The following is a 57,671-nucleotide window of genomic DNA, read 5'->3' as shown; positions in this document are numbered from 1 at the left end:
GCATCGTTATTAATAAAATCCCAACCTTTTACAGAGTTTGGGTCTACCTTACTAGAATCTTCACCCAGTTTTGTGCGATAGCCTTTATACACGTCTTTTAAGTCAGGGTGATTGTAATCAATACCTGTATCTAATACACCAACTTTAATTCCTTTTCCGGTAATGCCCTCGCTATGTAACTTATCTACCCCAATTTGCGGAATGCTATCTGTTAGTTTTTGAGGTGCTTTCTGCTCTGCTTGTTTTGGTAAATTTAATTTCACTTCGTAATCTTTCCAAATACGTTTTACAACGCCAATTCGTAACAATTCTTCCACTGTATTTGCAGGTAATGTCAGCGCAACACCATTTATAGCATGCTTATAAGACCGTTTAATTTGTACAGACTGGAAATTTCCAGATTTCACTGATGGGCTGAATTGGTGAAGGCGTTTTAATCCTTCTTGGAATTCTTCATGCTCTTGATTAATACGTGCTTTTATATTTTCAGGAGAAGCCTGCAATCCTTTTGCTTTTTGTTTCAATTCGTTAATTTTTACTGGTGCAGTTTGAAACTCTACAATGATATTTACTGGTTCAGAACTACTCGTATTAATATCTGGTGAAATAGTAAAGCCAGGATTGGCATCTAACGTTTGTAATGCCAGGCGCTGTTCTTTAGAAAGTTTTGATAGTAAAGACTGGGCGTTTGAAGAGTCAATTTGGTTAATAGGGTTTTCAGCAAGTACATTGAACGGAAGGGCAGTTGAAAATAGAACACCAGCCGTTACAATTCCGGTAACAAAACGATTTTTCTTTTTCATTTATAGGCCTCCGATAATTTGTATTTTAAAAGTTATTTCTCCACGCCTGGTGTTTGTTCTGCATTGAATGTCCAGTTTAGTTGTAAAGAATCACCTTGAAACTTATTTTGGTCTTGGTCATTATCTTCAAATGAGAAGAGAACGTGTAAGTAATCCGTTTCACCAGATTTAATACCGTCTATTAAGTTATGACGTTCTAGAGAAGTAGCTACATCCTCCGGTTTCATAGTTTTTAATTCTGATAGTTTTGTTTCCCACAAAATTTCATGATCATCGTTTGGATTAGATGGCTTTCCATCATTCACTAAAAATTTGACGATGATGTGATCACCTAAATCTTCACCATCATTATTTTGCTTTGCATCTGTAACCTCATAGGATGTTTCAAGTGCTACTTTTGCAATATCCAATGTTCCTTTGTTTTCAAGCTTGAAATTTCTTTCAATAAAATCACCTGGTTTTAAATCTTTCACGTTAACGATTACACTTGGGTTAATAGAAAGGTCTAACGTACCAGCTTGAAATGAATTACTCGATGTTTCGGAGTCGCTGAAATAGGCGAATACACCGCCAAATGTAAGTGATAAGCCTATTGATGCAGTGACAACTCCCATTCCTACTTTTTGTTTCAATGACATAAGAAAGCCCCCTAGTTTGATTTTTATAGCAAACATTCGCAACGAGCATGAAATAAGTAAACATAGTATTTCAGTATGAATTGTAGTTGCGAAGTATACTGTTCGTTATTGAGAAGAAGTATATGCTTATGAATTTTACATTTCAATAAATTTTGTGACAAAAAATGTTGAGAAACATTTTTTTATGAAAGATTATTTTGTTTGTATTTTAAGTGGAAAGAGCGTGAAATACAGAGAGAAACCAATAAAATAAATATTGAGCAACAATGAAAGGCGAGAAATAGTAAGGGAAATGAAGCGCTTGCAATGAATATTCGTCAAAATTCGATAATTTACACGGAAAATGTGAATATTTTAAGTGAAATTTAAGAAAAAAACGAATATTTTTTAAAAAATAACAAGGATATTTCAGTTTTTCGCAGAAATGATAAAGAGTAAAAAAATTCTGTCATCTTAGTGAGGTGAACATATTGGATGTAATAAATTGTGAAGAAGTGAAACGAGATGAGTTTCATACAGAAAAGTACTATGACAGTTATAACATCTTTGGGGCACATATTGTGACGGAAGATGGGATGCGAGGTGTACGATTCACAGTATGGGCTCCTCATGCGAAAGCAATGAGTGTTGTTGGGGATTTTAATGAATGGGATTATGAGCAACATAAGATGCTACAAGTGACAGAAGAGGGGATTTGGTCCTTGTTTGCACCGCATATTGAAGAGAATGATATATATAAGTATGCGATTGAAACGATGGACGGTGACGTTATTTTAAAAGCGGATCCTTATGCAGTATATGCAGAAGTAAGACCAAATACGGCATCTGTAGTTTTTGATATAGAGGGATATGAATGGAATGATAAAAACTGGATTCGTAAGAGAAAGAAAAAATCGATTTATAAAGAAGCGATGACAGTTTATGAATTACATTTCGGTTCTTGGAAAAAGAAAGAGGATGGCGCTCTGTATTCTTACAGAGAAATGGCCGAGGAGCTCATTCCGTATGTGGTGGAACATCAATTTACACATATTGAAATTATGCCGCTTGTTGAGCATCCCTATGACCGTTCTTGGGGATATCAAGGAACAGGATATTATGCAGCGACAAGTAGATTCGGCACGCCACATGATTTGATGTATTTTGTCGATGAATGTCATAAATATGGAATCGGTGTCATTTTAGATTGGGTACCGGGGCATTTTTGTAAAGATGCTCACGGTTTATATTTGTTTGATGGGACACCGACTTATGAATATAAAGATAGAGACGTACAAGAAAACCTTGTATGGGGAACTGTTAATTTTGATTTAGGGAAGAGAGAAGTACGTAATTTCTTAATTTCAAATGCGTTATTTTGGATGAGGCATTTCCATATTGATGGTTTCAGGGTAGATGCAGTTGCGAATATGCTGTACTGGAATAAAGAAGGAAAAGAGCAAAGCAATGAACATGCTGTTTCTTTCTTACGAGAGTTAAATGAAGCCGTGTTTGCAGAAGATGAAGAGTTTCTTATGACAGCGGAAGATTCAACAGCTTGGCCACTTGTAACAGCTCCAACATACGAGGGTGGACTTGGATTCAATTATAAATGGAATATGGGTTGGATGAATGATGTGCTGAAATATATGGAATGTGCGCCAGAGTACCGGAAATACATTCATGAGAAAATGACATTCTCTTTAATATATGCTCACTCTGAAAACTTCATATTGCCGCTTTCTCATGATGAAGTCGTTCATGGGAAAAAGTCGTTATTAAATAAAATGCCAGGAGATTACTGGGATAAGTTTGCTCAGCTTCGTTTATTATATGGATATTTCTTTACTCATCCAGGTAAGAAATTACTCTTTATGGGTGGAGAATTCGGGCAATTTGATGAGTGGAAAGACCTTGAAGATTTAGATTGGAATTTACATGATTTTGAAATGCATCGTAATATGCATGATTACTTTAAAGAGCTCATAGCATTGTATAAGCGCTCAAAACCACTTTGGCAGTTAGATCACTCGCCTGAAGGATTTCAGTGGATTGATGCTAATAATAATGAGCAAAGTATTTTCTCGTTTATCCGCCAAGGGGATAAGCAGGAAGATGCGTTAGTTGTCGTATGTAATTTTACGAAAGCTACATATGAAAACTATAAAGTAGGTGTACCAGATTTCGAGTACTATAACGAAATTTTAAACAGTGACTCGGCGCAATATGGCGGATCGGGGCAAGTTAATAAGAAACGTCTCAAGACGATTCTAGAGCCATATCATAATCAAGCGGCACATGTAGAAATTACAATTCCACCATTTGGCGTATCCATATTACGACCAGTGAAGACGAGAAAGGGGAGCAAAAAACAAGATGGCTCAAAAACAAAAGTGCGTAGCAATGTTACTAGCAGGGGGAAAAGGTAGTCGTTTAAGTGCATTAACAAAAAATTTAGCCAAGCCAGCTGTTCCATTTGGTGGTAAATATCGCATTATTGATTTTACGTTAAGTAACTGTGCAAACTCCGGTATTGAAACGGTGGGGATTTTAACACAATATCAACCGTTAGAACTTCATAATTATATTGGAATCGGAAATGCTTGGGATCTTGATCGTGTAAACGGTGGAGTCACTGTGTTACCTCCTTATGCGGAGTCTTCAGGTGTGAAGTGGTATACAGGTACGGCAAGTGCTATTTATCAAAACTTAAACTATTTAAGTCAGTATGAACCAGAATATGTCCTTATTTTATCAGGCGATCATATTTATAAAATGGATTACAGCAAAATGCTAGATTACCATATTGAGAAAGAAGCGGACGTTTCGATTTCTGTTATTGAAGTGCCGTGGGATGAAGCAAGTCGCTTTGGCATCATGAATACAAATGAAGAGATGGAAGTTGTTGAATTTGAGGAGAAACCGCAATTTCCAAGAAGTAATCTTGCATCAATGGGAATTTATATTTTTAACTGGGCTATTTTAAAAGAATATTTAGAGATGGATGCAAGAAACCCTGAATCTAGTAATGACTTCGGAAAAGATGTACTTCCGCTCTTGTTAGATGAAGGGAAGAAGTTGATGGCGTATCCATTTGAAGGATATTGGAAAGATGTTGGAACGGTGAAAAGCTTATGGGAAGCGAATATGGATTTACTTCGCGATGAAACATCGTTGAACTTGAACGATCGTAATTGGCGCATTTATTCTGTAAATCCAAACGAGCCGCCTCAATATATTGCACAGCAGGCAAAAGTAGAAGAGTCACTTATTAATGAAGGGTGCGTCATTGAAGGGGACGTGAAGCATTCTGTTTTATTCCAAGGAGTGACGGTGGAAGAAGGTAGTATGGTAATCGATTCTGTCGTTATGCCGGGGGCAAAGATTGGTAAAAACGTTGTGATTGAAAGAGCGATCGTTGGATCGGAAATGGTTATTGAAGATGGGACAATAATTCGTCCAGAAAAAAATGTTGATGATGTAGTACTAATTGCTGAAGGAAAATAGAAAAGGGGGATGAAATGAATGGGAGAAAAAATGTTAGGAATTATTAATGCAACGGGAAGTTTTCCTTCCTTAAAGAAAGTAACAGGGCATCGTTCATTAGCGGCGTTACCGTTTGGAGGCCGTTATCGCCTCATTGATTTCATGCTTTCAAATATGGTGAATTCTAATATTCATAGCGTGGCGGTTTTTACAAGTCATAAAAATCGTTCTTTAATGGATCATGTCGGTTCAGGAAAACAGTGGGATTTAGATAGAAAGCGTGATGGACTGTTTTTATTCCCACCGAACTGCCAATGTGATCATGACGAATTTGGATCTTTTGCACATTTTAGAAGACATATTGATTATTTTCTAAGAAGCAGAGAAGAATATGTTGTTATTACGAATAGCCATCTTGTAACAGCGTTAAACTTTCAAGCGGTGTTAGAGCGACATATACATACGTCTGCAGATATTACTGAAGTTTGTCATGAAGGGGTTTCGCTTCAAACATATGTGTTAAAGAAACAATTATTGCTAGACTTATTTGAGACATATAAAGATGTAGAGCAATACAGTTTATTTGATGTAGTGAGAGAAAAGAGCGGGAAATCACTGCATATTACTACGTACGAACATACAGGATATGTAGCTATTATTGATTCTATTGAAAGTTACTATAAACATAGCCTAGAAATTTTGCAGCCTTCTATTTGGAAGCAATTATTTAAGAAAGAAGCACCAATCTTTACGAAAGTAAAAGATGAGCCACCAACTCGTTATGTGAAGGGTGCAGTAGTGAAAAATACGATGATTGCAAACGGCAGTATTATTGAGGGTGAAGTAGAAAATAGTGTTGTCTCCCGTTCTGTTAAAATTGGAAAAGGTTCAATTGTTCGTAATAGTATTATTATGCAAAAGAGCCAAATTGGAGATAATTGCATAATAGACGGTGTTATTATTGATAAAGACGTAAAAATTGGTGACGGTGTTGTACTAAAAGGAAACGCCGATGAGCCATATGTTGTAGAAAAAGGAAGCATTCAAAACAGTACGATTAATAGTTATTCTTAAAAGAATCAGTGGGGGTTTTTCCTCCACTGATTAAAGCATTCATTCAAATGAAAACTCGAAGGGAGGAAGCTGCAAGGGAAGTTGTATAAGCTTTTCGTGCAGTGGGACAACAAGTGAATATTTTATTTGCAGTATCAGAATGTGTACCATTTGTTAAATCGGGAGGATTAGCTGATGTAGCAGGTGCGCTCCCAAAAGAGCTGAAAAAATTAGGTGTGGACGTTCGTATTATACTTCCAAATTATAGTCTTATTCCGCAAAAATTAAGGGATGGATGTACGTTACATAAAGTAATTAACGTCCCGCTTGGGTGGAGAAATCAATATTGCGGAATTTTAAAAGGTGAGCAAGACGGGATTACGTATTACTTAATAGATAATGAATATTATTTTAAGAGAGATTCTCTATATGGTCATTATGATGACGGAGAGCGTTTTTCTTATTTTTCAAAAGCAGTTTTAGAGTGTATTCCGCATCTTGATTTCGAAGTAGATGTTCTCCATAGCCACGATTGGCATACAGCTATGGTGAATTTCTTACTACGTGAAAAGTATCAAGATAATCCATTATATGAGCATATTAAAACGGTGTATACGATTCATAACTTGCAGTTCCAAGGTGTATTTCCTCCTGAAGTGATGTACGACTTGTTAGAACTTGGTGATGAATATTTTCATAGTGAGCAGCTAGAGTTTTATGGAAATGTGAACTTTATGAAGGGCGGAATTATCGCTTCTGATCAAATTACAGCAGTTAGCCCGACATACAAAGAAGAAATTCAATATGAATTTTTCGGTGAGAAGTTAGATGGGTTGTTACGAAAAAATAATGGTAAGCTTAGCGGCATCGTAAATGGAATTGATACGAGCGTATATAATCCAGAAACGGATTCGTATATTACTGCTCAGTATGATGCAGAGTCATTAGAGGAAAAGAATGAAAATAAACGCGTATTGCAGCGTTATTTTGGTTTGCCAGAAAAAGAAGATACACCAATTATTTCGATGGTAACGAGATTAACGAAGCAAAAAGGTCTTGATTTAGTACGTACTGTATTCCGCGAAATAATGGAGGAAGATGTGCAATGTATTATTTTAGGATCAGGTGATTCTGAATATGAACAATTCTTTGAGTGGATGGCATACGAGTATCCTGAGAAGGTAAAAGTGTATATCGGATTTAATGAAGAGCTAGCCCACCAAGTGTATGCGGGAAGTGATTTATTCTTAATGCCATCACTATTTGAACCGTGTGGACTTGGACAACTTATTGCATTAGCGTACGGTACAATTCCGATTGTAAGAGAGACAGGCGGATTAAATGATACTGTACAATCTTATGACGAAGAAACTGGAGAAGGAAATGGTTTCAGTTTCACGAACTTTAATGCGCATGACATGTTGCACACGGTTCTTCGTGCGATTGAATTTTATCATGATAAACCGGTATGGGAGCAGCTTGTAAAACAAGCGATGACTGAAGATTATAGCTGGGAGAAATCAGCTCTTGCCTATAAGAAATTGTATAAAAGTCTCATGGAATAACATGTAGGTGGTGAAGAAATGTTTACTCATGTTGAAAGTTTCAAATCAGCTTTTCTAGAAAAGTTAGAGACGATGTATGGTAAAAGTTTTAAAGACTCTACAACTCGTGATCAATACAATACGCTTGGGTACATGGTACGTGAGTATATGAATAGTCAATGGATTGCAACGAACGAAAGTTATCGGTCTGGAGAGCAAAAGCAAATGTATTACTTATCCATTGAGTTTTTACTTGGGCGTTTGCTTGGAAGTAACATATTAAATTTAGGCATCAGGGATGTATGTGAACAAGGACTTTCTGAGCTTGGGATTTCTTTGCAACAATTAGAAGAGGTGGAAGCAGATGCAGGTCTTGGAAATGGTGGACTTGGACGATTAGCAGCCTGTTTCCTTGATTCACTTGCATCTTTAAACTTACCAGGTCATGGCTGTGGAATTCGTTACAAACACGGCTTATTTGATCAAAAAATTGTTGATGGTTATCAAGTTGAATTTCCAGAACAGTGGCTTCTTCATGAAAACGTATGGGAAGTAAGAAGGCATGATCAAGCTGTAGAAGTAAGTTATTTCGGCAATGTTGAACCGCTATACATTGATGGGCGTTTAGAGTTCAGGCATACGAATGCAGAAGTGATTATGGCAGTACCATATGACGTTCCAGTAGTAGGTTATGAGACGAGTACTGTAAATACACTCAGACTTTGGAATGCTGAACCAGTTCCTTTCCCGCAAAATTGCAAAGATATTTTGAAATATAAGCGTGAAACAGAGGCTGTATCGGAGTTTTTATATCCAGATGATACGCATGATGAGGGGAAAATACTTCGTTTGAAGCAACAGTATTTCCTCGTATCAGCAAGTTTGCAAAATATCGTTCGTATGCATAGAGAAAGATATGGTGACCTTCGTCAATTACATGAGAAAATTGCGATTCATATTAATGATACACATCCAGTTTTGGCGATTCCAGAACTAATGCGTATTTTATTAGATGAAGAAAAACTAGCATGGGAAGAAGCATGGCACATAACGACACAAACGATTTCTTATACGAATCATACGACGTTATCAGAAGCGCTTGAGAAGTGGCCAATTCACATTTTTAAACCGTTATTACCGAGAATTTATATGATTATTGAAGAGATTAATGAACGTTTCTGTCATGAACTTTGGGAACGTTATCCATATGAATGGCATCGTATTGAAGAGATGGCGATTATTGCGCATGATCTTGTGAAAATGGCTCATTTAGCAATTGTCGGTAGCCATAGCGTAAATGGTGTAGCAAAAATTCATACGGAAATTTTAAAGCAACGTGAAATGCGATTGTTTTATGAGTTTTATCCAGATAAGTTTAATAATAAAACGAATGGAATCGCTCATAGACGTTGGTTAATGAAGGCGAATCCGCAGCTGACAAACCTGATTTCAGAGGCGATTGGAACAGAGTGGAAGAAAGAACCGATTAAGCTTCAAGCGCTGCAAACAGTTCAACACGATGCGAGTTTCCAAGAGAAATTTGCAGAGGTAAAACAAGAGCGTAAAGAGATTTTAGCGGAGCGTATTCATAATAAAATGGGGATTACAATTGATCCTAATTCTATTTTTGATGTGCAAGTAAAAAGACTACATGCTTACAAACGACAACTATTAAACGTTCTTCATATTTTATATTTGTATAACCGTTTGAAAGAGGATGCTAGTTTTACATTTTATCCGCGTACTTTTATCTTTGGAGCGAAAGCATCACCTGGCTATTACTATGCGAAAAAAATTATTAAATTAATCAATGAACTCGCAAGGAAAGTAAATAATGATCCGTACGTAAGCCAATATATGAAAGTTATCTTTCTAGAAAACTATCGAGTGTCTTTAGCGGAAGATATATTCCCAGCTGCGGATGTGAGTGAGCAAATTTCAACTGCGAGTAAAGAAGCATCAGGAACAGGGAATATGAAATTTATGATGAATGGTGCGATTACACTCGGAACGTTAGACGGAGCTAATGTTGAAATAAAAGACCGGGTCGGTGATGATAACTGTTTCATTTTTGGTTTAACAGCGGAAGAGGTTCTTCATTACTATCAAAATGGTGGATATCGTGCAAGTGATTATTATCACCACAATATGCATATTAAAAAAGTAGTAGATCAGTTAACGAATGGTTTCTTTGCACATTCGGGAGCTGAATTTGAAGCGATTTATGATTCTCTCGTAATTCAAAATGATGAATACTTCGTTCTGCGAGATTTTGGTCCATATGCGGAAAGGCAAGAAGCTGTTGGTAGAGCGTATGAAAACCGAACGAAGTGGCTAGAAATGTCGATTTTAAATATTGCACAGTCTGGTCATTTTGCGAGTGATCGAACGATTTTACAGTATAGTAATGAGATTTGGAGTATTGGTAATGCGGTTACACAGTATTAAGTGAAAGTCCCTTTTGAAGGGACTTTTATTCATGGAGACAAAGTGTAAAAATGAATAATACGTATAGGGACGCTAAAGTGTATTCACTTTTAAAAGAGGAATATAATCACTTAAAAAACCGAGCTTAATCTCATTAAGCTCGGTTTTCTTTTTTTGCTTAAGAAAGAAATGGGATAGCGGTATATATGATACCTGTTCCATCATATTCTCCCGTCGCAAAGTATGAAAATGTAAAGAAACCTGTAAACGTAAAAATTACAATTAGAAAAAGTGCAAAGATAAATTTTAGCATGTAAGGTCCCCTCATCCAAAAATAACTTCATATATTATTATAGTATAAGGATATAGGGTTTCCAATCATTACCTGGTTAAAAATGAGAAGTCAGACATGTTTTGTATGTTGTCATGGCATGATTATTTGTAATAGATTTTGTGTTTTTTGTAAAAGTCATGTTGTGATGAACATGTGCATATTCCCAGTCTTGTTCATTAAAATGGACATTGCGCGGAGGGAGAAGAGGAACGACATCAAATAAATTAACAAAGCGAAAGCTACTAGCTACTTGTAGTTTATAATAATTACGAAATACAATATCGCCCACTTTGGGAGAGGCAAATGTATAAAGACCGTACTGTGCGAAGGCGGTGTTGATACGCGCATCGAGTATATGTAGTGTGGCGAGCGCGCCGCCTAAGCTATGGCCTGTTGCAAGAAGTTTCTTATGGGCTGGTAATGACACGAGCATATCCATAATAGAATCCCGGCAAGATTCATAAATTGAAAGAAAGCCGTTATGAACATTTCCGCTATTTAAAGCGTATGGGTATGGTCTTTGGTTGACGAGTGAATCGATAATCCAATCTGTATCTGTTTGTGTGCCTCTAAAAGCTACAATAATCGTATCTTCAGATTCTAATATGAACCCAAACCATTCCATCGTTTGAATCGCTTTTCCTTGAAAGCCTTGTACATATTGGAATCCATCAGGTATTTCAAAAATCCCATTTTGTTTATATTGTTCATACGTTAACTCACAACAAGATGCTAACAATATGGCAGTATCTTTATCAAAGGATAAAGGAGTACGCATCAAGCAAGCCCTCCTTAAGAAAAGGTATAGTTCAATATATGCAGTGAGGGACTTGATTCATTCTTTTTTGAAAAAAGGCTTGAACCTACAGTTACGTGAGGGAGTATGATTTTTGTAAACATATTGTTAGGAGGAGTGTAGGATGAGCAAAAAGGAAGGGTATTCAATTGGTGAGTTTTCAAAGAGAACAGGTATATCAATAAGGACACTACAGTATTACGATGAACTTGGCCTGCTTAAACCTGAAAAAAATATAAGTTCAGGACACCGTGTATATAAAGATAGAGATATATTAGCGCTCCAAAAAATAGTGAGTCTTAAAGTATTAGGATATAGTTTAGAAGAAATTCGTGTCATGCTCAATGTGAAAAGTTTGAATATAAGCTTAAAAGAAACATTACAAAATCAAAGAGTAGCCTTTGAAGAAAAGAAAAAACAACTTGAAGTTTCGATAAAGGCGATTGAACGAACAATGGTATACCTTGAGGAAGATGAAGAGGTAGATAGTAACATATTAATGAGCTTAATTAATAGTATCCAAAAAGAAAATGAACAACGTTTATGGCTTGAAGAATATGTATCAAAAGAAGTGGCTGATGGATTATATAATAAGCCGGAAGAAGAGGACATAGCACTTGATAAAGAGTTTATGCGTTTAGCAAAAGAAGTGAAAAGGTTATTTGGAAGACAAATTGAAGATTCAGAAGTGCAAAAATTGGTTGATGAACATATGAAAGCGACTCTTAAGTATGTCGGTGAAGAGACAATGTATTCTCTAGGTAAATTAGAGAATGTAGAAGAACAATATAATAATACGATGCCTTCTCCTTATACAGAGGAAGAAGAGTTATGGCTTAATGAAGCGATGGAATGTTATATGGTTAAAAATGGTTTGTATAGTCCACCTAAATAAAAAAGCCGATTTCAATCTCAAGGAATCGACTTTTTTAGTTATACTTAATGAACTAACGCATGCGTTAGTTCATTAAGTAAGAGGTTTGAAAAATAGCCTGTATATATTTGAACGATGAATAACTTACCTATTTTCTTGTGTTTGTTTGCACCATATACAGAAAATTAGGGAAAATGTAACGTGTTATTTATCTGTTTGTTTTTGCTTTTTTTTCAAATACTCCGCACGCAATTTTTCAAGTTGCTGCTTTTTATCAAATTTGGCAGGCGTCTGTTTTTCATGAAACTTTGCCACAGCTACCTGACTTTTGTAATCCAATTGATATTTTCCCACTTTGTTCACCTACTTTTCTTGTCTTTAAAGAGAATCTATTCAACCAATATAATATACCTTATTTTACTGAAGTAAACCTTATTAATTTTTTACTTATATCTATCTTAATCCAAATATTACCTTATTAAACTAACCTGCCCGTTAGCTTAAGGCAGATTTTATCTAAATAATGCGAGGTGAACCAAAATGGAGAAAAAACGAGGACAGCATTATGTCTGGACATATTATCTAACCTCATGGACTGATGATTTGGAAAATTCATTTCGGAATTTTTCACCTAGTATGCGTAACTCCTCAACCAACGTGTTGTTGTTTGTAGACGTAAATTAAAACACCCTTTCATGCAGTACTATGAAAGGGTGTTTTAATTTTATTCATTCTCTTAAGTTGATGGCTAAGGCCCCAGAAGGACACTATTTATTCTTTCCCATCTAAAAGGCGACCAAGTCCGCCTAAAACGCTGCCTTCACCGCTGCTTTGAGCTGCTGGGCTTGTAAGGCGTGCTGCTAAGCGGCTAAGTGTTAAGGACTGAATCCAAACCGTTCCAGGACCTTCTAGCGTTGCGAAGAATAAACCTTCACCGCCAAATAGAGCTGTTTTTACTTTTCCAACGAATTGAATATCGTAGTTAACATCTTTTGTCATTGCAACGAGACAACCTGTATCAATGCGAAGTTTCTCGCCAGGTTTCAATTCACGCTTATATACAGTTCCGCCTGCATGCATGAAAGCTAGACCATCACCTTCAAGTTTTTGCATGATGAAACCTTCACCACCGAAGAAACCAGTTCCTATTTTTTTAGTAAACTCAATTCCGATAGAAACACCTTTTGCGGCACAAAGAAATGCATCTTTTTGGCAGACTACTTTTCCTTGATATTCTGTTAAATCAACAGGAATAATTTTTCCAGGATAAGGAGCGGCGAATGATACGTGTCGTTTGCCATGACCTGTATTTGTAAATACAGTCATAAACATACTTTCACCTGTAACGAGACGTTTACCTGCGCCCATTAATTTACCGAATAGACCACTAGATGGTCCAGAACCATCACCGAAAATCGTTTCCATTTCGATATGATCTTCCATCATCATCATTGCGCCAGCCTCTGCGACAACGCTTTCTTCTGGATCCAATTCAATTTCAACAAACTGCATATCATCGCCATATAACTTATACTCGATTTCATGTGCTTGCATTTTTTCACCTCATCATATGTAGTAATTATATTGTACAAAAATTAAAGAAATTAGAATACTGTAGTTTTGTTAATTTTTGAATAAAAATAGAATGAGAATTTAAGGTTATACTAGGATTATAAAAAACGATGGGAAGAAAGTGTTCTCATTTGACGTTTTTGATATAGCATGATATAGTGAGAACACTATTGAGCTACATAATGTGGTACGGAAATAAAGCACGTTGTATTAAAGGCTGTAAGCTTGTTATACATTCATGTCCTTTATATCCACCTTTTCATGTGGATTCATAGTTTCATTTTTATTTAGGAGGTACATGACATGCAAACAGGTAAAGTTAAATGGTTTAACGGCGAAAAAGGTTTTGGCTTCATCGAAGTTGAAGGCGGAGAAGACGTATTCGTACATTTCTCAGCTATTCAAGGCGACGGCTTCAAAACTTTAGAAGAAGGTCAAGAAGTTTCTTTCGAAATCGTTGATGGAAACCGCGGACCACAAGCAGCTAACGTTACAAAAAACTAATTAGCTAGCGAAAAAAAGCATTCCGAATTTCGGAATGCTTTTTTTATGCTTTAGAACCAGACTCATCTGAAGATAATTCACCTTTAAAGGTACGTTCTTCAGAGTCATCAAGCAATTGTTCATATTCTTCATGTTCTTCTGTTGCGAAAACTTGTGGGTTTTTTCCATACATATCTGTTCCAATAAAGTTTTCGAAATCCTCTACATACCCAACATTTTCTTTACTATTTACGTACATGCCATTATAGTTTTTTGAATCCTGTCTTTCTAAATCGGATGGTGTTTCTGATGTTCCGTAATTTGCGACGTCTTGCCAAGCATCTTCAGCATCGTACTCTACAGAATGATCTTCGTCGTGCTTATGAAAAGAAGAATTTAGCACCTCTTCTTCAACTGGGCGCGCCTTCATATCTAATTTATTTGTAGTGTGCTGAATACACGTTGTAGCAGTTGGCATTGCTTCTAATCTTTCAAATGGAATTTCCTCACCAGACACTTCGCAAATTCCGTACGTACCAGCTTCAATTTTTTGCAGAGCATGTTTCGTATCTTCTAACTGTTTATGCCAAAATTCGATGAGTCCGAAATCTTTCTCACGTTCGTACAATTCTGTAGCCATATCACCTGGATGGTTGTCATAGCTAGACAATTCTCCTACTGAATCACGTTCAGATGCACGGTTTTCATCTTCATGAGTTTGTATCGTTTGTTCAACTTCTTGCTGTTGTTTTTCTAGAATAGATTTAAATTGATTTATTTGTTGTGGAGTTAACATAGTCGTCCACCTTCCTACAATTCAGTTTCTTTACATAGTATGAGCGTTGAGAGTAGGAATTATGAGATGAATTTCAGCCGGGAAGTCGGTATATGAAAAAAGGAGCCGCATAAGCAGCTCCTTTCTATAGGAAGTATCCAAGCAATAATCCGATTCCCATTAGGAGACCGAAAATTGTATTTGTTTTTGCTGTTGAAATCATCGCAGGTACCATTTCCATTGGAATGCTTTTGCCGATAAAGCCTTTCGTCGCTTTAAATGCTTTCGGTACACTTAAGAATACGATAAGCATCCATGGTGATACGATGTTAACGATGATTAAAGCGATTGTCCAAATGTAGGCAACGATAAACATAGAAGCAAGTACACCAACGGCTCTTTCGCGTCCAACGAGAATTGCTAACGTTTTACGACCATTTTCTTTATCACCATCTAAATCACGAATATTGTTAGATAGTAAAATTGCACCAATTAAAATGGAGCTTGGAATAGATAATAAAATCACTTCTGATGTTACTGCCCCTGTTTGGATAAAGAATGAAATACCAATAATAATGACACCCATAAATAATCCTGCTGTTAGCTCTCCAAATGGTGTGTACGCAATTGGAATGGGGCCACCAGTGTAAAGGTAAGCAACGGCCATACAAACAAGACCGATTGCAGCAAGCCACCAGCTAGAGTTCATACAAATATAAACACCTAATAGCGTTGCGATGCCTAAAAATCCGAATGCTAAGTTAAGCACGGTTTTTGGTTTAATGCCATCGCGGACGATAGCACCTCCGATTCCAACTGAACCTTCATGATCGAGTCCTCTTTTATAATCAAAGTATTCATTAAACATGTTCGTTGCTGCTTGAATGAGAAGGCAAGCAAGAAGCATCATAAAGAAAAGAGGAAGATGTATTTGATTTATACCTCCGACCTGCATTGCAAAAGCTGTTCCGATGAAAACAGGAACGAAAGCTGCTGTTAATGTATGGGGACGTAATAAACTCCACCAAATTCGCCAGCCTGTTTGTTTACTTGGCTTTGGCGCCGTAGGAGAGGAATTCGTTTCGACGTTCATTTCCATGTTGAATCCTCCTTGGTCACATATTGTACACAATTAAGTGTAGAAAAAGCATCATTTAGTGTCAACGTTTATTTTCTAGGAAGAGAAGGTGAATTTCTCAGAAATGCTAAACGTTGACAGGCCTTTCCTTTGAGGTGTATCTTAAAATCAAGCGTAATTATGACTATTTTTCGCCCATAGGGGGGAGACAATTGTGATTCAAACGAAACGAAAAGGCTTACAAGAAGTTCTTGTTACAGCTATTAAGCGTACGACTGATGAAAAAACATTAGTTAGTTTTGTAAAACAAATAGATTGGGTGGATCCACTTCTGTTTTATGCAGCAGGAAAAAGGATCGCATTCGAAAATAGATGTTATTTTGCAGACCCAGCTCAGCATGTAATATTTGCTGGAATTGGCTCTGTTTTCACTATAGCAAATTCTTCTCACAAACGCTTTCAAACTGCTCGTGACGAGTGGGATAAAGTAAAAGAGAAAGCATTCGTACAAAGAGAAGGATACGAATTTGGAACAGGTCCTCTTTTATTTGGTGGATTTTCATTTGACCAAGAAAAAGAAAAAACGAATCTTTGGAAAGAATTTGATGATACCACATTTTCACTACCAGCATTTTTATTAACTGTAAAAAATGAAAAGGCGTGGTTAACGATTAATCAGTTCGTTTCAGCTGAAGATTGTGCAGAAACTCTTTATAACGAAATTATTTCTGTAGAAGAGAGAATTTTACAAGAGAGTAAATGTGCACTAGTAGGATCAAAATTAACAGTTACTTCTAAAGTAGAAGTTGATCCGATTGGCTGGATGAACGCGATTGGAAAAGTGCAAGATGAAATGAAGCAAGGGAACGTGCAGAAGGTTGTATTAGCAAGGGAGCTAAAATTAACGATGGATCAGCATATTGATTCCGTTCTTGTTTTAGAAGCGCTTCGCATTGGGCAACCGGATTGTTACGTATTTTCTTTTGATTATAAAGGAGCATGCTTCTTAGGGGCGACACCTGAGCGATTGATTCGAAAAGAAGGCGAGAAGTTCACATCGATGTGCCTTGCTGGTTCAATTGGTCATGGCAATTCTATAGAAGAAAGTAAACAAAATGGTGAGACGCTTCTTCATGATGAAAAGAATTTGGCTGAACACGGTTATGTAGTTAACATGATTCGAGGTGTGCTAAGTGAGCATTGCGAATCTGTTAATATTCCGGAGAGCCCAGGCTTATTAACGACGAAAAATTTAATCCATTTATATACGCCAGTAGAAGCAAAAGGTGATGCAAGTCTTTTAACGATGGTAGAAGAATTACATCCAACACCAGCTCTTGGTGGTACACCTCGTCATGAGGCGTTGAAATTAATTCGTGATGTAGAGCTTTTAGATAGAGGATTATATGGTGCACCAATTGGCTTTATAGATGATGAAGGAAATGGTGAATTTGCGGTTGCACTTCGCTGCGGATTATTAAATGGCGAGAAGGCATCCTTGTTTGCCGGCTGTGGTATCGTAATTGATTCAGTAGCGCAGCTTGAATATGAAGAAACAAGTTTGAAGTTTAGACCGATGCTTGGTGCTTTGGAGGAATTAATGAAATGAACAATCATATAGAAGCATTATCATATTATTTAGGCGCGTTCGTGGACGAACTGACGCGTCTAAATGTATGTGATGTTGTCATTAGTCCTGGCTCACGGTCAACGCCGATTGCCTTACTAATGGAACAACATGAAGGAATGAAAACATATTTACATGTAGACGAAAGATCAGCAGGATTTTTTGCGCTCGGTATTGCGAAAGTAAAAAAACGTCCTGTTGCGCTATTATGTACGTCAGGGACGGCAGCAGCGAACTATTATCCAGCTGTATGTGAAGCGTTTCATTCACGAGTGCCGCTTATCGTATTAACAGCGGATAGACCGCATGAATTAAGAGATGTGGGTGCACCACAGGCGATGAATCAATTTAATTTATACGGTACTTTTGTGAAGCAATTTACAGAGATGGCACTTCCTGAAGCGAGTGAAGCAATGTATCATTACGCTCGAATGACAACGCAGCGTACGATAGCAAGCGCACTTCTAGCGCCGCAAGGACCTGTTCATCTTAATTTTCCAGTTCGCGAGCCGCTTATACCGGATTTCTCATTAGAAAGTTTATGGGATAAAGGGCGTGGTGAATATACAGGAGTAGTTCAGCAAGGGAACGTGACGATGCCGAGTGAATATGTAGATTCTCTTGTAGGGCGCCTTTCACATATGGAAAAGGGGCTTATTATTTGTGGAGACGGCAGTCATCCAGAAATAACAGAAGTTGTTATGAAAGTAGCTGAGAAAACAGGGTATCCAATTTTAGCAGATCCACTTTCTAACCTCCGTAGTGGTAATCATGATAAAACGATGGTTATAGATTGTTACGATACATTTTTACGAAATGAATTGTTAAAAGAAACGTGGAAGCCGAATGTTTTAATTCGTTTCGGAGGAATGCCTGTCTCTAAAGCATTAACGCAGTTCATCAAAAAACAAACGAAAGCTGTTCATATCGTTGTCGATGAATCTGGACAATGGAGAGATCCAGCTTTAGTTGCGACAGAAGTTGTACAAGCTAGTGACAGTGAATTTTGCAGAGCATTATTAGAGAAAATGCCAGTTATGAAAAAGAATGATTGGTTCGGAATGTGGAAACATATAAACGAGAAAACGAGAGAAACGCTTCGTGAGATGGAAACATATGAAACGGCATTTGAAGGAAAAGTAATTACGGATATTGTAAGTGTATTACCAGAAGGGGCAACGTTATTTGCGAGTAATAGTATGCCAATTCGCGATACCGATTCATTTTTCTTCACATCGGATAAAAACATTCAAGTAATGGCGAACCGCGGTGTAAATGGTATTGATGGAATCATTTCAACAGCTTTAGGAGCGAGTATTATTTGTGATCCGCTCGTATTAGTAATCGGTGATTTATCATTTTATCACGATTTAAACGGACTATTAGCCGCGAAACTACATGAGTTAAATATAACGATTGTTGTTGTAAATAATGATGGTGGAGGTATTTTCTCATTCTTACCACAATACGAGAAAAAGGAACATTTCGAATCATTATTTGGAACACCAATTGGGCTTGATTATGAACATGTTGTCAAAATGTATGGTGGTTCATTTAGCCGTGTAAATGGTTGGGAAAACTTCCGAGAAGAAGTACAAACTGGAACGAAAACGAATGGATTACACGTTGTGGAAATTTGTACGAATCGCGAAGAAAACTTGAAATTACATCGTGAACTATGGGCAAAAACAATGGACGTTATTACTACATCTTTGCAAGGTGAATCAAAATGAAAGTAACATTGCAAGGTGTATCGTATGAATATGAAGTAGCCGGAAGCGGGGAACCACTTCTACTTCTTCATGGTTTTACGGGAAGCATGGAAACGTGGGGTTCCTTTATTCCTTCTTGGAGCGAGCAGTTTCAAGTCATTCTAGTAGACATTGTTGGACACGGGAAAACGGAAAGTCCTGAAGATGTGACGCATTATGATATTCAAAATGTGGCACTGCAAATGAAAGAACTACTGGATCATCTTCATATTGAAAATGCGCACATACTTGGCTATTCAATGGGTGGTAGACTTGCGATTACGATGGCATGCTTATATCCAGAATATGTGCGTTCGCTTCTTTTAGAAAACTGTACAGCTGGACTTGAGAGTGCAAAGGAGCGAAAAGAACGCAAGGAAAAAGATGAACGACTTGCCGATAAAATTGAGCAAGAAGGCATCCGAAGTTTTGTATCGATGTGGGAAAATATTCCGCTATTTGAAACGCAAAAACGTTTAGTGCAAAGCGTAAAAGAAGCGGTGCGAAAAGAACGACTTGCTAATAATTCAAAAGGACTTGCAAATAGTCTTCGCGGCATGGGAACAGGGGCTCAGCCTTCATGGTGGAACGAATTGCAAAACCTAAAAATGCCTGTCCTTTTACTGAATGGAGAAAGCGATGAAAAGTTCTTTCGCATATTAAAAAACATCGAAAAATGCATCCCTCATGCGAAATTTGTCAAAATTGATGGGGCTGGCCATGCAATTCATGTGGAACAACCGGAAAAGTTTGATACAATAGTAAAGGGATTTCTAAAAACTATGCAGTGATACTTTTTTCAGCAAGAAGGAAGTTGCACTTATAGCGGAGATCAGAAATATAAAAGGAGGTAATAGTAATGACTATTGAATGGGTAAAAGAAGGCAATTACGAAGATATTATTTATTCAACATACAATGGCATCGCAAAGATTTCGATTAACCGCCCTGAAGTACATAATGCATTCCGTCCTAAAACGGTAATGGAGTTAATCAATGCTTTTGCACACGCTCGTGATGATGCAAATGTTGGCGTTATCATTTTAACAGGTGAAGGTGGACGTGCATTCTGTTCTGGCGGCGACCAAAAAGTTCGCGGTCATGGTGGCTATGTAGGTGACGACCAAATCCCACGTTTAAACGTATTAGACTTACAACGTCTAATTCGCGCAATCCCTAAACCGGTTATCGCAATGGTAGCAGGTTATGCAATCGGTGGTGGACACGTACTTCATATCGTATGTGACTTAACAATCGCTGCAGACAACGCTGTATTCGGACAAACAGGTCCTAAAGTAGGAAGCTTTGACGGTGGATACGGAGCTGGTTATTTAGCTCGTATGGTAGGCCATAAGAAAGCTCGTGAAATTTGGTACCTATGCCGTCAATATAGTGCACAAGAAGCACTTGATATGGGCTTAGTAAACACAGTAGTACCATTAGAAGAACTTGAAGCAGAAACAGTACAATGGTCACAAGAAATTTTAGCAAACAGCCCAATGGCACTTCGTTTCCTAAAAGCTGCATTCAACGCAGACACAGACGGTTTAGCTGGTATTCAACAACTAGCTGGAGACGCAACGTTATTGTACTACACAACTGACGAAGCAAAAGAAGGCCGCGACGCGTTCAAAGAAAAACGCAGTCCCGACTTCGGTCAATTCCCTCGTTTCCCGTGATCAAACCAAAAGCGGAAGCGGCTCGCTTAGAATGTGAGGGGGATGCAACTTCTGACAAAGAGGCGCTTTTTGCCTCGTAGGAAGAAGTGAAGCCACCGAACATTCTAGCCGCTGTAGCTGGATGAAACCAAAAGCGGAGCCGACTGTTTAGCCCCGTAGGCTAAGGTTCTTTCGTACAGAAAGTGTTTTTTACTTTCTCGTGCGGAAGGTTCTTAGACGGAAGCGGCTCGCACACAATGTGAGACGCTCCCAAAAGATCACACCGGAAACAAAACAACTAAGAGACTTGATGTCATATCAGGTCTCTTTCTTTCATGAAAGGAGAATGAGTGATGGAGACGATGCCGAATTGGTTAATGCAACGTGCATTTTTAACACCTGATCGCACTGCAATTGAAATTGAAGAGGGGAAGGTTACTTTCGTGCAGCTGCATGAAAAAGTAGTATCTGTTTGTGAACACCTCACGCATGTAGGAGTGAAGCGGGCGCAAAAGGTGGCTGTTCTGATGAAAAATGGTATGGAGATGATTACAGTTATTCACGCCCTATCTTACATAGGTGCAGTAGCTGTGCTTTTAAATACGCGTCTTTCAAGAGAAGAGCTACTTTGGCAAATGGATGATGCGGAAGTTGTTTGTTTAGTGACGGATCAAGAGTTTGAGACGGAAAATGTTCCAGTATGTTCATTTGCTGAAGTGATGCAAGGACCGAAGGCGGAAGCATTTATACAAGAAGAATTCTCTTTAGAAGAAGCGATGACAATTATTTATACGTCAGGGACGACAGGGAAACCGAAAGGCGTTATTTTAACGTACGGTAACCACTGGGCAAGTGCAGTCGGTTCTTCGCTTAATTTAGGGCTTCGTGATGATGATTGTTGGTTAGCTTGTATGCCAATGTTCCACGTTGGCGGGTTATCTCTTTTAATGAAAAATATTATGTACGGTATGCGCATTTTACTCGTTCCAAAATATGATGCTAATTTTATTCATAAAGCACTTCAAACGAGAGGCGTTACGATTATTTCTGTCGTTTCTAAAATGCTAACAGATTTATTAGAACGACTTGGCGAAGGTACATATCCATCTTCTTTACGATGCATGTTACTTGGGGGAGGACCAGCACCGAAGCCGTTATTAGAAACATGTGTGGAAAAAGGAATTCCTGTGTATCAAACGTACGGTATGACAGAAACATCATCGCAAATTTGTACGTTAACAGCAGATTACATGTTAACGAAAGTAGGATCAGCCGGAAAACCACTATTTCAGTGTCAGCTTCGTATTGAAAAAGACGGCGTAGTTGTGCCGCCCCGTGCTGAAGGAGAAATTGTAGTAAAAGGACCGAACGTAACAGGTGGCTACTTTAACCGTGAAGATGCGACGCATGAGGCGATCAGAAATGGATGGCTTCATACTGGTGACCTCGGTTATTTAGATGAGGAAGGATTTTTATACGTATTAGATCGCCGCAGTGATTTAATTATTTCTGGCGGAGAAAATATATATCCAGCTCAAATTGAAGAAGTATTGCTCTCTCATCCAGCGGTAGTAGAAGCGGGTGTTGTCGGTATGGCTGACGAAAGTTGGGGACAAGTACCAGCTGCTTTTGTTGTAAAAAGTGGAGACGTAACAGAAGAAGAAATTATTCGTTTTTGCGAAGAGAAATTAGCGAAATATAAAGTGCCGAAGAAAGCATGTTTCTTAGAGGAATTACCACGAAATGCTTCGAAGAAATTGTTAAGACGAGAGTTAAGAAAATTAGTGGAGGAGATGTAGGTGGAAATAAAAAAAGCGACACTTTATATAACGGAAATGCCGCTCATTATCCCGTTTGCGGCAAGTTACGGGACTTATGAAAAGCGTGAAAGTATCATCATTGAATTAGAAGATACAGATGGATACATTGGTTTTGGTGAAGTCGTTGCATTTTCTGAACCGTGGTATACGGAAGAAACGGTGAAGACAGCGCTGCATGTACTTCAGGATTTTTTATTACTAGATTTATTGAAAGCTGAAATCTCTCATCCGAATGAAGTACCGTCTTTGTTCCAACATATAAAGAGAAACCGGATGGCAAAGGCCGGAATTGAAGGTGCTGTCTGGGATTTATATGCGAAGCGTCAAAAGCAGTCGTTAGCGATATTGCTTGGCGGAAATAGGTCTGAAATTGAAGTCGGCGTTGTGATTGGGATCAATACAATTCCCACTATGTTAAAACAAATCGAGAAGTACGCGGAAGAAGGATACGAGCGCTTTAAAGTGAAAATAAAGCCAGAACATGATTACGAATTACTGAAAGAAATTCGCAAAGAGTTTCCGAACATCCCGTTAATGGCTGATGCAAATTCAGCTTATACATTAGCGGATACGGAGAAGTTGAAACGACTAGATGAATTTAGGCTTATGATGATTGAACAACCGTTAGCGGATTACGATTTTCTGGATCATGCACAACTGCAAAAGAAAATTGAAACACCGATTTGTTTAGATGAAAGCATCCATAGTTTAGAAGACGCACGTGTTGCGATTACGCTTGGCAGTTGCCGCGTCGTTAATATTAAACCAGGGCGAGTGGGCGGATTAACAGAGTCCGTTCAAATCCATAATTATTGTATGGAGCATAACATACCAGTTTGGTGCGGTGGCATGGTAGAAATGGGGATTTCACGAGCTCAAAATGTTGCACTCGCCTCTTTGCCAAACTTTACGATTCCTGGAGATATATCTGCTTCTAGTAGACATTGGGAGAGGGATATTATTTCACCGGAAGTGATGCTTGAAGGCGGAAAAGTAAGGGTACCGCAAAGTATTGAACGTGAGTATGAAGTAGATCGAGGCAGGTTGGAAGAAATAACAAAGCAGCGGATTATTTTTGAGCGATGAATGGGAGCTTTTATTAGTACTGACTACCTGCAAATAGCGGGATGATTTTGTCGTTAATTGTCGGTAAGTCGATATATTTAAAAAATCGCTGATATAATTTAAATTACAGTTGATATATTTTGAAAATTGCCGATATAATTTCATTTATCAAGGTTACTCTTATGAGTAGCCTTTTCTTATTGTACAAATTGGATAGACTAGTTTAAAATCGAGCGTATGAAAACAGAATAAAGTAGGGGGACTAAAATGAAGCGCATTTCAATTTTAATAGCTGATGATGAAGCGGAAATTGCTGATTTAATTGAGATACATTTAGAAAAAGAGGGTTACCACGTCGTTAAAGCAGCTGATGGAGAAGAAGCCATGCATATTATTCAAACGCAGCCAATTGACTTAGTGGTTTTAGATATTATGATGCCGAAAATGGATGGATATGAAGTGACGAGGCAGATTCGCGGCAAGCACCACATGCCAATCATTTTCTTAAGTGCGAAAACATCTGATTTTGATAAAGTGACAGGTCTTGTATTAGGCGCAGATGATTATATGACAAAGCCTTTCACACCGATTGAATTAGTTGCACGTGTAAATGCACAACTGCGTAGATTTCTTACGTTAAATCAGCCGAAAGTAGCGGAGAATAAATCTGCTTTAGAAATAGGCGGAGTCGCTATTGATCCTGAGCGAAGAACAGTAAATGTGTACGGAGAGCCGATTGAATTAACACCAAAAGAATTTGATATTTTATATGTATTAGCAAGTCATCCGAAGAAAGTGTACAGTGTGGAAAATATTTTTCAGCAAGTATGGGCTGAAGGGTATTACGAAAGTGGAAATACAGTTATGGTACATATCCGTACTTTGCGAAAAAAGCTTGGGGAAGATAAAAGAAAGGATAAGTTAATAAAAACAGTGTGGGGGGTAGGTTATACTTTCAATGGCTAAAACGATGAGAAGCTTTCGCTCGAAGATGATTATGCTATTTGCGTTAAGTATGATATTAGCTGGTGGCGTAACGTATTTAATTTATGAGGGGCTACGTCTCTATTATAAATTAGCAGTTCGTTATGAGGATCCTTTAGCCCAATTTCGTTCAATGGTAAGACAAATTGGGGACATTAATTTCTTTTTAATTGTATTTATTCCTCTGTCCATTATGTTTTTCTTCTTCCTTACTAGACCGTATTTAAAATATTTTGATGAGATTTCGAACGGGATTCATCATCTTGCGAACGGAGATTTTTCAAATCAAGTTCGTGTTTCATCAAATGATGAGTTTGGATATATCGCACGCGAAATTAATGTAGCGAGTGAAAAATTAAAAGAAGCGGTTGAACGAGGAGACTTTGCGGAAAGTAGTAAAGATCAGCTCATTGTCAACTTAGCTCATGATTTAAGAACGCCGCTAACATCTGTTTTAGGGTATTTAGATTTAATTCTTAAAGATGAGAATTTGACGAAGGAACAAATTAAACATTTTTCTACAATTGCTTTTACGAAATCCGAAAGGCTTGAAATCTTAATTGATGAATTATTTGAAATAACGAGAATGAATTATGGCATGTTGCAAATTGAAAAAAGATCAATTGATATAAGTGAATTACTTATACAGTTAGATGAAGAATTATATCCGTTATTAGAAAAAAAAGGTTTAGAAGCGAGATTGAATATGGATTCGCATTTACCTATTAACGGTGACGGGAAATTGTTAGCTCGAGTATTTGAAAATCTTTTAACGAATGCGATTCGCTATGGATACGATGGAAAGTTTGTTGATGTGAACGGATATATTGATCATGAAGAGGTAGTTGTACAAATTATTAATTACGGCGATAGCATTCCAGAAGAAGATTTACCATATTTATTTGATATGTTTTATACAGGTGATAAGGCGAGGTCAGAGCAAAAGGGCGGAACAGGCCTTGGGCTATTTATCGCAAAAAATATTATCGAACAGCATGATGGGACAATCTCTGCTGAAAGTAACGTAATTAGAACGATATTTGAAGTGAGATTACCAAAAGAAGAGAGCAAAGCAATTTAATAAAAATTTAAACTTTACCCCACTTTTTATTTTAATAGTTTTTTCTATTCTATACGTAAGTTACGTTAAGGAGGAACTAGAAATGAAAAAGTGGGTATTTATTTCTTTTTTTATAATATGTACAGCATGTGTAGGCTTTTATATATCACCAGTATTTCAAAAGGAGATCGATGTTAAAATTGCAGAAAAAGATAATAAAGTAAAAGCCGCGAACACTGAAAAGATAGAGGTCACAAAGGAACAAATTTATAAAGGGGATCTACTATTAGTTAATAAAGATTACCCGGTTAAAAAAGATAGTGTTAGGTCCGATATTGTCAATGTAAATCACAATAGTGAATTAGTAAGAGGCTATGTAATATTTGATAGAAATCTTCGCTTATCAGAGGGTGTTGTAAAAAAGTTTTTGAACGTTGTCGATGCAGCTGGGAAAGATGGAGTACAGCATTTCTTAATGAGTAGCGGTTACCGAGATTTTCAAGAACAAAGTAAATTATATAAAGAAATGGGATCGGATTATGCACTTCCAGCAGGATATAGTGAACATAATTTAGGGTTATCACTCGACGTTGGGTCTACTCAAAAGAAAATGGAGAAAGCTCCTGAAGGAAAATGGATTGAAGAGAACGTATGGAAGCACGGATTTGTTTTACGTTATCCGAAAAATAAAAGTGATATTACGGGCATTCAATATGAGCCGTGGCACATACGTTATGTAGGCTTACCACATAGCGCAATTATGCAAAAAAAGAAGATTACGTTAGAGGAATATTTGGACTTTTTAAAAGAGGAAAAAGAAGTTTCAACTGAGGTTGAAGGTAAGAAATATACGGTTTCTTATTATAAAGTTTCAGATCGTATGAACGTGAATGTTCCGGTGAATAAGCAGTATGAAATTTCGGGGAACAATATGGACGGGGTTATTGTGACGGTTCAGGAATAGAGAAAAAGGCTGGTCCGTTTTGGGTCAGTCTTTTGGCATATAAGAAATAGATTGCCGTTTTTTGTCGGTAAATCGATATTCCTTGTCGAATCATTGATATAATTTCCTGTACTATCAACATTTTGTGGATTGTTTTTTTATTTACCATTAAACATTATAACGTTATATTTACTTTTCTTTTTTTTCGTGATACTCTAAATATGTGAAAGAGATATAAAATGAAATTTTAATGTAAGCGTATTCTTATGGCTTCTTATAGAAAAGGGTGGAAATACAATGACAGAACGATTCGTGCTACGTAATGTGAAGCGTGTGAACGGGGAAGAGATTGACATTGTAGTTGAAAATAATAAAATTGCACAGGTGACGAAAGCTGGTGCTGGCGAGGGTGGAAAGGTTCTTGATTACTCAGGTACTTACGTATCGAGTGGATGGATTGATTTGCACGTTCATGCTTTTCCAGAGTTTGATCCGTATGGCGATGAGGTAGATGAAATTGGCGTTAAGCAAGGGGTAACGACAATTGTTGATGCGGGAAGCTGCGGAGCTGATCGTATCGCAGATTTAGTACAAAGTAGAGAACAGGCAAAAACGAATTTATTTGCCTTTTTAAATATTTCTCGCATCGGTTTGAAACGAATTGATGAATTATCCAATATGGAATGGATAGATAAAGAGAAAGTAATAGATGCAGTAGAAAAGTATAAAGATGTAATCGTTGGATTAAAAGCGAGAATGAGTAAAAGTGTCGTTTGTGATAGCGGAATTGAACCGCTGCACGTAGCGCGCTCTTTATCTCGTGAAACATCATTGCCGATTATGGTACATATCGGTTCAGCTCCTCCGCGTATTGAGGAAGTTGTACCTCTTTTAGAAAAAGATGATGTCATTACACATTACTTAAACGGGAAAGAAAATAATTTATTTGATGAAGAAGACAAACCGCTACCTGTGTTGTTAGATGCAGTGAAACGTGGTGTTCATTTAGATGTTGGTCACGGTAATGCTAGTTTTTCTTTTAAAGTAGCAGAAGCGGCGAAGTGTCACGGTATTGCCTTTAATACAATTAGTACAGACATTTACCGGAAGAATCGTATACACGGTCCAGTTTACAGTATGGCTCACGTTCTTTCGAAATTCCTTTACTTAGGGTATCCGCTAGAAGAAGTAATTGATGCGGTTACGAAAAATGCGGCAGAGTGGCTGAAAAAACCAGAGCTTGGTCGTATTCAAGAAGGCGATATTGCAAACTTAACTTTATTTACGGTGAAAGATGAACCGATTACGTTAATTGATTCAGAAGGGGATCAGCGCATTGCTGAAAGAAGAATTGATACGAAAGGGGTTGTAATCAATGGGTCATTCATTGAATGCTAAGTACGGATTAAAAAGAGTGATTAATGCGAGCGGTAGAATGAGTATTTTAGGTGTATCCGCTCCGACAAATACAGTGATGGATGCGATGAAACATGGTGGACAAAATTATGTGGAAATTGCCGATTTAGTAGATAAAGCGGGAGACCATATTGCGAGAATTTTAGATTCAGAGGCAGCGGTCGTTGTGAACTCAGCATCGAGTGGAATTGCGCTTTCTATTGCTGGTATTGTTACAGAAGGAAATCGTCGTAAGAGTGAACGACTTCATCAAGAGGTCATCGCGAAAAACGAAGTGATTATGTTAAAAGGTCATAACGTTCAATACGGTGCTCCTGTTGAAACGATGATTTATTTAGGCGGCGGTAAGCTCGTTGAAGTCGGTTACGCAAATGAAGGGAAAGCGGAGCATATTGAAGATGCAATTGGCGAAAATACAGCAGCTATTCTTTATGTGAAATCCCATCATGCCGTGCAAAAAAATATGATTTCTGTTGAAGAAGCATGGGAAGTTGCGCAGCGAAATAACGTACCACTTATCGTCGATGCGGCAGCTGAAGAAGATATTCAAAAATATGTGAAGTATTCAGACCTTGCCATTTATAGCGGTTCAAAGGCAATTGAAGGACCTACTTCTGGTATTGTCGGCGGTAAACGAAAATATATCGAGTGGCTGAAAGTACAATTACATTGCAGTGGTAGGAGTATGAAAGTTGGGAAAGAAACAACTTTCGGTTTACTTCAAGCGCTTGATGAGTACGGAGTAAAAGAAGATAAGAGTGAACAAGAAAAAGAGTTATTACAAGTACTTATGCCACTAAAAGAATTAAATGGTGTAAATGTAACGGTCGTTCAAGATGAGGCAGGAAGAGCAATCTTTAGAGCACGTATTCATATTAACGAGAACGAGCTAAATAAATCAGCAAAAGACGTTGTAACAGCATTATGCGAAGGGGAAATCGCAATTTATACACGTGATTACGGAGTAAGACAAGGATTCTTTGATATCGATCCACGTCCACTTCAAGGTGATGACATACATGTAATTGAAGAAAAAATGAGAGAAATTGTAGGGGGAAACTAAAATGACAAACATTCAAAAACGTTTTTATAAAGGCCGCGTAGCATTAAATGTATTAGCGAACAATATCCGAAATGCGAAAGACATTTTTGAAGCAGCAGAAGGTTATGTAGTAGTCGGTGTGTTATCAAAAGATTATCCAACAGTAGAAGAAGCAGTAACTGCGATGAAAGCATACGGAAAAGAAATTGATGACGCTGTATCAATTGGACTTGGAGCAGGAGATAATCGCCAAGCAGCGGTTGTAGCTGAAATTGCGAAGCATTATCCTGGTAGTCATATTAACCAAGTATTCCCTTCAGTAGGAGCGACGCGCGCAAATCTTGGCGGCAAAGATAGCTGGATTAATAGTTTAGTATCACCAACAGGAAAAGTAGGTTACGTAAATATTTCTACTGGCCCAATTAGTGCGGCTGGGGAAGAAAAAGCAATCGTTCCAATTAAAACAGCAATCGCACTTGTACGTGATATGGGCGGGAATTCATTGAAATACTTCCCAATGAAAGGCTTAGCTCATGAAGAAGAATATCGCGCAGTTGCGAAAGCTTGTGCGGAAGAAGGATTTGCATTAGAGCCAACGGGCGGAATTGATAAAGAAAACTTTGAAACAATTGTACGTATTGCATTAGAAGCAAACGTAGAGCAAGTTATCCCGCACGTGTACTCTTCTATTATTGATAAAGAAACTGGTAATACGAAAACAGAAGATGTACGCGAGCTATTAGCAGTCGTGAAGAAGTTAGTTGATCAATATGCGTAAGAAAATTGCAGCATTCGGTGAAGTAATGATGCGCCTGCAAGTGCCAGGGTATGAATTGTTATCGCAAGCAAACTCATTAAATTACTCATTTTCAGGTACAGGTGTGAACGTTGCAGCAGCACTTTCTCATCTAGGTCATGAAGGTTTTCTTATTTCAACTTTACCGGAAAACTCTGTTGGGGATGCTGCGGTATCACATATTCAAAAGTTAGGCATTCAGGCACCGTTTGTTTCAAGAGGCGGTAAATATGTTGGTATGTACTTTTTAGAAAATGGATTTGGAGCACGCGCAAGCCGCGTTACATATTCGAACCGATTAGAAAGTAGTTTCAATACGGCATGTGAAGAGATGTACCAATTTGAAGAAATCGCAAAAGAAATTGATATCGTTCATTTTTGCGGGATTACCCTTGCGATGAATGATACTGTGCGCCATCATATGAAATCTTTGGCGAAGGCAGTTAAAGAAAATGGAGGCACTGTCGTTTTCGATTGCAACTATCGTCCGTCGCTTTGGGGAGAAGATGGGTATGAACAGGCGAAACCTCATTATGAAGAAATGCTAGGCCTTGCCGATATTGTAATGATGAATGAAAAAGATGCGATGTTTGTTCTCGGAATGAAAACAGAAGAGACGGAGCGAGAAGCACAGCTTGTTGATCTTATTCCAAAAGTCGCTGAAATATATAATATCGCTACGATCGCGGGAACGCATCGTTCTATTAATAGCGATAATACACACTCACTTCGCGGATTCATATGTAAAGATGGGACGTTCACTTTTGCCAAAACACTTACGTTTTCTGTATATGATAGAATAGGTGCTGGAGATGCTTATACGAGCGGAATTATTCATGGCGAGATAGAAGAGTTTGCACCAGAGAAAGCTGTTTCATTTGCGTCAGCAGCTGGAATGCTTGCACATACAATCGTCGGTGATACGCCAATGTCATCAGAGAAAGATATACTTCGGGCAATGACGGCATCAGTAGGTGATGTAGAAAGGTAGTGGGTGTAACGGTGAACGTAACGAGAAAAAGAGGTCCATTATATTTACAAATTAAAAATATTATTCGTGATCGAATATTACATGGTGTTTATGCCATTCATACAAATATTCCTTCTGAACCACAATTAGAAGAAGAGTTCAAAGTGAGTAAAATTACAGTGCGAAACGCAATTAAAGAACTCGTTCAAGAAGGATATTTAGAAAAGAAAAGTGGTAAAGGAACGAAAGTCATTCGAAATACTTCTGCGACAAAGCTTTCAAAGGGAAAGAAATTTACAGAAGTGTTAGTGGAAGAAGGCTATAAAGTACAAAAGAAATTGCTAAAGGCAGAAGTGGTTCATAATGAAGAAGGAACAGTACCATTTCGTTTGTTTGGTAAAGAGAGTTTTCGTATTGAGCGTCTATATGCTTTAAATGATACTCCGTACATTCATTATACGCACTATTTCTCAGCACAAATGGCAAGTACAGACTTAGCGGACTTTGACTTACAATCGCTTTATGATCTAGTCGAGGACCGTGGTATACATTTAGAAAACTTCAGAGATGAATTCGCTGTTGGATTTGCGCCTAATTTCGTTGCAGAAGCGTTAGGAGAAAAAGAGGGAACAGCGTTATTAAAACGTATGCGCTATTCTTACGATGAAGTTGGCGAAGTAATTGAATATAGTGAAGGCTACTACAATACGGAAATGCAGCATTACGTTGTAAATTATGATGTGTAAAAAATGAAGAGGGACTAATTCCCTCTTTTTCTGTAAAAAATTTTCATATCGAAGGGGAATGGGATATGGATATATACTTATTAATCGTCACGTTAATTGCGATCGCAATTGTTATTTTAGGGGTATCGTGGTGGAAGTGGCATGCATTTATTAGTTTAACAGTTGCTAGTCTATTTTTAGCTATTATGTCTGGGTTGAACTTGACCAAAATTGTTACTGCCTATGAAATTGGTGTTGGTAGTGTACTAGGGCATTTAGTTGGTATTTTGGCTCTCGGAACAATTTTAGGGAAAATGATGTCTGATTCAGGGGCTGGCATGCAAGTAGCAGATTTCTTCATTCGATTCTTCGGGGTGAAAAAATTACCTTGGGCAATGTTATTCGCCGGATTTGTTATAGGTATTCCAGTATTTTTTGAAGTGGGAATCGTCATTTTATTACCACTTGTTATTTCAATTCGAAAAACAACGAAACAAAATATATTGTTAATTGCGTTACCTGTTATTGCTGGATTATCGATTGTACATGGGCTAGTGCCGCCGCATCCAGGTGCGATGACAGCAATCGGGATTTATAACGCGAATTTAGGAAAGGTACTATTGTATTCATTAATTATCGCGTTACCAACAGCAATTATCGCAGGACCGGTATTTGCAAAATGGGTACATAAGAGGGTTATACCTGAAAATGAACCGGAGCTTGTTCGAGTTACGACAGTATCTACTGATTTGCCAAGTCGTAAAGCTTCATTCTTTATCATTTTATTACCAGTAGTTTTAATGATTTTATCAGTAGTCGCACCATATATTTCATTACCGAAAAAAATAACTGAATTTTTAGTATTTGTAGGAAGTTCGGTAATCGCTTTACTTATTTCATGTTTCGCAGCGTTTTATTTGCTTGGTATAAAACAAGGAATTAATAAAAAGATGATTAAAAAATTAACAGATGAAAGTTTACTACCTGTCGGTTCCATTATTTTAATAATTGGTGCAGGCGGTGGATTTAAACAAATATTAATTGAAAGCGGCGTTGGAACAGCCATCGCTCAAATGGCAGAACATATTTCATTATCACCAATCGTCTTAGCGTTCATGGTAGCGGGATTAATCCGAATTGCAACAGGTTCAGCTACTGTAGCATTAACGACAGCAGCTGGAATTGTTTCACCGGTTATTCAGCACATGTCTGGTGTAAATTTAGAATTACTCGTTATTGCAACCGGTGCAGGTTCATTAATGTTTTCTCACGTAAATGATGCAGGATTCTGGCTTGTAAAAGAGTATTTAGGTTTGACAGTAAAAGAAACGTTTAAAACGTGGACGGTGCTGGAGACATTGTTATCATTTATTGCATTCGGCTTTGCGCTTTTACTTAATATGTTTGTTTAGAAGAAGGGGGTGCCTATTTAAAGGTATCCTCTTTTTGTGTTGGGGCTCTTTTCATGAAACAAGCCCGTTTTTAGGAGTGCCAAGCTTCCGATTTGCCCTGAAAACATAATATAAATGGAATCCCCTCATTTAGAGCAAGTTGAACTTGTTATGAATGATACTAAAGGAGGAATAGAGTAATGAGCGAAAAGTGTGAACACAGACATGATGATTGTAACCGCAGACATGATGATTGCGACCGTAGACGTGGCTGCGGCGGCGGTTTTGCGCTTCTAATCGTATTGTTTATTTTATTAATTATCATCGGTGCTAGCTGCTTCGGCGGAGGCGGCGGTGGTTGTGGTTACGGCGGTTATGGTGGATATGGCGGCGGCTATGGTGGATACTGCTAATTATTAAAAACTATTGAAAATGGCCTTGTGCAATATGCACAAGGCCATTTTATTCATATTTTTATATGCTGTGATAATTTATTAATGTACAGAGAGCGGATTAAGAAAAAGAAAATAATCTCGATAATCCCGAAAAAGGTGAGTACAATCAGTAACTCTTTTAGTAACGAGAAAGAAAACATGCTTTGTAAAAACTTAACCGCAAATAACGTGTGAACACCAGCAACGATGTAAGGAACGAAAAATAAAATTCCTAATTGAATCGTTGCGGAGCGAAACATTTCTGATTCAGTTAAGCCCAGTTTTGTAATCGTAATGTACTTTTGTTTTTCATTCGTTAAGTCGTTATACATACGGAAGTATAAAACGCTAGCCGCTCCGATAAAGAAGATAAAGCCAAGAAATGCCCAAATAAAGAATTGAGCAACTGCATTTTCTTTATTATGGAGTAACTCATCAGTAGCTGTATAAATATTAAAAGGGACGGGAGATGCATGCTTATCATCTTTATGTGCCTCATAATATTTTTCGGTGTCATTACTAATACTTTTTAATATATTTTTCGTTGGAATAATTGCATTTTCCCAATTATCCACGAAGTAGTTATAAACTGTAATGGTTTCAATATGAGGAATCATAGTATCGATTGCATAATCTTGCATAATAACTAAATTTGCTAATGCAAATGGTGGTGCTATTCCTTTGTTAATAAATCCCTTTATATAAAACTCCTTTTTATTGGATTCAAGCGTAATTGTATTTTGTTTTACAAATGGATTTGATACAAGGTTTAATAGCTCTGGTGAATAGCCAGAAATAATGTAAACTTCTTTTGAATCAAGGGTGATTGTAGGTCTCTTTAACTGCTTAGCAATTTCGTTATAATCACTCATTTTCATAATTGCAATCTCTTCTTTTGAAGCATTATCTTTTAAAAGCGTAAATTTATATTTTTTATATTGAAAATGAGCATTGGAAAGTTCGGATTCAATAGTATTAACGTGCTTTCGTTCAAGGGAATGATCCCCTTCTAATTTGTATGTGAAGGGAATAGGATATCGCTCTAGTATCGACGCTTTTGTATTATTATTCGCAGCAAATAGTCCGATAATAATCGTAAATGCAAGCGCAGATAGCATAGAAACGATAAAGAGTACATTAATATTACTACGGGTACGAGCAACTAAGTCTGAAATCCATAACATGTTTATTTGTTTCAAATAAAACTTTCTACGTTTCTTTAAAATATAGATAAAAAGAAGAAATGTTTGTGAAAAGAAAAAATATGTTCCGACTACTACGAGTGGCAAAATAGATAATATAATAAAGAAGACAGATCCGTTTTGCACATTTTTTTCGGTTACGTAGCCTTGTGGATAACCAGCAATATAATAACATAACCCTAAACAAGTTAAAGCAAATATCGAAATGAGTATAGACGGCCTTTTTTCGGCTGTCACTTTCTTGTTCCCTTTAATAAGATGGACTGTTTTACGAGTCCGAATAAACATAGGTGTAAATGTAGAAACGATTAAAAATAAAATGATAAACGTTACGGTTGTCACGATAATCGCTTCTGTTGGCCAATATAAATAGAGACCTTTCGCACTTGTTAATTTTGAAGTGACTAATAAGAAAAAATTAGAGAACACTAGGCCACCTTGTATACCGATAAAGATGGACAATATCCCGATTATCATGTTTTCAGTAAATAACAGTCTTTTTAATTGTTTCTGTGAGATACCGAGAATCGTGAGTATCCCGAATTGCTGCTTCCGTACATTTAAAAATGTTCCAATTGAATATAAGAGAAAGAAGAACGAGAACATAACAATCACAAGCTGTGCTGTACTCGCTAAGTTCATTAGAGGATCCCGTTCTTGAAAGCTTTGTACATTTTGTAAGCGTGGATGATACGCGTATACAGTAAATGAAAAGAAAACCATAATAGAAAAAGCACTACTTACAAAATAAGCAAAATATGCTTTAGAATTACGCGAGACATTTTTAAATGCAAATTGCCAAAACGTCATCCACGCCTTCCTCCTAATAATGCTAAAACATCTAATATTTCTTGATAAAATTTCTCGCGATATAGTCCGCGGTGTAATTCATTGTAAAGCCCACCATCTTTAATGAAAATAACGCGGTTACAATAACTTGCTGCAAACGGATCATGAGTAACCATTAAAATTGTGGCATCCTCTTCTTTATTTAATTTCGTAAATAGCTCCATTACATCAATTGCTGCTTTCGAATCTAAGTTTCCTGTCGGTTCATCGGCAAGTAGAAGTGAAGGATGATGAATAACAGCACGTGCTACTGCAGTACGCTGCGCTTGTCCTCCAGAAACTTCAAAAATACGCTTGTCCAAAATATGATCAATTCCAAGCTTTTTTGAAATGTTATCAAGCTTTTCGTCCATTTCTTTTAAAGGAACATTATCTAACGTTAAAGGGAGTACGATATTTTCACCGATTGTTAGTGTATCTAATAGGTTAAAGTTTTGAAAAACAAACCCTAACTCTTGGCGGCGGAAAATAGCTAGTTTCTCTCTACGAAATGTGTGCGGTTTTTTTCCATTAATCACGACATCACCAGAAGTAGGGGAGTCAATTGTAGAGATAACGTTTAAAAATGTAGATTTACCGCTACCAGATGGTCCCATGATAGCAACAAATTCTCCTTTATCTACATGTAAATTTATATTTTTTAAAGCAGTATGAGGGACCTTTCCTTCATACACTTTTGAGACGTTTTTTATGTGTAATACTTCTTCCATAATAATCACCTTTCTATTTTTAAAACTTAATATGTTGTGATAATTTTTGCATATAAAAGGAACGAATTAAAAGGAAAAAGATAATTTCAACCGTTCCAAAGATTACAAGTACAACTGTAATCTCAGCGAATAATGATAGATGTAATATCTCTTGTAACATCTTTGTCGCAAACATCGTATGGATCGATGCCATAATGTAAGGAACAAAGAAAAGAATCGCAAGTTGAATTGTAGCGGATTGCTTCATTTCGACTTCTGTTAAACCGATTTTTGTAATCGTTATATACTTTTCTTGCTCATTTGTTAAATCTGTATACATACGGAAGTAAAGAACACTGCCAGCTCCGATAAAGAAAATAACACCTAGGAAAGTACCAATTAAGAAAAACGAAGCAACATTTAATTTTGTTTTGTATAGAGAATCGCTTGCTTCACTTGCATGAAACGGTGGATGTTCTGCCTGAATAGCTGCATTGTCAGTATCAATTTTTGTTATAAATGCTGAACCGATATTATGTGCCTTTTCCCAATCTGGAACTTTGAAGCTATATAGACTCATCTGTTTTGAAGCGGTTGATAAGGCTTCTACATTTTCATCAGATAATACGAGAAGTTGTGATATTAAGCTATTCGGGAAAGGGTTATAACTTTTATATTCTTTCACTTGTAGCTGTAAAGAATTTTGAGTAAGTGTCAGAGTATTTCTCTTTTCTTGATCAAAAACTGTTCCAATGAATTGATCATCTATGTCTTTAATAAGGATATAAGACTCATTATTACTTACGGTGAGCGTTTCCCAATTTAATGCTTTAGCAAGTACATTATAGTCACTTTGTTTAATGGCATAATAGAGCTGCGCGTTATCTTCTGCTGAAGATACTTCATATATGTCTGTTTTAAATTTTGTATAAGTAAAGTGCTCTTCATTAAATTTTTGCTCTAACCAGTTTAAATGTTCATCAGCTAACGTATTTTCAGTATGTGATAAATAAGTAAACGGGAAAGGGTTTTGCCTTATTTCATCAAACTTTGTGAATTTCCCAAACCCATATAAGAATGTAATCATTGTAAAAGCGAGTGTCGATAACATCGTCACGATAAAGAGCATGTTAATATTTGTCCGAATCCGAGTTGCTAAATCAGAAACCCAAAGCATATTAATACGTTTCATATAAAATTTTCTTCTCGTCTTTAATATGCGAATGAGTAAGAAGCTAATTTGTGAGAAGAAAAAATATGTCCCAGCTGCAGCAAGTGATGGGATGACAAATATACAGGAGGCAGCGTACAAAAGCCCAGCGATATCTCCTAGTGACATAAAATATAGTGGGTTTGCTGCTAAAACATATCCAGATATTAAACATATCGCACCAAAGAGAGAGATGAGTACAGATGCTTTTCTTTCTTTTTGTTTTGTTCCTTCTTTTAAAAGACGTACAGCTTTTCTCGTACGGATTAGCATCGGTGTAAAAGATGATACGAGAATGAAGAGTCCAAGAAAGATAATTATAGTTAAAATGATAGCAGCTGTAGGCCACCAATATAAATATAAACCAGGCACATGCGTAATTTTGGCGGTAACTAATAAAAAGAACTGTGAAAAGACAAGGCCAAATTGAATGCCGAAAAATATGGATAGGCCACCAATTAGCATGTTTTCTAGAAATACGAGCCTCTTTAATTGCTTTGGAGATATGCCAAGTACTGTTAAAATCCCGAACTGTTTTTTTCGTACTTTTAAGAAAGTACCGATTGAATATAGTAAAAAGAAAAATGAAAAGAATACAATGACAACTTCTGAGATTGTCATTAATATGTTCAGAGCAGCATTCACGCCTGTCATATGCAATTTAGGATGAAATAAATAAACTGCAAACGAGAAGAAAATTGCAATGGAAAACGCACTACTTACAAAATAGGCGAAATAAGCTCTGGCGTTCCGCGTCACGTTTTTAAATGCAAACTGCCAAAATGTCATGCGCCTAAACCTCCTAATAGAGTTAATGTGAAAGGAGTATGAGGGGGTCCGCATACTCTTTTCATAAAGCTCACCTTTTGCTTATTTAAAACTTAATATGTTGCGATAATTTTTGCATATAAAGTGAACGAATTAATAGGAAAAAGATAATCTCAACTGTTCCAAAAATCACAAGTACAACCGTAATTTCAGCGAACAATGATAAGTTAATAATATCTTGCAACATCTTTGTCGCAAACATCGTATGAATAGAAGCCATAATGTATGGAACGAAAAATAAGATTCCAAGTTGAATGGTCGCTGAACGCTTCATTTCTGATTCTGTTAAGCCAATCTTCGTAATCGTTACATATTTTTCTTGCTCGTTTGTTAAATCTGTATACATACGGAAGTACAGTACACTACCAGCTCCAATAAAGAAAATGATCCCAAGGAATGTACCAATAAGGAAGTAGGAAGCACTTCCGGATTTGATTCTGTATAAAGAATTACCTGATTCAAAAATACGAACGAGAGATCCTTCGTGCTTGATACTCGCGCGGTCTTTATCTGCTCGTTTTACAAACTCATCAGCAATAGCATATGTATTCTCCCAGTTTTCTACGTTGTAATTATAGACTGTCACATGTTTAGTGTTAGTTGGTAAATTGTTAACGGCAGAATCAGATAATACTAATGTTTCATAAGCAAAAGTAGACGGGAGGGTATTATCTATTTTGATCCCTTTTATTTGTAGCTTATAATTTGTATTAGCGAGTGTAATATGTGTTCTATTGTAATTTGGATCGAATGAAGTAAATAATGGGACATATGCTGCTCCAGATAATATATATGTTTCATTCTCATTTATAAATAGTTTTTGTAATTGTAATGACGTAGCGAGTTTATTATAGTCACTTTGCTTTATGGCATATGTGTCATAATAAATTTCTGTATTATTTTTCGCTTCTACAGGCGTAGCGTATAAATCTACTTTAATTTTGTCGTAAGAGAATTGCCCATCTTCTAATTGTTTTTCTAGCCAATTTAAGTGCTGGGAAGTAAATGGATTCTCATCAAATGAGAAATATGAAAATGCGAATGGTGAATTTCGTTCAACATCAAGCTTCATAAATTTCCCGAACCCATATAAAAATGTAATCATCGTAAAAGCAATTGTAGATAGCATTGCCACAACGAAAAGCATATTAATATTTGAGCGAATGCGGCTAGCTAAATCAGAAATCCAGAGCATATTAATACGCTTCATATAAAAATTCCGTCTCTTTTTCAACAGGTGAATGAGCAAGAAACTAATTTGCGAAAAGAAGAAATATGTTCCGATTGAAACGAGTGCCGGAATGACGAAAATACTTGAAAGCATATAAACCATTCCTATTTGTGGGCTTATTGATACGAAATATATTGGTTTGCTCGCTAAAGCGTAGCCACCTATTAAACAGATAGCGCCAAATAGAGAGATAAATATGGATGGTTTTCTTTCCTTTTGTTTCCCAGCATTAGTTTTTAAAAGGTTTACCGTCTTTTTCGTACGAATTAGCAGGGGTGTAAATGAAGATACAGCGATAAAGAGACCAAGAAACACAATCGTCGTTAAAATGAAAGCATTCGTAGGGATATATAAATATATCCCTGGTAGATGTGTAATTTTCGCTGTTACTAATAAGAAAAACTGCGAAAAGACAAGTCCAAACTGCATACCGAAAAAGATAGATAAAATACCAATTAACATATTTTCAGTGAAAACGAGACGGTGTAATTGTTTTCTTGATATTCCTAAAACGGTCAAAACGCCGAATTGTTTTTTACGTACTTTTAAAAACGATCCGATTGAATATAGTAAAAAGAAAAAAGAGAACAAGACAATGACAACTTCTGAAAAAATCATTAATCCTGAAACTTCAGAGATCATACTGGAATTTTGTAATTTCGGATGAAATAAATAAACAGCAAACGAAAAGAAAACAGCAATGGAAAAGGAACTGCTTAAAAAATAGGCAAAATAAGCTCTTGAGTTGCGCGTTACATTTTTAAATGCAAACTGCCAAAATGTCATAATATATGCCTCCCGTTAGCAGGCCGATATGTAGTCTTATTGCAAAAAATGTATGAGAGTAAATTCTCATACATTTTGCTAGCATATGTTATGGTCATGCTTCGGTCACCTTCTCTGTATTTTCTGCTTGATTATTTGCAGCGTTGTGGAAGATGATTTTAATCGTCGTTCCTTTACCAACTTCAGAGTCTAGTTTCACAGAGTGACCTAAATAATCACAAATTTTACTTACAATATAAAGCCCCATACCAGTAGATTCTCCGAATGCACGACCGTTTTTTCCAGTGTAAAAAGGTTCAAATACTCTTCGAATATCTTCTTGTGGAATACCAACGCCTTCGTCACGAACTTCCAAAATAATATCTTTACCATTGCGATAAGCTGATAAGAAAACTTTCTTTCCGCGCTCACCAGAGTAGCGAACTGCATTTGTCATTAACTGATAAATGATGAACTTTAGCCACTTCGCATCAGAAGCGACTTTTAAATCTGAATGAACTTCTAAAACGGGGAAGACTCCGTTTCGAATGAATAATTCTTTCAATCCGTTAATATTTTTTGTCACAGCATCTTTTAATGAAATCGTCTCAACATGGAAGTCTTCATGGAAGTTATTTAGCCTTGCCATATATAAAGCCATATCGAGTCCTTGATTTAATCGTTCTAATTCTTTTTTGAATTTCGGGATTAAATGTTCATCTTCCATTTCAAGCACCATAAGCTGCATAACAGAAACAGGCGTTTTCATTTGATGCACCCAATGGTTAATAAATAATTGGTGTTCTTGCTGTTTTACTTCGAATGTTTGTAGGTCTTTTTGGAATAGACGATATTGCGTACGAACGAGCTCGTTTACACCGTGTGGCATAGGAGCAGTCGCTCTTTCAATAAACGCATCTTCCAGTTTCTCTGGTGGTTCACTTAATCTGTGATACATTCTACGGTTACGAACGTAACGATAAGCGAGGAAACAGATGAATAAGTATAAACTTAAAACGATGAAGTAAAACTTATTATTTTGAAATCCGTCTACTGCATCATAAAGAACGAAAATGATTCCGAAGTTTAATACATATAGTAGGAAAAATGCAAAATGATCACGTAAAAATAGTTTCATGCTTATTCACTCCAAGTTGCGTTAAAACGATACCCAAGTCCACGTACTGTTTCAATAGCATTTTCAATACCAAGCTCATTGAACTTTTTACGAAGACGCGTGATATTTACGTTTAATGTATTTTCCTCAACGAAGCTTTCGTCGTCCCAAAGAGCGGCTAGTAAATCTTCACGACTCGCTGTACGAGGAAATTTAGATAATAACATTTCTGCTAAAATTGCTTCTTTCTTCGTTAAAAGAACTTGCTCAGCGCCGAAATGAATTTCTGGACGCTCAGGGAATAGTTTTAGTCCTTCAACTTCAACGATACGCTCAGAAATATTTGGTGCATAATCACCGTAAATACGGCGTAATTGTCCTTTAATTTTTGCCATTACAACGTCGTAGTGGAACGGTTTTGTAATGTAATCATCCGCACCGCTTTCAATCGCCATAATTTGCTCCATCTCACCTGCGCGTGCCGAAATGAAAATAATTGGACAAGTAGATTCATGGCGAATTTGACGGCACCAGTAGAATCCATCGAATTTCGGTAAGTTTACATCAAGTAAAACAAGATGTGGTTTCACAGCGTTAAACGATTCCATAATATCATCGAAGTTCTCCGCAACAACAGCATCATAGCCATATTTTTGAATGTGAGATTGTAGTAATGATGAAATATTTGGATCGTCTTCAACGATTAAAATTTTATACATATGTATATTCCTCCTAAAAAAACAATTGTAGCTATAGTGTATCATGTGTTTCTCGTCTTTTCATTATGTTGAAATATAAGCTAGTAAACAATATAGGTCAAAAGTGGAAAAAGTAAAAAGGGCTAGGGATACAATTGACAATTAACTGAAAATATTTTAACATTTAGATAAATATCTAAATGTCTAATTATCGAAAGGAAGAAAGACATTGAATCAAGCATTTAAAGCATTAGCAGACCCGACAAGGCGAAAAATTTTAGACTTATTAAAAGAAGGCGATTTAACAGCTGGCGAAATTGCTGAACAGTTCAATATGACAAAGCCAAGTATTTCTCATCACCTAAATGCGCTTAAAAATGCTGAACTTATCCAAGATGAAAAAAGAGGACAATTCGTTATGTACTCTTTAAACACAACTGTATTCCAAGATTTATTGACTTGGGTGTTTACGTTTACGAATAAGGGGGAAGAGGGGAAATGAAGAAGCATATATTTCCGTTATTATTAATTGCTTTAACGATTATTGCATGGTGCATCGCGTGGCCTTATTTACCGGGAGAAGTTCCAAGTCATTGGAATATTAATGGTGAGGTAGATGGACATATGTCAAAAATGGGAATGTTGATTTTTGATGTAGCAATTATGGTTTTCATATATGCACTAGTTACTGTATTGCCTAAGATAGATCCGAAGTACGACAACTACAAAAGATTTCCTAAAGCACTTGGAATGATAAATGGAGCAATTTTATTTTTCTTATTTACTATTAATATGATGACACTAGCAAATGCTTTAGGGTATAACATTCCAATTGGAATCGTTGTGAACATAATGGTCGGTATCCTTTTCATCGTACTCGGCAATTATATGCAGCAATGTAAACCAAATTTCTTCATAGGTATTAAGACGCCATGGACGTTAAGTAGTGAAAATGTATGGAGAAAAACGCATAGGATAGGATCAAAGATCATGATGATTGGCGGTATTGTAATCATATTTTCCTCGTTTCTACCGGGAATGTGGAAGATGATTTGTTTGTTAAGTGTTGTTGTTGTACTGGTTGTTGGTACGATGGTGTATTCCTATGTTGCTTATAAGAAAGAGATAGGAGCTTAATAGAAATTTTATGGGGGAGAGAGGATGAAAAGACACGTATTACCATGGAGTTTAATTATTGCAATTGCAATGGGATGGTACATTGTATGGCCATATTTACCGGAACAAATTCCGCGTCATTATAATGCTGCGGGAATAGTAGATGGATATTTTTCTAAAGTAGAGGCAAGTTCATTTTCAATAGGTAGTATGGTGTTGCTGTATTTGATATGGCTAGCTATGGGGTATATTGATGTAACAAAAGATAAGTATAAACAGCATGCTAAAGTCCTTTCTGCAATTAACTATGCCATTCTTTTTATAGGATTCGGCTGTAACATATTTGCGTTATTAGCAGCGTCTAATTATATTGCTTCAGGCTCAATCGCCTTTAATTTCGGACTTGGAACGTTGTTTCTTGTACTAGGTAATCACATGCAACAAACGAAGCCAAATGGCTTAGTAGGAATCCGGATGGACTGGACATTAGAAAATCCTGTAGTTTGGAGAAAAACACACAGATTTGCTTCGAAGGTATTTGTAATAGGTGCACTTTGTATATATGCTGGGGCGGTACTTCCAGATCCATTCAATATTTTTATGGGGATTGGAATAATATTAATATGCATCTTCATATCAATGATAAAGTCATATGCTATTTATAAAAAAGAAATGCAATTGTGAGTAATAAGGGATTGAACTGTACGAGTCAAATTTTATATTTATAGTTTCTATGTGTTAAGAGATTTAAATACTCAGTGGGGATAATGAAAAAGCTCGCTGAGTAAATTTTTTGCTTTTAGGTCTGGAAATTCAGTTAAAAAGGATAGTTTGGGGGAAATCACATGTTAGAAATTATAAATTTTAGCAAGACATACAAAGGTGGCAAAAAAGCAGTAGATCAGTTAAATATTACTGTTCAAGCAGGGGATATCTTTGGATTTATTGGCCATAACGGTGCGGGGAAAAGTACAACAATTAAGTCGTTAGTAGGAGTTATAGATTTTGAAGAGGGTGAAATTTTTGTTGATGGACATTCAGTAAAAAAAGATCCGATTGCATGTAAGAAAGTAATGGCGTACATTCCTGATAATCCAGATTTATATGAGCAATTAAAAGGAATTCAATATTTGAACTTTGTTGCTGATGTGTTTAAAGTGTCTGCGAAGGATCGAGAAGCACAGATACAAAAGTATGGGGATGCTTTTGAGATTACACCTTACTTGGGAGATTTAATATCTTCCTATTCACACGGTATGAAACAAAAAGTGGCGATTATATCAGCGGTTTTGCATAAACCGAAATTATTAGTTTTAGATGAACCTTTCGTTGGTCTTGATCCAAAGGCAGCCGTAGTATTGAAAGGTATTATGAAGGAGCTTTGTGAAAAGGGAAGTGCGATTTTCTTTTCTACGCATGTTTTAGATGTGGCGGAGAAGTTATGTAATAAAATAGCGATGATTAATAGAGGGAAATTAGCACTTTCAGGGGAAGTGAATTCTTTAATAAAGGAAGGATCATTGGAAGAGCTCTTTATGAAGGAGCTTGCTAATGAATATTAGTAGTCTAGATCTTTTAAAAATCCGGTTGATAACGCAGCTTGGTTTAAATACTTTTAAATATGAAAAAGATAAGAAAAAGAAGCAGAATAAAATTTTGCTGACAGCATCTATTGCCTTAGTTGGTGTCATGTTAATGCTATATTGCGGAGCCTCAGCATATGGGTTGGTGAAACTAGGAATAAGTGAAATTATCCCAGTTTATGCACTAGTTATTAGCAGTGTATTGACGTTGTTTTTCACTATATTTAAGGCAAATGGAGAAATTTTTGCTTTTAAGGACTACGATCTTTTAATGTCATTACCGATTCGTGTAAGTACTGTTATTACAAGTAGGTTTTTGTATTTATATTTGCTGAATACGATCTTTTCAATCATAATCATGCTACCAATGGGAGTTGTTTATGGCATACATGAGAATCCATCAGTTTCTTTTTACTTTATGTGGTTCATCAGTATGTTTATAGCATCTTTAATTCCAACAACAATCGCAGCGATCTTTGGAGCTATGATTACGGCAATCGCTTCTAAATTTAAAAATACGAATAAAATAACTACGATTTTAAGTTTTATAGTAATGATTACATTCGGCTTCTTTATGCTAAAAAACGGAAATGCTCAATATAGCCTTAATGATATGAATGGGATTGGTGCAATTGTTTCAGAGCAACTAACTAAAGTGTATCCATTAGCTAACATGTTTCAAAAAGCAATTGTTCATGCTGATCTTGTAGCTTTCATCCTATTCGTTGGGATATCGGTTATTTGGTATTATCTTTTTGTAAAAATACTTTCGTTAAAATATAAGCAAATAAACACAGAGATCACCACTTATCATATGCTTTCAAATTATGAGATTAATAGTATGAGAAAAGAAAGTGTATTGGTCGCGTTGTATAAAAAAGAACTGAAACGTTTCTTTTCTTCTACAGTGTATGTCATAAATAGTGGAATGGGAGTTGTGATGGCGCTAGCTTTCGCGCTAGCTATAGTTGTAGTAGGACCAAGTCAATTAATAGCGTATCCTGGAATTGAGCCCCTGTTGCAAAAGGTTGCTCCATTTGCTATTGCAGTAGCGATTTCGATGACGTGTACAACATGTGTGTCATTGTCTTTAGAAGGAAAAAATGTATGGATTATTAAGTCATTGCCTATTACGCCAAAGATGATTTATGACAGTAAAATACTTATGAATCTTTCATTAAGTATACCTGCATCACTTATTAGTGCCGTATTACTGATAATAGGGTTAAAACTAGATGTTTGGAGTTCTCTTTTCATCGTAATAACACCGATAACATATTCATTCTTTTCGGCAGTATGGGGGATTTTTATTAATAATCGATTTGGTTATTATGATTGGGTATCAGAAACTCAAATAGTAAAACAAAGTGTAGGATCGTTTGTCGGTATGTTTGGTGGCTTAATTATGGCTGTTATACCTGCTTTGTTAATCGGTACTGAGGCTATCTCGAACTACAGGGTATTTACTTTTGGAGTTATTATAGTGCTTGCGATTATTACTATTTTCTTGTATAAGAACGAGTCGAGAAGAAGTATAAAATAAGAAGCTGCTTTTCCTTTAAAGAGGAAGAGCAGCTTCTTTATTTTGAAAAATTTTAGACCTTTATATTACTTTTTTAAAACAGGTACCCATATCTCGCTTCTGAAATTCGGCGATGATACGTCTTTACTTTCATTCCACAATATTTCCGGTCCTTCCGCTAGTTCATAGTTCGAAGAAGGGAACCATTCGGAATAAATACGTCCCCACACATTTTGTAATGCATCAGGAAATGGACCGACAGCTTCAAATATAGCCCATGTTGAAGCTAATACTTCAAGTTGTGTGAATTGCTTTGGACAATCTTTTGTCGTAGCTACTCCAATGTAGTGATCGAGTTCGCCTTTTTCTTCCATTCTTCCTTCAGAAAAATTCGTAGAAGCACTAATAATACCGGTAGGTTCAATATTTGAAAGGGACTTTAATGTTTCAATTGATTGGCTGTCTAAACTTTTCCACATAGAAGCAATTTCTTCGTTTACACCGTTAAAAACAATCGGCACTCGTTTTTGTATACCAATGATTCGAAATGGCTCTTTTTCTTCAATTCGATAGTTCATTTCATTTCCTCCTTTAATCGATAACTGGAAGGTCATTGGTGAATAAGCTTTCAAAGAACGAATTGTACTTCGAGCTTCTGAAGGCGTTATTCCGTGCAAATTTTGAAATGCACGTGTAAATGAATCTGGTGAGTTGTATCCATATTTTATAGCGACATCAATGACTTTTGCATCGCTATTTTTTAGTTCAAAAGCAGCGAGAGTAAGACGTCTACAGCGAATGTATTCTGATAGTGATATGCCAGCTAAAAAAGAAAACATTCTTTTGAAATGATATTCGGAGCAGAGAGCTATTTTTGCGACTTCTTTAAAATCAATTTTGTGTGTAAGGTTGTCTTCAATATACTGCATTGCCGCATTCATATTTTTAAGTGAATCCATTATATGACCTCCTCTATAAATAGAATATCAGGAACAAAATAGCTCCATCCGATATTTCGTGCACAGCTTTGTAGGGTGCATTTTTAACCTTACAAAATTGTAATGTTCCTGTAAGGAGAATGAATGGATGGCATGATATCCCAATGTTATAGTAACAAAGTACTTTCATTCAGTAGGTTAAATTTTTATGTCTTTACTTATGTGCCTTACATAACTGTCATGTTTGTGTAAGAAACATCGATAGTGGCAAGAGTAGAGAGTGTATATAGTTGAAAATAGAGAATAGAAGAAATGAGGGATGTCGAGATGAAAACAGTGTTAGAAGCAAAACATATTGAAAAAGTGTATGACACAGGTGGTAATAAATTTGCAGCTTTAAAAGGTATTAACTTACAAGTAAAAGAAGGGGAGTTCGTTGGAATTATGGGGCCTTCTGGTTCTGGGAAGACGACTCTTTTAAATGTCCTTTCTACAATTGATAATGCGACGGACGGTGAAATTTTAATTGATGGAAAAGATATCGTGAAGATGAACGATGATAAGCTAGCGTTATTCCGCCGCGATCATTTAGGTTTCATTTTCCAAGATTATAACTTATTAGATACGTTAACGGTGAAAGAGAATATTGCGTTACCTCTTGCGTTATCAAAGGTGAAAGCGAGTGAGATTGATCGCCGCGTTCTTGAAATCTCAAAGAAATTCGGTATTGATCATATTTTAAGTCAGTTCCCATATCAAGTATCCGGTGGACAGAAGCAGCGCTGTGCAGCATCGCGTGCGATCGTTACAAGTCCTAGTATGATATTTGGGGACGAGCCGACTGGAGCACTTGATTCTAAATCAGCGACAGATTTATTAGAAAGTATGAAGTCGTTAAATGAATATGATAATTCTACAATTTTGATGGTAACGCATGATGCATTTGCGGCGAGTTATTGTAAACGAGTTATTTTCATTAAAGATGGTGAGTTATATAAAGAATTACACCGTGGTGAATTAACACGTAAACAGTTCTTCCAAAAAGTCGTTGACGTAATGTCTTCTATTTCTGGAGGTATGGCTGATGACCTTATCTAGCATTGCCCTTCGCAACATACAGCGGAACTTTAAAGACTACTTTGTATATTTTGCATCTATGATATTTAGCATCGTCATCTATTTTACATTTAAGGCGTTGCAGTATAATTCACAAATGGAAAAAGCTGCGGAAGGTTCTAAAAAAATTAGCGGTGCATTTCAAGTTTCAAGTGTCATGCTAATTATATTCGTAGCGGTGTTCATTATATATTCGAACGGTTTCTTTACACGAAAACGTAAAAAAGAAGTTGGGCTATATTCGTTACTCGGTATTCGTAAAAAACAAATCGGTAAAATGCTCTTTTATGAAAATATGTTAATGGGATTAATGTCTTTAATTATAGGGATTGCGATTGGTAGCGTCCTTTCAAAACTATTCCTTGAATTACTTGTAAGTATGATGGGATTAAACTTAAATGTTCATTTTGAAGTCCCGATGGCTGCAATTGTTGATACAGCAATTATTTTCTTTGTGATTATATTGTATACATCACTTCAAGGATATCGTTTAATTTATCGCTTTAAGTTAATTGAACTTTTCCGCGCAGAACGTGAAGGAGAAGCAATGCCAAAAGGATCTGTCATTATGGCGTTAATTTCAGTTTTCTTAATCGGCTCAGGTTATTTCTTAGCGTTAATGTTTATGAAGGCAGTTATGTATGCAAACTTTATGGCAGTCGCACTTTATATATTACTTGCGACAGTATTAGGTACGTATTTACTATTTATGTTCTTTACAGTATTCGTATTGAAACGTGCAAGAAATAATAAATCATCGTTTTATAACGGTATGAATATGGTAACGACATCACAGCTACTATATCGTATTAAAGGAAATGCAAAGTCACTTGCGACAATTTCTATTTTAAGTGCAGTAACATTAACAGCGGTTGGTACGTCAGTTACGATGTATTACAACACATTTACACAATCAAAAGCAGTTGCACCATACAGCTACTCTTATGAAAAGAAAGATGCAGAACTAGATAAGAAAGTAAATGCGATTTTTGCTGAAGAGAAAGAGAATCACCCTGTAAAAGATCAATTTGAAGTTGAGATGGTTCCTGTAAAAGGAAAGTTTGAAGGAGCTAAAGTCGATTTCATCTTTAATATGAACTACAGTATCTCTGAGAAATATCAATTTATATCTCAAACTGAATTTAATAAACTTGCTAAAAAAATCGATGCGGAAACAGTGAATGTAGCTACTGGCGAAGCATTTATATATGATAGTTCTTATATTGAAGGGTATGAGTTTAGCCCTGAATATAAAGGAAATAAAGCGGTATTCCAAATTGGAAATGAAACGAAGACATTGACGATCCAAGGTGCAAATAATAATGCAATTACGAACTTAGGTGAATTAGTTGTTGTCGTTCCAGATGAAATGTATGAACAAGCGAAGCAAGCATTTGGAACACGTGTTGTAAAAAATATCGATGTAAAAGATGAAAGAAACAGTAAAGTGTTAACGGAAAAATTAACAAAAGTGATGCCAGCTGGTGAATCAGAAATGACACCAACATTTAGAGATTTCTACACTGGTTTCCATATGGGACTTGAAGCAACTGGACTAATGATGTTCATCGGAATGTTCTTAGGACTTGTATTCTTACTAGCAACAGGTTCTATTATTTACTTCAAACAGCTAACAGAAGCAAGTGCAGATCGTGAGCGTTACGTTGTCCTTCATAAAATCGGTGTAACGAAACAAGAAATGAAAAAAGCTATTGCAAAACAAGTGAGCTTTATCTTTGCAATTCCACTAGTAATCGGAATTCTACACAGTTTGTTTGCATTAAAAGGTTTAGGGAACATACTACCATTTGAAATTATGATTCCGCTTCTAATTAGTATCGGAGTATATAGCGTTATTTATATCGGATATTACTTCTTAACAGTTCGCTCTTATTATAAGATTGTGAGCGCGAAGTAATGAAAGAGTTGTGTTATCTTAGTAAAAAAGCATCCGACTAACATGTTAGTCGGATGCTTTTTTGTCTATACGTGAGCTTTATTTTCGTCCGAACTATCAAACATGTCCATTACTTTAAAAATACCTTCCAACAGCAAGGTACATAAAATAGCGAAAATTAATACGGCATGAGGTGATAATTCAACTGATGTGAAGTTAAGGTCTGCCAACCAAAAGTAACCTACATAAAAACTTAGAAATGTGCTAACAGCCGAAAGTGTAAATCCTAAAAATCCTAATTCTTTTAATTTTTCCTCAGATAATTTACATAAACGTAAAACAATAGAGAAGAGAATTCCTACTATGAAAAATCCAATACATAATGCGAACAATGATATTATGCTTGGATACTTAACTTCATCAGGTATCCACTTTTTCATTCCCACTATTAAAAATGTAGGGACAAGAATAGGCAATAAAAGTGGTAGCACTATTTGTATAGATGCAAACAATGCATTTGGTTTATTATCGTTTTGATTATTCATAAAGCCTCCAAAAATGATTTCTATACTAATTCCAAATATCTTAGAGGATTCTAACATAAAAATAGTAACTTCGCTATACAAAATCGGAGTAGGATCATGATCCTTCATGGTAAATAAACAAGATGCCTTATTCGTATATGTTCGAGTCGTTTATCCTTGTAATTCAATTTTCATATCTGCTTATAGTAAATAAGGAGATTTCCTTCATCTTCATAAAATCTTAAGAAATCTCCTCAATTTTTGTTAAGAAACGATAGTTATACTTAAACACAAGTTGAAAACTATTGAACGAATGGAGAGAAGTTACATGCAGCTCATAACATTCTTAAATGAATTTATTAAACATCCGAAACATACTGGTGCGATTGCGCCAAGTTCAAAGATATTAGCAAAGAAAATGGTAGATGTAATTGATTTTAATAGAGCGAAATGCATTGTAGAGCTAGGGCCTGGTACAGGAGCCTTTACGAAAGAAATTATAAAGAGAAAGAAGAAGGAGACAATATTTCTTCTTATTGAAATTAATGAAGTATTTTTCAAAGAGTTAAAGAGAAAATTTAAAGATGAGCAGAACGTGATTGTTATACACGGCTCAGCGGAAAATATAAAGAAGTATATGGAACAATTGAATATAGAATGTATTGATTACGTCTTATCGGGATTGCCTTTCACTTCTTTACCAGAAGAGGTTTCAAAGCGCATTTTAAACAGTGTAATGGAAACGATACATGAGAATGGAGAATTTATTACATTCCAATATTCACTTGTGAAAAAAGGATTTATACAGCATTTCTTCCCTGAAATTACACTAGAAAAAGTGTGGTTCAATTTCCCACCAGCTTACGTCTTTAGCTGTAAAAAAGAGCTAAGGGGAGCATATGCATAATGGAGCTACATGAATTAATGTCATACATTGAGCAGTATGGTTATTGGGCACTATTTTTTTGTTTATGGCTTGGTATTATCGGTATGCCGATTCCAGATGAAATGATTGTAATGAGTGGTGGTTTCGTATCATCATTAGGCATATTAAATGTAATTCCCGCTTTTGTCTTAACATATTTAGGCGTTGTATCAGGGCTTTCTTTAGGTTATATAATAGGAAAAGTATTTGGTACGAAAGTACTTGATAAGCTAATGAAAAAGAAAAAAGCAAAATATCTTTTAAAATCGCAACAGATGGTTGAAAAATACGGTCATTATGCGTTAGTTACAAGTTATTTCATACCTGTTGTAAGACATATTGTGCCGTATTTAGTTGGAATGAATAACATGTCATTTAAGACGTATGCTTTATATTCCTATACGACAGGGTTCGTTTGGACACTTGTTTATTTTGTGCTCGGTTCTTTATTTGGACAATATATTGAAAGTATTGTAGCAGTTGCGATAAAGTATGGCGCGTATTTTGGCGGGATTGTTTTTGTTATTGCGAGTGGTGCTTATTTGTATAAGCAAAGAAGAAATACAGTGATGAGTAAGTAGAATAGAGGTTTATACTTAGGGAGAGTTATTTTGTAGAATAACTCTCCCCTTTAATGTAATAGCTTCTTATTGCTTACATTAGGCATTGTCTGAAATACAATTATATAAATTGTTAATATGATTGTATTGATCAGATTGGCTAATATAGTCATAAAATCACTTGATGGAGTGATAAGAACAAAGATTGAAAGTGCGGCAGAAGCAAGTGGAATGAACTTTTGTAGCGTAGTTAACTTTCCATCTTTATGTAGCTTCGAAGATTGAAAGAAGCAAAGTAAGAAAATAAAGGATGTAAATAATAATCCTAAATATCCCCATCCATCTTCAATATACCAAGGTAAAAAGCTCATTCTCGATGTGAAAATAAACAAATTAAATACTAAGGTGCTAATGATTAACGTGTTTAAAATCGTGATATTTGTCTGTTTTTTCATTTGAATTATACTCCGAAATTTATTTTATCCCGCTATTTGTGGGTAGAAGAACCCCACTGATTAAAGTTGCACTTTATTGAGATGTTTTTGCCATTTCCATAAATCGCTGTTCAATTTCATCCAATTCGAATGAGTGGTATATTCTGCGGTCTTCTGTATCTAAAATTCTATAATGTTGTGATAAAAGATTTTGTTGGATTTGGTAACCGTTTAATTCTTTTATTTGTCGCCACCATACTTTTCCTCCTAAGGTCTTCGGGAAGTTCGTATTGTAGTGTGTAAAAGCGATCGTTTTTATAATTTCATTCACATCATCCCCGAATGTCATTTGGACTGTATCGCTCTGTTCGAAGAGTGTTACGACACAAACTGCGCCTGCCCATGTTAGCGTGCGTCTACCCTTTTCAATTTCTACTAATGTTTTCTTTGATAAACCAATAATTTCTGACATTTTATCTTGTGATAAATCGCTCTCAACACGAATGAGTTTTAATTTTGAATTGACTAATCCAATAAATTCTTGCTTGTCCATCATACATCTTCCTCTCTTGTATAGTGTAAAATTACACTATAGGTGTAAAAATGTCAATAATGGTGTAAAGGGTCACTTTTTATTTTTTTGATCTTGCTAATTAATAGTTCCCTTTTAGTTTAAGAAAATGTTAAGAAACCGTACAAGTTTTTATTAAGAAATACACTCTATATTTAGAAACGTCCTATAGAAAAACATAATGAAAGGTGGAATATAGATGAAAAGATTTATCCTTGCATCGTTACTTGTCATCATGGCAGGAGCGGTATATTTATTAAATGGGAGCGCTAAGCTAGATCAAATGAATCCCTTTCTTGATATAGAGGATCATTATGCAATAATTGATACAGATGGCAAAGAGTTAGGTGGAGATAAAGGTCGTGAATATAAAGTGAAAGCTTATGATGAAAATGGTAAGGAAAAAGAAGTTACAATCGATGGAGTAGATGAATTACAAAAAGGTTCGTACTGGCATGTGCTTACTAGAGGCGAGTTCTTGCGTGATAAAGTGCAAGTAACGATAGATAAAATTCCTGATGGGGCGAAGGCTAAGTTAGGACTGTAAGTATAAAACTGATTCTTAATGAAGGAATCGGTTTTGTTATTTTATGGTAAAGTGTAGTGGGAGGGGGCAAGAATGATGCTACTCATTGTTAGTCTTATTTTAATTGGATTTATGTGTAGTATGAGAATAGTATCCTTACATAGGATAGAGCGACAAAAGATAGAAGAACGATATGTATATTGTCCAAAATGTGATGCGAAAATTAGGAGAGGCAATTCTGCTCCTTTTTGTTCGAAATGCAATGTAACATTTTAACTATAAAAAATCACATTGCGATTTCAGAAAAATGAAAGAGAAAATGATGTTCTCTTTCGCTTTTTTAGTTAAAATAGGGTGTACATAGCAAGGTTTAAATGGAGTGTTATATTTGGAAATTCTTATCATAGTAGGGTGCCTATTAATAGGCATCATTTTTATTGGTCTAAGTATTTATAGGTTTGTAAAATAAATAAAAGAAAAAGATTCAAAAAAAGATAAATGGACAGTAGTAGCACAAAACATTCTAGGGCTATTTTGTGATACGCTGCAGGGAGGTGCACCGTTCTACTTTTTAATTGGTGCGCTCTTTTTTGTAGTGGGGCTTTTATTTCTCTATATGGGAATGGGATGGGTTGAAATTGATTAGTTGGCGCTAGAGAATCAATTATATATTCGTAGAATTAAGAAGGAGAGAGTAAATGCCGATTATAAGAGATATCCGATTAAGTTTTCTAAAGAGAAAAGAGAATATAAGCAGTCTAGAGATATTACAATCAACATCCTCGAGTAACTATGAGGAAGAGATATCTTTTTTAAAAGAAACGAGCTGTATTACTTCTTTATACGAGCGACATATGTCAAAGTTAAGAACAGACTATGAAAAAGTTATCTTGATTTACTGTGTGGATGATATTTCATTATTAAATCAGTGGGAGAAGAAATATCGAATTTTTCCTGAATATATGAATGTGTTTGTAGAGTGTGGGAGTGTGAAGGATTTTCCATATTTATCAGATAGAGAGAAAAAAGAATTAGCACTTCAAATCGTTCATACTGAAATGAAGAGTTTAGCTGTGGAATGTGATTGGGATATAGAGATGTTAGAAAAGGCATACAATAAGGTACTGGATTTGGATTATAAAAATGAACTTGTATATATAAAGAAGAGTAGTCCGAATAAAAAATATGTATGTAGTATAATTTGGCAGCATGAAGTGGCTTATGCTGATATGTACTTAGAAATAAGGGAGTATAGAACGAGACGATTAATCAAAAAGGAAAAGCTTATGAGAGAAGAAGATATGTATAAAATGTCTAATTATGTTAGTGACGTGGCTTGGAAGTTAAACCATAAAGTGATGTTGATGAACGACAAAGGAAAAACTATGTGGATGTTAACCTTTTTAGAGAAAAACAATCCAGATAATTTAGTTTGGAAGATGGAAAGAATTGAGGAAAGTTGATAAAAAAGAGCTTGAAACCATTCAAGCTCTTTTTTATTACTATTTATGTCCTAAAATACGCTCAACCTCATGCACACTTAATTTACTTGCCTTAGTAATCGTTTCAAGTGGTATACCAAGATCATACATATTTTTAATCATTTGAATTTTCCCCTGCTGAACCCCTTCTTTTCGACCCTTTTCAATGCCTTGTTCAATCCCTTTTTTTATTCCTTGTTCCATTCCTCTTTTTATTCCTTCTGTCTCTGCGTGGGCGAATTTTGCTGCTTCATCCATTAAAACTTTCTCCCTTGCGTCATAGGCTTGTCGGAAAGAAGAATCTTGACTCATACGTTCCCATTTATTTATCGCTTTTTGTAAAATAGGATCTTGGTTCATAGCAATATCCTCCAATGTTTTAGTTAAGTGCTCATCCTCATTTGCTGAAAGTAATAAAAGCCAACGAACAAATGGATCTTTCCACGGATTTACTTTTTCTTCATGCCATTGTTCTGTTAACTTTGGGATTTCTACAATGTGAATTTCTATGTCGTCACTTAGGAGTTTCTGTTGTTGTGTATTCCATAATATACTCGTTGAATGGAAGGCGTTTTGTTCTGAAAACATTATGAAGTTTAATAAATTTATGGTGATGGTTTTATGCAGTGAGCTATATGGCATGCCCTTTTGTAATTGGGATGTGTATAATTTTCCCCAATAATATAAACTACGTTTTATCATATCGTGATTATTATTGAGCTGTATTTCTACATTTACTTTTGTTCCTGTGTTTAATGTCGCTGAAATGTCTAAAATAGATAACTTATCCTCTTCATATTCCCGATGTAAATGTGGATCTTCTAGTTGTAGAGAAGCAATGGGTGACTCTAAAGACTCTTGTAACATAGCGTTTAAAAATGCAATTAGAATATCTTCACTACCATTCGTACCAAACAATTGTTTAAATGCAAAATCAATGCGTAAATTAACTAACTGTTGGTTGAACACAGTTTTTTCTCTCCCTTGTATCAGGTTGCTTCTTTCCTTCATTGTATCTAAAAAGAACTGGGGCATGCAAACAGACCCTTCTGCTATTTTATTAGTAGTATTATTAGAAAATAAAAGGCAAGTATGTCTATGTTATACTCTAGTGAAATCAAAAAAAAAATTTTTGTTTATATTGAGGAAAAGGTGATACATATGCAAAAAGATATTTTGAAGCTATTAGATAGAAAGCAAAGTAACTATGACTTTCCTGCCTTTGATAATGAATATATGGATATTTCGCAAGTGAAATTTTCTCTTTTCTTTAAAGATACTAAGGATTGGTTAATGGTGTTTCAAATTGTCGGTGTAGGTTCATTAGGCGTATTTAATGATATTCAAGTATATGGCGATAGAATGAATCATTCAATTGGTGATGACGGTATTTTGCAAGTAAAAGATGGAGATTATGAATTATTTGATAATAAAGGTGAATTTATGCCGGATATTCATAACGGTAGTTTAAAAATTCGCAATCATCATTTTGAATATCAATTTACAGAAGAAGATTATGCGAATAATGGAATAGAAGTGAAAACGAAAGAGTCTTATCCGACATATTTCATGCGTATGCTTGCTGCTAATGACGAAGCTAGAAAGTTATTATGGTGGGATAAAGAAGAAATTTTAGAAGAGTTCGGTTTAAAAGGTGATTGGGAAGTAGCTTATGAAACGGAAGAGTGGCAACATGTTGAAGAAGAGAAAGTAAGTGAAAATGAATTCTTCCAATCAGTAGCTGCAGCGATAGAGAAGCAAGATCCAAGTGTTATTGTAGATAAGGATGCTAATACGCATTGGAAAAATTGGGTGGAGTTTGATTACGAAAACTCATATTAAAAATGAAAGAGTAGATCAAAGCGCATTTTTACTAAAAAAGACTATCCGAAATGTTAAAAATCGGATAGTCTTTTTTCATTAAACAACCGCAGGATTATAAATCATCGTAAAGTGCGCTTGTAACAACTCAATATGACACGGTGTATGAAGAGAGCTTTCACCATCTGTATCTACTTCTTTTTCTTCTTCTGTTTCAATATGAATGGATTTAGCTTTGGCGTGGAAGATGTCATTTTCATTTGAGTCTTCAAATAGTTTTTTTCCGATATAATCTTTAAACGCTTGAATGCCTGTTGATTTGACTACGAAAATATCAAGTGTTCCGTCATCACATTTTACGTTCGGAATAAAGGATGGGATACCCCCGAGATATTCACCGTTTCCAACCATAACAAGGACAGCTTCGTCTTCATATACTTGTCCGTCGTAAGTGATTTTTACTGGGAATGGTTCAGCGTTTTTTACAGTTCGAATGGTGCTTAAATAGTAACCAATTTTACCAAGCTTTGCTTTCTCTTCTGCAT

At 36.2% G+C, this 57,671-nt stretch carries 56 protein-coding genes (2 of these 56 only partly in view); 36 read left to right on the top strand and 20 right to left on the bottom strand.

Going from position 1 to position 57,671, the window contains the following annotated elements; translation table 11 throughout:
- Both NSQ08_RS23070 and NSQ08_RS23065 read right to left on the bottom strand, forming a co-directional pair.
- On the bottom strand, positions 1-803 hold the 5' portion of the coding sequence (locus NSQ08_RS23070) for a S8 family serine peptidase (protein ID WP_340779065.1). Its footprint begins 3,421 nt before the window's first position; 803 of the gene's 4,224 nt are visible here — the first part of the coding sequence; its start codon is at positions 801-803; its stop codon lies off the left edge, out of view.
- Positions 804-835: 32 nt separating this feature from the next.
- Positions 836-1,441, bottom strand: a complete 606-nt coding sequence (locus tag NSQ08_RS23065; RefSeq protein WP_002034528.1) for a CalY family protein — start codon at positions 1,439-1,441, stop codon at positions 836-838.
- A gap of 470 nt (positions 1,442-1,911) precedes the next feature.
- Between NSQ08_RS23065 and glgB the strand changes: the two genes are divergently transcribed.
- From glgB to glgP, 5 genes are all read left to right on the top strand, one after another.
- On the top strand, positions 1,912-3,849 hold the full coding sequence (gene glgB / locus NSQ08_RS23060; protein WP_085312677.1) for a 1,4-alpha-glucan branching protein GlgB: 1,938 nt from the start codon (positions 1,912-1,914) through the stop codon (positions 3,847-3,849).
- Positions 3,797-4,927 (top strand): glucose-1-phosphate adenylyltransferase, encoded by a 1,131-nt coding sequence (gene glgC, locus NSQ08_RS23055; protein ID WP_002089246.1) that lies wholly within the window; start codon positions 3,797-3,799, stop codon positions 4,925-4,927. Before glgB ends, glgC begins: the two co-directional genes overlap by 53 nt.
- Before the next feature lie 18 nt (positions 4,928-4,945).
- Positions 4,946-5,980 (top strand): glucose-1-phosphate adenylyltransferase subunit GlgD, encoded by a 1,035-nt coding sequence (gene glgD, locus NSQ08_RS23050; RefSeq protein WP_002034525.1) that lies wholly within the window; start codon positions 4,946-4,948, stop codon positions 5,978-5,980.
- A gap of 113 nt (positions 5,981-6,093) precedes the next feature.
- On the top strand, positions 6,094-7,524 hold the full coding sequence (gene glgA / locus NSQ08_RS23045; RefSeq protein ID WP_002143574.1) for a glycogen synthase GlgA: 1,431 nt from the start codon (positions 6,094-6,096) through the stop codon (positions 7,522-7,524).
- Between the two features lie 18 nt (positions 7,525-7,542).
- On the top strand, positions 7,543-9,951 hold the full coding sequence (gene glgP / locus NSQ08_RS23040; RefSeq protein WP_002015802.1) for a glycogen phosphorylase: 2,409 nt from the start codon (positions 7,543-7,545) through the stop codon (positions 9,949-9,951).
- A 157-nt stretch (positions 9,952-10,108) separates the two neighbouring features.
- Here glgP and NSQ08_RS23035 read toward each other — a convergent pair whose 3' ends face one another.
- Positions 10,109-10,243, bottom strand: a complete 135-nt coding sequence (locus NSQ08_RS23035; RefSeq protein ID WP_000911070.1) for a hypothetical protein — start codon at positions 10,241-10,243, stop codon at positions 10,109-10,111.
- Positions 10,244-10,319: 76 nt separating this feature from the next.
- Positions 10,320-11,042 (bottom strand): lipase family protein, encoded by a 723-nt coding sequence (locus tag NSQ08_RS23030; RefSeq protein WP_002034520.1) that lies wholly within the window; start codon positions 11,040-11,042, stop codon positions 10,320-10,322.
- A gap of 142 nt (positions 11,043-11,184) precedes the next feature.
- Between NSQ08_RS23030 and NSQ08_RS23025 the strand changes: the two genes are divergently transcribed.
- Positions 11,185-11,955, top strand: coding sequence for a MerR family transcriptional regulator (locus NSQ08_RS23025; protein WP_002015805.1), 771 nt, complete (start codon positions 11,185-11,187; stop codon positions 11,953-11,955).
- Positions 11,956-12,138: 183 nt separating this feature from the next.
- Here the strand turns inward: NSQ08_RS23025 and NSQ08_RS23020 are convergent, their stop codons facing one another.
- Together NSQ08_RS23020 and NSQ08_RS23015 are read right to left on the bottom strand one after the other, a co-directional pair.
- Positions 12,139-12,288, bottom strand: coding sequence for a hypothetical protein (locus NSQ08_RS23020; protein ID WP_000521653.1), 150 nt, complete (start codon positions 12,286-12,288; stop codon positions 12,139-12,141).
- Positions 12,289-12,705: 417 nt separating this feature from the next.
- Positions 12,706-13,488 carry a TIGR00266 family protein gene (locus tag NSQ08_RS23015; RefSeq protein ID WP_002034521.1) on the bottom strand — a complete coding sequence of 261 codons (783 nt, stop codon included), beginning with the start codon at positions 13,486-13,488 and terminating at the stop codon, positions 12,706-12,708.
- 321 nt (positions 13,489-13,809) lie between these two features.
- Between NSQ08_RS23015 and cspD the strand changes: the two genes are divergently transcribed.
- On the top strand, positions 13,810-14,010 hold the full coding sequence (gene cspD, locus NSQ08_RS23010) for a cold-shock protein CspD (protein WP_001193051.1): 201 nt from the start codon (positions 13,810-13,812) through the stop codon (positions 14,008-14,010).
- Between the two features lie 43 nt (positions 14,011-14,053).
- On the opposite strand, the gene NSQ08_RS23005 is transcribed toward cspD, so the two are convergent.
- On the bottom strand, positions 14,054-14,785 hold the full coding sequence (locus tag NSQ08_RS23005; RefSeq protein WP_340779050.1) for a yteA family sporulation protein: 732 nt from the start codon (positions 14,783-14,785) through the stop codon (positions 14,054-14,056).
- Positions 14,786-14,909: 124 nt separating this feature from the next.
- The gene (locus NSQ08_RS23000) at positions 14,910-15,863 is read right to left on the bottom strand and encodes a 1,4-dihydroxy-2-naphthoate polyprenyltransferase (RefSeq protein ID WP_002015811.1); all 954 of its coding nucleotides are present in this window, start codon (positions 15,861-15,863) and stop codon (positions 14,910-14,912) included.
- A 193-nt stretch (positions 15,864-16,056) separates the two neighbouring features.
- Between NSQ08_RS23000 and NSQ08_RS22995 the strand changes: the two genes are divergently transcribed.
- The 16 genes from NSQ08_RS22995 (at position 16,057) to NSQ08_RS22920 (ending at position 33,502) form a co-directional block, all read left to right on the top strand.
- Positions 16,057-17,451, top strand: coding sequence for an isochorismate synthase (locus tag NSQ08_RS22995; RefSeq protein WP_002034516.1), 1,395 nt, complete (start codon positions 16,057-16,059; stop codon positions 17,449-17,451).
- A complete protein-coding gene (gene menD, locus NSQ08_RS22990; RefSeq protein ID WP_033709545.1) occupies positions 17,448-19,202 on the top strand; it encodes a 2-succinyl-5-enolpyruvyl-6-hydroxy-3-cyclohexene-1-carboxylic-acid synthase in 1,755 nt (584 codons plus the stop codon). Before NSQ08_RS22995 ends, menD begins: the two co-directional genes overlap by 4 nt.
- A complete protein-coding gene (gene menH, locus NSQ08_RS22985; RefSeq protein ID WP_340779044.1) occupies positions 19,199-20,011 on the top strand; it encodes a 2-succinyl-6-hydroxy-2,4-cyclohexadiene-1-carboxylate synthase in 813 nt (270 codons plus the stop codon). Before menD ends, menH begins: the two co-directional genes overlap by 4 nt.
- Positions 20,012-20,079: 68 nt before the next feature.
- Positions 20,080-20,898: a 1,4-dihydroxy-2-naphthoyl-CoA synthase gene (menB, locus tag NSQ08_RS22980; protein ID WP_002034513.1), complete on the top strand. Its 819-nt coding sequence runs from the start codon at positions 20,080-20,082 to the stop codon at positions 20,896-20,898.
- 332 nt (positions 20,899-21,230) lie between these two features.
- Entirely contained in the window at positions 21,231-22,676 is a 1,446-nt protein-coding gene (locus tag NSQ08_RS22975; protein ID WP_137076394.1) for an o-succinylbenzoate--CoA ligase, read from the top strand.
- Complete coding sequence (gene menC / locus NSQ08_RS22970; RefSeq protein ID WP_340779040.1) at positions 22,677-23,783, top strand: o-succinylbenzoate synthase; 1,107 nt, start codon at positions 22,677-22,679, stop codon at positions 23,781-23,783.
- A 246-nt stretch (positions 23,784-24,029) separates the two neighbouring features.
- Positions 24,030-24,728: a response regulator transcription factor gene (locus tag NSQ08_RS22965; RefSeq protein ID WP_002015820.1), complete on the top strand. Its 699-nt coding sequence runs from the start codon at positions 24,030-24,032 to the stop codon at positions 24,726-24,728.
- Positions 24,721-25,827, top strand: coding sequence for a sensor histidine kinase (locus NSQ08_RS22960; protein ID WP_002143562.1), 1,107 nt, complete (start codon positions 24,721-24,723; stop codon positions 25,825-25,827). The genes NSQ08_RS22965 and NSQ08_RS22960 overlap by 8 nt, the downstream gene beginning before the upstream one ends.
- 82 nt (positions 25,828-25,909) lie before the next feature.
- Complete coding sequence (locus tag NSQ08_RS22955; RefSeq protein ID WP_340779037.1) at positions 25,910-26,770, top strand: M15 family metallopeptidase; 861 nt, start codon at positions 25,910-25,912, stop codon at positions 26,768-26,770.
- Between the two features lie 276 nt (positions 26,771-27,046).
- A complete protein-coding gene (locus tag NSQ08_RS22950; protein ID WP_240381029.1) occupies positions 27,047-28,147 on the top strand; it encodes an amidohydrolase/deacetylase family metallohydrolase in 1,101 nt (366 codons plus the stop codon).
- On the top strand, positions 28,125-29,228 hold the full coding sequence (locus tag NSQ08_RS22945; RefSeq protein ID WP_240381028.1) for a DgaE family pyridoxal phosphate-dependent ammonia lyase: 1,104 nt from the start codon (positions 28,125-28,127) through the stop codon (positions 29,226-29,228). Before NSQ08_RS22950 ends, NSQ08_RS22945 begins: the two co-directional genes overlap by 23 nt.
- A gap of 1 nt (position 29,229) precedes the next feature.
- Positions 29,230-29,985, top strand: coding sequence for a 2-dehydro-3-deoxy-phosphogluconate aldolase (dagF, locus tag NSQ08_RS22940; protein WP_000181936.1), 756 nt, complete (start codon positions 29,230-29,232; stop codon positions 29,983-29,985).
- Positions 29,978-30,994: a sugar kinase gene (locus NSQ08_RS22935; protein WP_002191029.1), complete on the top strand. Its 1,017-nt coding sequence runs from the start codon at positions 29,978-29,980 to the stop codon at positions 30,992-30,994. The genes dagF and NSQ08_RS22935 overlap by 8 nt, the downstream gene beginning before the upstream one ends.
- Positions 30,994-31,719, top strand: coding sequence for a GntR family transcriptional regulator (locus NSQ08_RS22930; protein ID WP_002015828.1), 726 nt, complete (start codon positions 30,994-30,996; stop codon positions 31,717-31,719). Before NSQ08_RS22935 ends, NSQ08_RS22930 begins: the two co-directional genes overlap by 1 nt.
- A gap of 65 nt (positions 31,720-31,784) precedes the next feature.
- The gene (gene gntP, locus NSQ08_RS22925; RefSeq protein ID WP_340779028.1) at positions 31,785-33,110 is read left to right on the top strand and encodes a gluconate permease GntP; all 1,326 of its coding nucleotides are present in this window, start codon (positions 31,785-31,787) and stop codon (positions 33,108-33,110) included.
- A 179-nt stretch (positions 33,111-33,289) separates the two neighbouring features.
- Complete coding sequence (locus NSQ08_RS22920) at positions 33,290-33,502, top strand: YjcZ family sporulation protein (protein WP_002129632.1); 213 nt, start codon at positions 33,290-33,292, stop codon at positions 33,500-33,502.
- Between the two features lie 53 nt (positions 33,503-33,555).
- On the opposite strand, the gene NSQ08_RS22915 is transcribed toward NSQ08_RS22920, so the two are convergent.
- The 6 genes from NSQ08_RS22915 to NSQ08_RS22890 form a co-directional block, all read right to left on the bottom strand.
- Positions 33,556-35,535 carry an FtsX-like permease family protein gene (locus NSQ08_RS22915; RefSeq protein ID WP_002143552.1) on the bottom strand — a complete coding sequence of 660 codons (1,980 nt, stop codon included), beginning with the start codon at positions 35,533-35,535 and terminating at the stop codon, positions 33,556-33,558.
- Complete coding sequence (locus NSQ08_RS22910; protein WP_000393251.1) at positions 35,532-36,284, bottom strand: ABC transporter ATP-binding protein; 753 nt, start codon at positions 36,282-36,284, stop codon at positions 35,532-35,534. The genes NSQ08_RS22915 and NSQ08_RS22910 overlap by 4 nt, the downstream gene beginning before the upstream one ends.
- A gap of 19 nt (positions 36,285-36,303) precedes the next feature.
- Positions 36,304-38,262 (bottom strand): FtsX-like permease family protein, encoded by a 1,959-nt coding sequence (locus NSQ08_RS22905; protein ID WP_340779026.1) that lies wholly within the window; start codon positions 38,260-38,262, stop codon positions 36,304-36,306.
- Between the two features lie 85 nt (positions 38,263-38,347).
- A complete protein-coding gene (locus NSQ08_RS22900) occupies positions 38,348-40,318 on the bottom strand; it encodes an ABC transporter permease (protein WP_340779024.1) in 1,971 nt (656 codons plus the stop codon).
- 94 nt (positions 40,319-40,412) lie between these two features.
- Positions 40,413-41,435, bottom strand: coding sequence for a sensor histidine kinase (locus NSQ08_RS22895; RefSeq protein ID WP_002015836.1), 1,023 nt, complete (start codon positions 41,433-41,435; stop codon positions 40,413-40,415).
- Between the two features lie 2 nt (positions 41,436-41,437).
- Positions 41,438-42,133 (bottom strand): response regulator transcription factor, encoded by a 696-nt coding sequence (locus NSQ08_RS22890; RefSeq protein ID WP_000276730.1) that lies wholly within the window; start codon positions 42,131-42,133, stop codon positions 41,438-41,440.
- A 208-nt stretch (positions 42,134-42,341) separates the two neighbouring features.
- On the opposite strand from NSQ08_RS22890, the gene NSQ08_RS22885 reads away from it, so the two are divergent.
- The 5 genes from NSQ08_RS22885 (at position 42,342) to NSQ08_RS22865 (ending at position 46,354) form a co-directional block, all read left to right on the top strand.
- On the top strand, positions 42,342-42,614 hold the full coding sequence (locus NSQ08_RS22885) for an autorepressor SdpR family transcription factor (protein ID WP_002089211.1): 273 nt from the start codon (positions 42,342-42,344) through the stop codon (positions 42,612-42,614).
- Entirely contained in the window at positions 42,611-43,249 is a 639-nt protein-coding gene (locus NSQ08_RS22880) for an SdpI family protein (protein WP_078421880.1), read from the top strand. Before NSQ08_RS22885 ends, NSQ08_RS22880 begins: the two co-directional genes overlap by 4 nt.
- A 24-nt stretch (positions 43,250-43,273) precedes the next feature.
- The gene (locus NSQ08_RS22875; protein WP_340779017.1) at positions 43,274-43,912 is read left to right on the top strand and encodes an SdpI family protein; all 639 of its coding nucleotides are present in this window, start codon (positions 43,274-43,276) and stop codon (positions 43,910-43,912) included.
- Positions 43,913-44,073: 161 nt separating this feature from the next.
- The gene (locus NSQ08_RS22870; protein WP_340779015.1) at positions 44,074-44,790 is read left to right on the top strand and encodes an ABC transporter ATP-binding protein; all 717 of its coding nucleotides are present in this window, start codon (positions 44,074-44,076) and stop codon (positions 44,788-44,790) included.
- Positions 44,780-46,354: a putative ABC transporter permease subunit gene (locus NSQ08_RS22865; protein ID WP_340779013.1), complete on the top strand. Its 1,575-nt coding sequence runs from the start codon at positions 44,780-44,782 to the stop codon at positions 46,352-46,354. Before NSQ08_RS22870 ends, NSQ08_RS22865 begins: the two co-directional genes overlap by 11 nt.
- A gap of 65 nt (positions 46,355-46,419) precedes the next feature.
- Here NSQ08_RS22865 and NSQ08_RS22860 read toward each other — a convergent pair whose 3' ends face one another.
- Positions 46,420-47,292, bottom strand: coding sequence for an AraC family transcriptional regulator (locus tag NSQ08_RS22860; RefSeq protein WP_002034491.1), 873 nt, complete (start codon positions 47,290-47,292; stop codon positions 46,420-46,422).
- Positions 47,293-47,598: 306 nt separating this feature from the next.
- Here NSQ08_RS22860 and NSQ08_RS22855 point away from each other — a divergent pair, with 306 nt between their 5' ends.
- On the top strand, positions 47,599-48,369 hold the full coding sequence (locus NSQ08_RS22855) for an ABC transporter ATP-binding protein (RefSeq protein ID WP_240381024.1): 771 nt from the start codon (positions 47,599-47,601) through the stop codon (positions 48,367-48,369).
- Entirely contained in the window at positions 48,356-50,305 is a 1,950-nt protein-coding gene (locus NSQ08_RS22850) for an ABC transporter permease (RefSeq protein WP_340779007.1), read from the top strand. The genes NSQ08_RS22855 and NSQ08_RS22850 overlap by 14 nt, the downstream gene beginning before the upstream one ends.
- Before the next feature lie 65 nt (positions 50,306-50,370).
- On the opposite strand, the gene NSQ08_RS22845 is transcribed toward NSQ08_RS22850, so the two are convergent.
- Entirely contained in the window at positions 50,371-50,829 is a 459-nt protein-coding gene (locus tag NSQ08_RS22845; RefSeq protein ID WP_002129620.1) for a hypothetical protein, read from the bottom strand.
- A gap of 307 nt (positions 50,830-51,136) precedes the next feature.
- Here NSQ08_RS22845 and NSQ08_RS22840 point away from each other — a divergent pair, with 307 nt between their 5' ends.
- Positions 51,137-51,715: a class I SAM-dependent methyltransferase gene (locus tag NSQ08_RS22840; RefSeq protein ID WP_002129619.1), complete on the top strand. Its 579-nt coding sequence runs from the start codon at positions 51,137-51,139 to the stop codon at positions 51,713-51,715.
- The gene (locus NSQ08_RS22835) at positions 51,715-52,314 is read left to right on the top strand and encodes a DedA family protein (protein ID WP_002034486.1); all 600 of its coding nucleotides are present in this window, start codon (positions 51,715-51,717) and stop codon (positions 52,312-52,314) included. The genes NSQ08_RS22840 and NSQ08_RS22835 overlap by 1 nt, the downstream gene beginning before the upstream one ends.
- A 50-nt stretch (positions 52,315-52,364) precedes the next feature.
- On the opposite strand, the gene NSQ08_RS22830 is transcribed toward NSQ08_RS22835, so the two are convergent.
- Together NSQ08_RS22830 and NSQ08_RS22825 are read right to left on the bottom strand one after the other, a co-directional pair.
- A complete protein-coding gene (locus tag NSQ08_RS22830; RefSeq protein WP_002129618.1) occupies positions 52,365-52,748 on the bottom strand; it encodes a hypothetical protein in 384 nt (127 codons plus the stop codon).
- A 73-nt stretch (positions 52,749-52,821) separates the two neighbouring features.
- Complete coding sequence (locus NSQ08_RS22825; RefSeq protein WP_002129616.1) at positions 52,822-53,280, bottom strand: helix-turn-helix transcriptional regulator; 459 nt, start codon at positions 53,278-53,280, stop codon at positions 52,822-52,824.
- 217 nt (positions 53,281-53,497) lie between these two features.
- Here NSQ08_RS22825 and NSQ08_RS22820 point away from each other — a divergent pair, with 217 nt between their 5' ends.
- The 3 genes from NSQ08_RS22820 (at position 53,498) to NSQ08_RS22810 (ending at position 55,287) form a co-directional block, all read left to right on the top strand.
- Positions 53,498-53,845, top strand: a complete 348-nt coding sequence (locus tag NSQ08_RS22820; protein ID WP_002129615.1) for a YxeA family protein — start codon at positions 53,498-53,500, stop codon at positions 53,843-53,845.
- A 75-nt stretch (positions 53,846-53,920) separates the two neighbouring features.
- Entirely contained in the window at positions 53,921-54,100 is a 180-nt protein-coding gene (locus NSQ08_RS22815; protein WP_033709536.1) for a hypothetical protein, read from the top strand.
- 422 nt (positions 54,101-54,522) lie between these two features.
- Positions 54,523-55,287 (top strand): hypothetical protein, encoded by a 765-nt coding sequence (locus NSQ08_RS22810; RefSeq protein WP_002129612.1) that lies wholly within the window; start codon positions 54,523-54,525, stop codon positions 55,285-55,287.
- Between the two features lie 39 nt (positions 55,288-55,326).
- Here NSQ08_RS22810 and NSQ08_RS22805 read toward each other — a convergent pair whose 3' ends face one another.
- A complete protein-coding gene (locus tag NSQ08_RS22805; protein WP_033709843.1) occupies positions 55,327-56,274 on the bottom strand; it encodes an Rpn family recombination-promoting nuclease/putative transposase in 948 nt (315 codons plus the stop codon).
- A 192-nt stretch (positions 56,275-56,466) separates the two neighbouring features.
- Between NSQ08_RS22805 and NSQ08_RS22800 the strand changes: the two genes are divergently transcribed.
- On the top strand, positions 56,467-57,147 hold the full coding sequence (locus NSQ08_RS22800; protein WP_340778999.1) for a DUF7003 family protein: 681 nt from the start codon (positions 56,467-56,469) through the stop codon (positions 57,145-57,147).
- Between the two features lie 78 nt (positions 57,148-57,225).
- Here NSQ08_RS22800 and NSQ08_RS22795 read toward each other — a convergent pair whose 3' ends face one another.
- A protein-coding gene (locus NSQ08_RS22795) for a diacylglycerol/lipid kinase family protein (protein ID WP_340778997.1) crosses the window boundary here: on the bottom strand, positions 57,226-57,671 show its end. The gene runs 457 nt beyond the window's last position; only the last 446 of its 903 coding nucleotides appear in the window; its start codon lies beyond the right edge, outside the window — the gene reads right to left on this strand; its stop codon occupies positions 57,226-57,228.

The organism is Bacillus sp. FSL E2-8887 (assembly GCF_038007205.1).
Taxonomy (GTDB): Bacteria; Bacillota; Bacilli; order Bacillales; family Bacillaceae_G; genus Bacillus_A; species Bacillus_A mycoides.
The sequence above is the reverse complement of the archived record's forward strand: the minus strand, read 5'-3'. Positions and strand labels throughout refer to the sequence as shown.

Bases quoted from the DNA above. Each gene is read 5' to 3' on its own strand.
- NSQ08_RS22810 (WP_002129612.1), top strand. From the start codon at position 54,523: ATGCCGATTATAAGAGATATCCGATTAAGTTTTCTAAAGAGAAAAGAG.
- NSQ08_RS22820 (WP_002129615.1), top strand. From the start codon at position 53,498: ATGAAAAGATTTATCCTTGCATCGTTACTTGTCATCATGGCAGGAGCG.
- NSQ08_RS22870 (WP_340779015.1), top strand. From the start codon at position 44,074: ATGTTAGAAATTATAAATTTTAGCAAGACATACAAAGGTGGCAAAAAA.
- NSQ08_RS22945 (WP_240381028.1), top strand. From the start codon at position 28,125: ATGGGTCATTCATTGAATGCTAAGTACGGATTAAAAAGAGTGATTAAT.
- NSQ08_RS22855 (WP_240381024.1), top strand. From the start codon at position 47,599: ATGAAAACAGTGTTAGAAGCAAAACATATTGAAAAAGTGTATGACACA.
- gntP (WP_340779028.1), top strand. From the start codon at position 31,785: ATGGATATATACTTATTAATCGTCACGTTAATTGCGATCGCAATTGTT.
- NSQ08_RS22955 (WP_340779037.1), top strand. From the start codon at position 25,910: ATGAAAAAGTGGGTATTTATTTCTTTTTTTATAATATGTACAGCATGT.
- NSQ08_RS22800 (WP_340778999.1), top strand. From the start codon at position 56,467: ATGCAAAAAGATATTTTGAAGCTATTAGATAGAAAGCAAAGTAACTAT.
- NSQ08_RS22965 (WP_002015820.1), top strand. From the start codon at position 24,030: ATGAAGCGCATTTCAATTTTAATAGCTGATGATGAAGCGGAAATTGCT.
- glgD (WP_002034525.1), top strand. From the start codon at position 4,946: ATGGGAGAAAAAATGTTAGGAATTATTAATGCAACGGGAAGTTTTCCT.
- NSQ08_RS22875 (WP_340779017.1), top strand. From the start codon at position 43,274: ATGAAAAGACACGTATTACCATGGAGTTTAATTATTGCAATTGCAATG.
- glgC (WP_002089246.1), top strand. From the start codon at position 3,797: ATGGCTCAAAAACAAAAGTGCGTAGCAATGTTACTAGCAGGGGGAAAA.
- NSQ08_RS22880 (WP_078421880.1), top strand. From the start codon at position 42,611: ATGAAGAAGCATATATTTCCGTTATTATTAATTGCTTTAACGATTATT.
- NSQ08_RS22865 (WP_340779013.1), top strand. From the start codon at position 44,780: ATGAATATTAGTAGTCTAGATCTTTTAAAAATCCGGTTGATAACGCAG.
- menB (WP_002034513.1), top strand. From the start codon at position 20,080: ATGACTATTGAATGGGTAAAAGAAGGCAATTACGAAGATATTATTTAT.
- NSQ08_RS23015 (WP_002034521.1), bottom strand. From the start codon at position 13,488: ATGCAAGCACATGAAATCGAGTATAAGTTATATGGCGATGATATGCAG.
- menD (WP_033709545.1), top strand. From the start codon at position 17,448: ATGAACAATCATATAGAAGCATTATCATATTATTTAGGCGCGTTCGTG.
- NSQ08_RS22890 (WP_000276730.1), bottom strand. From the start codon at position 42,133: ATGTATAAAATTTTAATCGTTGAAGACGATCCAAATATTTCATCATTA.
- NSQ08_RS23000 (WP_002015811.1), bottom strand. From the start codon at position 15,863: ATGGAAATGAACGTCGAAACGAATTCCTCTCCTACGGCGCCAAAGCCA.
- NSQ08_RS22935 (WP_002191029.1), top strand. From the start codon at position 29,978: ATGCGTAAGAAAATTGCAGCATTCGGTGAAGTAATGATGCGCCTGCAA.
- NSQ08_RS22840 (WP_002129619.1), top strand. From the start codon at position 51,137: ATGCAGCTCATAACATTCTTAAATGAATTTATTAAACATCCGAAACAT.
- NSQ08_RS23065 (WP_002034528.1), bottom strand. From the start codon at position 1,441: ATGTCATTGAAACAAAAAGTAGGAATGGGAGTTGTCACTGCATCAATA.
- NSQ08_RS22910 (WP_000393251.1), bottom strand. From the start codon at position 36,284: ATGGAAGAAGTATTACACATAAAAAACGTCTCAAAAGTGTATGAAGGA.
- NSQ08_RS22900 (WP_340779024.1), bottom strand. From the start codon at position 40,318: ATGACATTTTGGCAGTTTGCATTTAAAAATGTAACGCGCAACTCAAGA.
- NSQ08_RS22920 (WP_002129632.1), top strand. From the start codon at position 33,290: ATGAGCGAAAAGTGTGAACACAGACATGATGATTGTAACCGCAGACAT.
- NSQ08_RS23025 (WP_002015805.1), top strand. From the start codon at position 11,185: ATGAGCAAAAAGGAAGGGTATTCAATTGGTGAGTTTTCAAAGAGAACA.
- glgP (WP_002015802.1), top strand. From the start codon at position 7,543: ATGTTTACTCATGTTGAAAGTTTCAAATCAGCTTTTCTAGAAAAGTTA.
- NSQ08_RS22835 (WP_002034486.1), top strand. From the start codon at position 51,715: ATGGAGCTACATGAATTAATGTCATACATTGAGCAGTATGGTTATTGG.
- NSQ08_RS22830 (WP_002129618.1), bottom strand. From the start codon at position 52,748: ATGAAAAAACAGACAAATATCACGATTTTAAACACGTTAATCATTAGC.
- dagF (WP_000181936.1), top strand. From the start codon at position 29,230: ATGACAAACATTCAAAAACGTTTTTATAAAGGCCGCGTAGCATTAAAT.
- NSQ08_RS22815 (WP_033709536.1), top strand. From the start codon at position 53,921: ATGCTACTCATTGTTAGTCTTATTTTAATTGGATTTATGTGTAGTATG.
- NSQ08_RS23035 (WP_000911070.1), bottom strand. From the start codon at position 10,243: ATGCTAAAATTTATCTTTGCACTTTTTCTAATTGTAATTTTTACGTTT.
- NSQ08_RS22825 (WP_002129616.1), bottom strand. From the start codon at position 53,280: ATGGACAAGCAAGAATTTATTGGATTAGTCAATTCAAAATTAAAACTC.
- cspD (WP_001193051.1), top strand. From the start codon at position 13,810: ATGCAAACAGGTAAAGTTAAATGGTTTAACGGCGAAAAAGGTTTTGGC.
- NSQ08_RS22960 (WP_002143562.1), top strand. From the start codon at position 24,721: ATGGCTAAAACGATGAGAAGCTTTCGCTCGAAGATGATTATGCTATTT.
- NSQ08_RS22975 (WP_137076394.1), top strand. From the start codon at position 21,231: ATGGAGACGATGCCGAATTGGTTAATGCAACGTGCATTTTTAACACCT.
- NSQ08_RS22860 (WP_002034491.1), bottom strand. From the start codon at position 47,292: ATGGATTCACTTAAAAATATGAATGCGGCAATGCAGTATATTGAAGAC.
- NSQ08_RS23005 (WP_340779050.1), bottom strand. From the start codon at position 14,785: ATGTTAACTCCACAACAAATAAATCAATTTAAATCTATTCTAGAAAAA.
- menH (WP_340779044.1), top strand. From the start codon at position 19,199: ATGAAAGTAACATTGCAAGGTGTATCGTATGAATATGAAGTAGCCGGA.
- NSQ08_RS22845 (WP_002129620.1), bottom strand. From the start codon at position 50,829: ATGAATAATCAAAACGATAATAAACCAAATGCATTGTTTGCATCTATA.
- NSQ08_RS22905 (WP_340779026.1), bottom strand. From the start codon at position 38,262: ATGACATTTTGGCAGTTTGCATTTAAAAACGTGACGCGGAACGCCAGA.
- NSQ08_RS22895 (WP_002015836.1), bottom strand. From the start codon at position 41,435: ATGAAACTATTTTTACGTGATCATTTTGCATTTTTCCTACTATATGTA.
- NSQ08_RS22950 (WP_240381029.1), top strand. From the start codon at position 27,047: ATGACAGAACGATTCGTGCTACGTAATGTGAAGCGTGTGAACGGGGAA.
- NSQ08_RS22850 (WP_340779007.1), top strand. From the start codon at position 48,356: ATGACCTTATCTAGCATTGCCCTTCGCAACATACAGCGGAACTTTAAA.
- NSQ08_RS23030 (WP_002034520.1), bottom strand. From the start codon at position 11,042: ATGCGTACTCCTTTATCCTTTGATAAAGATACTGCCATATTGTTAGCA.
- NSQ08_RS22915 (WP_002143552.1), bottom strand. From the start codon at position 35,535: ATGACGTTTTGGCAATTTGCATTTAAAAATGTCTCGCGTAATTCTAAA.